47 protein-coding genes and 1 pseudogene are annotated in these 57,671 nt (G+C 72.7%); 32 read left to right on the forward strand and 16 right to left on the reverse strand.

Translation table 11 applies throughout. The annotated features are described in order from the left end of the window. Positions 1 to 432 precede the first annotated feature (432 nt). The 11 genes from ABVB68_RS20875 (at position 433) to ABVB68_RS20925 (ending at position 13,188) form a co-directional block, all read left to right on the forward strand. Entirely contained in the window at positions 433 to 1,221 is a 789-nt protein-coding gene (locus ABVB68_RS20875) for an aldose epimerase family protein (RefSeq protein ID WP_353602601.1), read from the forward strand. 10 nt (positions 1,222 to 1,231) lie between these two features. After that, positions 1,232 to 1,780, forward strand: a complete 549-nt coding sequence (pyrE, locus tag ABVB68_RS20880) for an orotate phosphoribosyltransferase (RefSeq protein WP_353602603.1) — start codon at positions 1,232 to 1,234, stop codon at positions 1,778 to 1,780. A 143-nt stretch (positions 1,781 to 1,923) separates the two neighbouring features. After that, a complete protein-coding gene (gene fbaA / locus ABVB68_RS20885; RefSeq protein ID WP_353602604.1) occupies positions 1,924 to 2,946 on the forward strand; it encodes a class II fructose-bisphosphate aldolase in 1,023 nt (340 codons plus the stop codon). Positions 2,947 to 2,975: 29 nt separating this feature from the next. Next, positions 2,976 to 4,568 (forward strand): MFS transporter, encoded by a 1,593-nt coding sequence (locus ABVB68_RS20890; RefSeq protein ID WP_503006209.1) that lies wholly within the window; start codon positions 2,976 to 2,978, stop codon positions 4,566 to 4,568. 325 nt (positions 4,569 to 4,893) lie between these two features. Beyond that, positions 4,894 to 5,307, forward strand: coding sequence for a DUF3151 domain-containing protein (locus ABVB68_RS20895; RefSeq protein ID WP_353602606.1), 414 nt, complete (start codon positions 4,894 to 4,896; stop codon positions 5,305 to 5,307). A gap of 197 nt (positions 5,308 to 5,504) precedes the next feature. Beyond that, a complete protein-coding gene (locus ABVB68_RS20900; RefSeq protein ID WP_353602607.1) occupies positions 5,505 to 6,353 on the forward strand; it encodes a tryptophan 2,3-dioxygenase family protein in 849 nt (282 codons plus the stop codon). Continuing rightward, complete coding sequence (gene kynU, locus ABVB68_RS20905; protein ID WP_353602608.1) at positions 6,346 to 7,773, forward strand: kynureninase; 1,428 nt, start codon at positions 6,346 to 6,348, stop codon at positions 7,771 to 7,773. The genes ABVB68_RS20900 and kynU overlap by 8 nt, the downstream gene beginning before the upstream one ends. A gap of 801 nt (positions 7,774 to 8,574) precedes the next feature. Continuing rightward, the gene (locus tag ABVB68_RS20910) at positions 8,575 to 9,570 is read left to right on the forward strand and encodes an alpha/beta hydrolase (protein ID WP_353602609.1); all 996 of its coding nucleotides are present in this window, start codon (positions 8,575 to 8,577) and stop codon (positions 9,568 to 9,570) included. Between the two features lie 89 nt (positions 9,571 to 9,659). Further along, on the forward strand, positions 9,660 to 11,012 hold the full coding sequence (locus tag ABVB68_RS20915; protein WP_353602610.1) for a sensor histidine kinase: 1,353 nt from the start codon (positions 9,660 to 9,662) through the stop codon (positions 11,010 to 11,012). Then, positions 11,009 to 11,677 (forward strand): response regulator, encoded by a 669-nt coding sequence (locus tag ABVB68_RS20920; RefSeq protein ID WP_353602611.1) that lies wholly within the window; start codon positions 11,009 to 11,011, stop codon positions 11,675 to 11,677. Before ABVB68_RS20915 ends, ABVB68_RS20920 begins: the two co-directional genes overlap by 4 nt. A 290-nt stretch (positions 11,678 to 11,967) precedes the next feature. Continuing rightward, positions 11,968 to 13,188, forward strand: coding sequence for a cytochrome P450 (locus tag ABVB68_RS20925; protein WP_353602612.1), 1,221 nt, complete (start codon positions 11,968 to 11,970; stop codon positions 13,186 to 13,188). A gap of 165 nt (positions 13,189 to 13,353) precedes the next feature. Here the strand turns inward: ABVB68_RS20925 and ABVB68_RS20930 are convergent, their stop codons facing one another. Together ABVB68_RS20930 and ABVB68_RS20935 are read right to left on the reverse strand one after the other, a co-directional pair. Further along, positions 13,354 to 14,865 (reverse strand): APC family permease, encoded by a 1,512-nt coding sequence (locus ABVB68_RS20930; RefSeq protein WP_353602613.1) that lies wholly within the window; start codon positions 14,863 to 14,865, stop codon positions 13,354 to 13,356. Positions 14,866 to 15,329: 464 nt separating this feature from the next. Then, positions 15,330 to 16,187 (reverse strand): diacylglycerol kinase family protein, encoded by an 858-nt coding sequence (locus ABVB68_RS20935; protein WP_353602614.1) that lies wholly within the window; start codon positions 16,185 to 16,187, stop codon positions 15,330 to 15,332. A 197-nt stretch (positions 16,188 to 16,384) separates the two neighbouring features. Here ABVB68_RS20935 and ABVB68_RS20940 point away from each other — a divergent pair, with 197 nt between their 5' ends. Beyond that, positions 16,385 to 17,668 carry an adenylosuccinate synthase gene (locus ABVB68_RS20940; protein WP_353602615.1) on the forward strand — a complete coding sequence of 428 codons (1,284 nt, stop codon included), beginning with the start codon at positions 16,385 to 16,387 and terminating at the stop codon, positions 17,666 to 17,668. A gap of 357 nt (positions 17,669 to 18,025) precedes the next feature. Continuing rightward, the gene (locus ABVB68_RS20945; RefSeq protein WP_353602616.1) at positions 18,026 to 18,238 is read left to right on the forward strand and encodes a hypothetical protein; all 213 of its coding nucleotides are present in this window, start codon (positions 18,026 to 18,028) and stop codon (positions 18,236 to 18,238) included. A gap of 2 nt (positions 18,239 to 18,240) precedes the next feature. On the opposite strand, the gene ABVB68_RS20950 is transcribed toward ABVB68_RS20945, so the two are convergent. The 3 genes from ABVB68_RS20950 to ABVB68_RS20960 form a co-directional block, all read right to left on the reverse strand. Then, a complete protein-coding gene (locus ABVB68_RS20950; RefSeq protein ID WP_353602617.1) occupies positions 18,241 to 18,891 on the reverse strand; it encodes a putative DNA-mimic protein in 651 nt (216 codons plus the stop codon). A 108-nt stretch (positions 18,892 to 18,999) separates the two neighbouring features. Then, entirely contained in the window at positions 19,000 to 19,695 is a 696-nt protein-coding gene (locus tag ABVB68_RS20955; protein ID WP_353602618.1) for a GntR family transcriptional regulator, read from the reverse strand. 209 nt (positions 19,696 to 19,904) lie between these two features. Then, a complete protein-coding gene (locus ABVB68_RS20960) occupies positions 19,905 to 21,260 on the reverse strand; it encodes an aspartate aminotransferase family protein (RefSeq protein ID WP_353602619.1) in 1,356 nt (451 codons plus the stop codon). Between the two features lie 408 nt (positions 21,261 to 21,668). Between ABVB68_RS20960 and ABVB68_RS20965 the strand changes: the two genes are divergently transcribed. Then, complete coding sequence (locus tag ABVB68_RS20965; protein WP_353602620.1) at positions 21,669 to 23,924, forward strand: serine/threonine-protein kinase; 2,256 nt, start codon at positions 21,669 to 21,671, stop codon at positions 23,922 to 23,924. Positions 23,925 to 23,961: 37 nt separating this feature from the next. On the opposite strand, the gene ABVB68_RS20970 is transcribed toward ABVB68_RS20965, so the two are convergent. Continuing rightward, positions 23,962 to 24,711, reverse strand: coding sequence for an SLATT domain-containing protein (locus ABVB68_RS20970; protein ID WP_353602621.1), 750 nt, complete (start codon positions 24,709 to 24,711; stop codon positions 23,962 to 23,964). Between the two features lie 252 nt (positions 24,712 to 24,963). Here ABVB68_RS20970 and ABVB68_RS20975 point away from each other — a divergent pair, with 252 nt between their 5' ends. The 7 genes from ABVB68_RS20975 to ABVB68_RS21005 all read left to right on the forward strand — a co-directional run bounded on the left by ABVB68_RS20975 (position 24,964) and on the right by ABVB68_RS21005 (position 31,447). After that, on the forward strand, positions 24,964 to 25,308 hold the full coding sequence (locus ABVB68_RS20975) for a YbaB/EbfC family nucleoid-associated protein (RefSeq protein ID WP_353602671.1): 345 nt from the start codon (positions 24,964 to 24,966) through the stop codon (positions 25,306 to 25,308). A 119-nt stretch (positions 25,309 to 25,427) separates the two neighbouring features. After that, positions 25,428 to 26,027, forward strand: coding sequence for a recombination mediator RecR (gene recR, locus ABVB68_RS20980; RefSeq protein ID WP_353602622.1), 600 nt, complete (start codon positions 25,428 to 25,430; stop codon positions 26,025 to 26,027). After that, positions 26,020 to 26,682: a DUF5063 domain-containing protein gene (locus ABVB68_RS20985; protein WP_353602623.1), complete on the forward strand. Its 663-nt coding sequence runs from the start codon at positions 26,020 to 26,022 to the stop codon at positions 26,680 to 26,682. The genes recR and ABVB68_RS20985 overlap by 8 nt, the downstream gene beginning before the upstream one ends. Before the next feature lie 187 nt (positions 26,683 to 26,869). Further along, positions 26,870 to 28,141 carry an aspartate kinase gene (locus tag ABVB68_RS20990; protein ID WP_353602624.1) on the forward strand — a complete coding sequence of 424 codons (1,272 nt, stop codon included), beginning with the start codon at positions 26,870 to 26,872 and terminating at the stop codon, positions 28,139 to 28,141. Next, a complete protein-coding gene (locus ABVB68_RS20995; RefSeq protein WP_353602625.1) occupies positions 28,141 to 29,199 on the forward strand; it encodes an aspartate-semialdehyde dehydrogenase in 1,059 nt (352 codons plus the stop codon). The genes ABVB68_RS20990 and ABVB68_RS20995 overlap by 1 nt, the downstream gene beginning before the upstream one ends. Before the next feature lie 362 nt (positions 29,200 to 29,561). Then, complete coding sequence (locus tag ABVB68_RS21000) at positions 29,562 to 30,251, forward strand: SigE family RNA polymerase sigma factor (protein WP_503006208.1); 690 nt, start codon at positions 29,562 to 29,564, stop codon at positions 30,249 to 30,251. Between the two features lie 128 nt (positions 30,252 to 30,379). Then, positions 30,380 to 31,447 (forward strand): hypothetical protein, encoded by a 1,068-nt coding sequence (locus ABVB68_RS21005; protein ID WP_353602627.1) that lies wholly within the window; start codon positions 30,380 to 30,382, stop codon positions 31,445 to 31,447. A gap of 153 nt (positions 31,448 to 31,600) precedes the next feature. On the opposite strand, the gene ABVB68_RS21010 is transcribed toward ABVB68_RS21005, so the two are convergent. Continuing rightward, positions 31,601 to 32,392, reverse strand: a complete 792-nt coding sequence (locus tag ABVB68_RS21010) for an SURF1 family protein (RefSeq protein WP_353602628.1) — start codon at positions 32,390 to 32,392, stop codon at positions 31,601 to 31,603. A gap of 179 nt (positions 32,393 to 32,571) precedes the next feature. Between ABVB68_RS21010 and ABVB68_RS21015 the strand changes: the two genes are divergently transcribed. Next, complete coding sequence (locus tag ABVB68_RS21015) at positions 32,572 to 34,377, forward strand: S9 family peptidase (protein WP_353602629.1); 1,806 nt, start codon at positions 32,572 to 32,574, stop codon at positions 34,375 to 34,377. A 245-nt stretch (positions 34,378 to 34,622) separates the two neighbouring features. Here the strand turns inward: ABVB68_RS21015 and ABVB68_RS21020 are convergent, their stop codons facing one another. Continuing rightward, entirely contained in the window at positions 34,623 to 36,440 is a 1,818-nt protein-coding gene (locus ABVB68_RS21020) for an NAD-binding protein (protein WP_353602672.1), read from the reverse strand. A gap of 158 nt (positions 36,441 to 36,598) precedes the next feature. Here ABVB68_RS21020 and ABVB68_RS21025 point away from each other — a divergent pair, with 158 nt between their 5' ends. The 3 genes from ABVB68_RS21025 (at position 36,599) to ABVB68_RS21035 (ending at position 39,722) form a co-directional block, all read left to right on the forward strand. After that, complete coding sequence (locus ABVB68_RS21025; protein ID WP_353602630.1) at positions 36,599 to 37,630, forward strand: permease; 1,032 nt, start codon at positions 36,599 to 36,601, stop codon at positions 37,628 to 37,630. After that, positions 37,627 to 38,340 (forward strand): TIGR03943 family putative permease subunit, encoded by a 714-nt coding sequence (locus ABVB68_RS21030; protein WP_353602631.1) that lies wholly within the window; start codon positions 37,627 to 37,629, stop codon positions 38,338 to 38,340. The genes ABVB68_RS21025 and ABVB68_RS21030 overlap by 4 nt, the downstream gene beginning before the upstream one ends. Before the next feature lie 92 nt (positions 38,341 to 38,432). Further along, complete coding sequence (locus ABVB68_RS21035) at positions 38,433 to 39,722, forward strand: hypothetical protein (RefSeq protein ID WP_353602632.1); 1,290 nt, start codon at positions 38,433 to 38,435, stop codon at positions 39,720 to 39,722. Between the two features lie 315 nt (positions 39,723 to 40,037). Here the strand turns inward: ABVB68_RS21035 and ABVB68_RS21040 are convergent, their stop codons facing one another. From ABVB68_RS21040 to ABVB68_RS21070, 7 genes are all read right to left on the reverse strand, one after another. Continuing rightward, a complete protein-coding gene (locus tag ABVB68_RS21040) occupies positions 40,038 to 42,092 on the reverse strand; it encodes an NAD(+) synthase (protein ID WP_353602633.1) in 2,055 nt (684 codons plus the stop codon). A 312-nt stretch (positions 42,093 to 42,404) separates the two neighbouring features. Continuing rightward, positions 42,405 to 42,662, reverse strand: a complete 258-nt coding sequence (locus ABVB68_RS21045) for a DUF8825 domain-containing protein (protein ID WP_353602634.1) — start codon at positions 42,660 to 42,662, stop codon at positions 42,405 to 42,407. Between the two features lie 110 nt (positions 42,663 to 42,772). Beyond that, the gene (locus tag ABVB68_RS21050; RefSeq protein ID WP_353602635.1) at positions 42,773 to 43,063 is read right to left on the reverse strand and encodes an SCO5918 family protein; all 291 of its coding nucleotides are present in this window, start codon (positions 43,061 to 43,063) and stop codon (positions 42,773 to 42,775) included. Positions 43,064 to 43,120: 57 nt separating this feature from the next. Next, complete coding sequence (locus tag ABVB68_RS21055) at positions 43,121 to 43,456, reverse strand: CBS domain-containing protein (RefSeq protein ID WP_353602636.1); 336 nt, start codon at positions 43,454 to 43,456, stop codon at positions 43,121 to 43,123. A 148-nt stretch (positions 43,457 to 43,604) separates the two neighbouring features. Next, positions 43,605 to 45,062 (reverse strand): DEAD/DEAH box helicase, encoded by a 1,458-nt coding sequence (locus ABVB68_RS21060; RefSeq protein ID WP_353602637.1) that lies wholly within the window; start codon positions 45,060 to 45,062, stop codon positions 43,605 to 43,607. A gap of 328 nt (positions 45,063 to 45,390) precedes the next feature. Continuing rightward, positions 45,391 to 45,594 carry a cold-shock protein gene (locus ABVB68_RS21065; RefSeq protein WP_007383480.1) on the reverse strand — a complete coding sequence of 68 codons (204 nt, stop codon included), beginning with the start codon at positions 45,592 to 45,594 and terminating at the stop codon, positions 45,391 to 45,393. A gap of 230 nt (positions 45,595 to 45,824) precedes the next feature. Continuing rightward, positions 45,825 to 46,163 (reverse strand): MerR family transcriptional regulator, encoded by a 339-nt coding sequence (locus tag ABVB68_RS21070; protein WP_353602638.1) that lies wholly within the window; start codon positions 46,161 to 46,163, stop codon positions 45,825 to 45,827. 473 nt (positions 46,164 to 46,636) lie between these two features. Between ABVB68_RS21070 and ABVB68_RS21075 the strand changes: the two genes are divergently transcribed. Beyond that, positions 46,637 to 46,972: an ANTAR domain-containing protein gene (locus tag ABVB68_RS21075; RefSeq protein ID WP_353602639.1), complete on the forward strand. Its 336-nt coding sequence runs from the start codon at positions 46,637 to 46,639 to the stop codon at positions 46,970 to 46,972. A gap of 142 nt (positions 46,973 to 47,114) precedes the next feature. Then, complete coding sequence (locus ABVB68_RS21080) at positions 47,115 to 47,252, forward strand: hypothetical protein (protein ID WP_353602640.1); 138 nt, start codon at positions 47,115 to 47,117, stop codon at positions 47,250 to 47,252. A gap of 184 nt (positions 47,253 to 47,436) precedes the next feature. Here ABVB68_RS21080 and ABVB68_RS21085 read toward each other — a convergent pair whose 3' ends face one another. Then, entirely contained in the window at positions 47,437 to 50,559 is a 3,123-nt protein-coding gene (locus ABVB68_RS21085; protein WP_353602641.1) for a tetratricopeptide repeat protein, read from the reverse strand. Between the two features lie 96 nt (positions 50,560 to 50,655). Here ABVB68_RS21085 and ABVB68_RS21090 point away from each other — a divergent pair, with 96 nt between their 5' ends. From ABVB68_RS21090 to ABVB68_RS21110, 5 genes and pseudogenes are all read left to right on the forward strand, one after another. Then, complete coding sequence (locus tag ABVB68_RS21090; protein WP_353602642.1) at positions 50,656 to 51,561, forward strand: hypothetical protein; 906 nt, start codon at positions 50,656 to 50,658, stop codon at positions 51,559 to 51,561. A gap of 8 nt (positions 51,562 to 51,569) precedes the next feature. After that, positions 51,570 to 51,764, forward strand: a pseudogene (locus tag ABVB68_RS21095) (LacI family DNA-binding transcriptional regulator); the annotation flags it as partial. Positions 51,765 to 51,985: 221 nt separating this feature from the next. After that, complete coding sequence (locus ABVB68_RS21100; protein WP_353602643.1) at positions 51,986 to 52,351, forward strand: hypothetical protein; 366 nt, start codon at positions 51,986 to 51,988, stop codon at positions 52,349 to 52,351. Beyond that, entirely contained in the window at positions 52,341 to 56,633 is a 4,293-nt protein-coding gene (locus ABVB68_RS21105; protein WP_353602644.1) for a DUF6531 domain-containing protein, read from the forward strand. Before ABVB68_RS21100 ends, ABVB68_RS21105 begins: the two co-directional genes overlap by 11 nt. After that, positions 56,630 to 57,094 carry a hypothetical protein gene (locus ABVB68_RS21110; RefSeq protein WP_353602645.1) on the forward strand — a complete coding sequence of 155 codons (465 nt, stop codon included), beginning with the start codon at positions 56,630 to 56,632 and terminating at the stop codon, positions 57,092 to 57,094. The genes ABVB68_RS21105 and ABVB68_RS21110 overlap by 4 nt, the downstream gene beginning before the upstream one ends. Positions 57,095 to 57,671 lie beyond the last annotated feature (577 nt).

The following is a 57,671-nucleotide window of genomic DNA, read 5'->3' on the forward strand; positions in this document are numbered from 1 at the left end:
GCCGGCTCCTGCGCCCAGGTGGCTGGGCAGCGCCTGTCGTTCCGGCCCCCGCGCCCACGCTGCTGGGCTCTCCTGTCGTTCCCGCTCCAGCGCCCGGGTGGCGGGCATCCTCTGCCGTTCGCGCCCCTGCCTCCACGCCGCTGGGCTCCCCTGTCGTTCCGGCTCCTGCGCCCAGGTGGCTGGGCAGCGCCTGTCGTTCCGGCCCCCGCGCCCACGCTGCTGGGCTCTCCTGTCGTTCCCGCTCCAGCGCCCGCGCCGCTGGGCACCCCCTGCCGTTCCCGCCCCTGCCTCCGCGCCGCTGAGAGCCGGGCCGCGTTTCCGGGGCCGGGGCCGGTGCCCGCTGGGGCGGCCAGGGCAGGCCCGAGAGGCCGGGTGCCGGGCGCAGCCCGTGTACGGCCGACGCCCTCTTGATCACCCCAGTAGGGTCGTGGCGTGAGTAACGAAGACATCACGCTGACCGCGGGCGACGCGGAGGTGACTGTGCGGCCGGGCAACGGCGGCCGTATCGGAGGGCTGCGGATCGGCGGCGTGGAACTGCTGCGCCAGGGCGAGCGCTTCGGCTGCTTCCCGATGGTTCCCTGGTGCGGCCGGATCCGGGAGGGCCGCTTCCTGGACGGCGCCACCGTCCGGCAACTGCCGCTCAACTCCCCGCCGCACGCCATCCACGGCACCGCACGCGACGGCGCCTGGCGCACCGCACGCGTCGCGGAGAACGAGGCGGTGATCACCCACGAGCTCGCCGAACCCTGGCCACACCACGGCCGCGTCACCCAGATCGCCGCGCTCGCCGAGGACAGCCTGACGCTGACGATGTCCGTCGAGGCGTACGACGACTCCTTCCCGGCGCAGATCGGCTGGCACCCGTGGTTCCGCCGCAACCTCGGCGGCGAGGACGTCCGGCTGGACTTCGAGCCCGCCTGGCAGGAGGAGCGCGGCGAGGACCACCTGCCCACCGGGCACCGGATCGACCCGAAGCCCGGGCCCTGGGACGACTGCTTCGGCATGCCGGGCGGCGTCGACGTCACCCTCACCTGGCCCGGGCAGCTGGAGCTGAAGGTGACCAGCCGCCAGGAGTGGGTGGTCGTCTACGACGAGCAGACGGAGGCCGTGTGCGTGGAGCCGCAGACGGGTCCGCCCAACGGGCTGAACACCCTTCCGCGCCTGGTCACCCCGCTGGAACCGCTGGAGGCCTCGACCACCTGGAGCTGGCGGCGCCTCTAAGCTGGTCGGCATGACGGACGTACGCGCTGACCTCCTGCAGCAGATCAAGGCCAAGGCCGTGGTGCACGGCAAGGTGACCCTCTCCTCCGGTCTGGAGGCCGACTACTACGTCGACCTGCGCCGCATCACCCTCGACGGCGAGGCCGCCCCGCTGGTCGGGCAGGTGCTCCTGGACCTGACCGCGGACCTGGAGTTCGACGCCGTGGGCGGCCTGACCATGGGCGCGGACCCGGTCGCGGCGGCCATGCTGCACGCGGCGGCCGCGCGCGGGAAGCGGCTGGACGCGTTCGTCGTCCGCAAGGCGGCGAAGGCGCACGGGCTGCAGCGCAGGGTGGAGGGGCCGGAGATCGCGGGCCGGCGGGTGCTCGTGGTCGAGGACACCTCCACCACCGGCGGTTCCCCGCTGACGGCGGTGGAGGCCGTGCGCGAGGCCGGCGCCGAGGTCGTCGCCGTCGCGACCATCGTGGACCGGGCGACCGGGGCCGCGGAGAAGATCGAGGCCGGCGCGGGTGTCCCCTACCGTTTCGCCTTCTCGAAGGATGAACTGGGTCTGGACTGACACGCCCCTTTGACCTGGACTTGGTGGGGGCGTGGACCAGCGCCCCATGTCTGGAAAGATGGGGGCGACGATGACGTCACCCCCAAGGTCTAGGTCAGGGCCGTAACGCAGGAACGCCCACCCGCAACTCAAGGAGCGGACAGATGCCCATCGCAACCCCCGAGGTCTACAACGAGATGCTCGACCGGGCGAAGGCAGGCAAGTTCGCCTACCCGGCCATCAACGTCACCTCGAGCCAGACCCTGAACGCGGCGCTGCGCGGCTTTGCGGAGGCGGAGAGCGACGGCATCGTCCAGATCTCGACCGGTGGTGCCGAGTTCCTCGGCGGCCAGTACAACAAGGACATGGTGACCGGCGCGGTCGCCCTGGCCGAGTTCGCGCACATCGTCGCCGAGAAGTACCCGGTCAACATCGCGCTGCACACCGACCACTGCCCGAAGGACAAGCTCGACGGGTACGTGCGTCCGCTGATCGCGCTCTCCAGGAAGCGCGTCGAGGCCGGCCTGCCCCCGCTGTTCCAGTCGCACATGTGGGACGGCTCGGCCGAGACGCTCGCCGACAACCTGGAGATCGCGAAGGAACTGCTGGAGCAGGCCCGCGCCGCGAAGATCATCCTCGAGGTCGAGATCACCCCGACCGGTGGCGAGGAGGACGGCGTCTCGCACGAGATCAACGACTCCCTCTACACCACGGTCGACGACGCGATCCGCACCGCCGAGGCCCTCGGCCTGGGCGAGAAGGGCCGCTACCTGCTGGCCGCCTCCTTCGGCAACGTGCACGGCGTGTACAAGCCGGGCAACGTCGTGCTCCGCCCCGAGCTGCTCAAGGAGCTGAACGAGGGCGTCGCCGCCAGGTTCGGCAAGGAGTCCCCGTTCGACTTCGTCTTCCACGGCGGTTCCGGCTCCACCGAGCAGGAGATCCAGACCGCGCTGGAGAACGGCGTCGTGAAGATGAACCTCGACACGGACACCCAGTACGCCTTCACGCGTCCGATCGCGGACCACATGTTCAAGAACTACGACGGCGTCCTGAAGGTGGACGGCGAGGTCGGCAACAAGAAGGCCTACGACCCGCGCACCTGGGGCAAGCTGGCCGAGGCGTCCATGGCCGCGCGCGTCATCGAGGCCACGCAGCACCTGCGCTCGGCGGGCAACAAGATCAAGTAAGCGGTGCTTTCGGCGGGCCCGGCGACTGTCTGCGTCGCCGGGCCCGCTGTATACCTGAAGACGTGCCCGATGTCCGGCTGGCGTCACCCCGCGGCAAGTGGATCCTGCTGACCACGGTCCTCGGCTCCAGCATGGCCCTGCTGGACTCCACCGTCGTCAACGTGGCGCTCCCGACCATCGGCCGGGACCTGGGCGCGAGCCTCGCCGCACTGCAGTGGACGGTCAACGCGTACATGGTGACGCTGGCCGGTCTGATCCTGCTGGGCGGTTCGCTCGGGGACCGCTACGGCCGCCGGAGGATCTTCGTGCTGGGGGTGGTGTGGTTCGCCGCCGCCTCGCTGCTGTGCGGGCTGGCGCCCAACTCCGGGGTGCTCATCGCCGCCCGCGCCCTCCAGGGGATCGGCGGGGCGCTCCTGACCCCCGGCTCCCTCGCGCTCATCCAGGCCTCCTTCCACCCCGACGACCGCAGCCGCGCCGTCGGCCTGTGGTCCGGCTTCGGCGGGATCGGCGCCGCGGTCGGCCCGTTCCTGGGCGGCTGGCTGGTCACCGGCCCCGGCTGGCGCTGGGTGTTCCTGCTGAACATCCCGGTGGCCCTGCTGTGCGTCCCCGTGGCGCTCCGGCACGTGCCGGAATCGGCCGGCGAGAAGTCCCACGGCCGCTTCGACGTGCTCGGCTCGGCCCTGGGCGCGCTGGCCCTCGCCCTGCTGACGTACGCGCTCATCGAGGCCAGGGCCGGTTCCCTGACGGTGGCCGTGAGCGCCACGGCGGGCCTGCTGGCCGCCCTGGCCTTCGTGTACGTCGAGCGGCACCGGCCCGACCCGATGCTTCCGCCGGGCATCTTCGCCTCACGCCAGTTCACGGCCGTCAACCTGGTCACGCTGTGCGTGTACGCGGCCTTCGGCGGCTTCTTCTTCCTCACCGCGCTCCAGCTCCAGGTGGTGGCCGGCTACTCGCCCCTGGCCGCCGGTACGGCCCTGCTCCCCACCACCGCCCTGATGCTGCTGTTCTCGTCCCGCTCGGGCGCGCTGGCCGACCGTACCGGCCCGCGGCTGCCGCTCACCGTGGGCCCGCTGATCTGCGCGGCGGCGATGCTGCTGATGCTCCGGGTCGGCCCGCACGCCGACTACCTGAGGGACGTCCTGCCCGCGCTGCTGGTGATGGGCGCCGGCATGGTCACCCTGGTCGCCCCGCTGACGGCCACGGTCCTCGCCTCCGTCGACACCTCCCGGGCAGGTCTGGCCAGCGGCATCAACAACGCGGCGGCGCGGGCGGCGGGCCTGGTGGCGGTGGCCGCGCTGCCGCTGCTGGCCGGGATGGGCCCGGACGCGTACCGGTCGCCCACCGCGTTCAACGCGGCCTTCCGGCGGGCGATGCCGATCTGCGCGGCGACGCTGCTGCTGGGCTCGGTGCTCGCGGTCACGCTGATCCGCCGCCCGCCGCGGGGCTGCCGCCGCCCGGAGTGCAGGACCCACGGCAACGTGACGACTCCGCCACTGGAGGCGGGACGGGGGACCGGCCCGGAGGCGGGGCGGGAGGCGGGATCGGAGGCGGGGCGGGAGGCGGGACCGGAGGCGCCGCGGGAGGCGGGTCCGGGGGCGAGGCGCGATCAGGGGCCGGCGTGAGGTCTGCGGCGGGGGCCCGGGGCCGGTGGCGGGACGAGCCGGCGCCCGTGTCCCCCACCCGTCTCCCCGGGTGCCCGTGTCCCCCGGGCACCTGTGTTCCCCGGCACCCGTGGCCCCGAGCACCCGGCGCCCGTGTTCCCGAGCACCCGGCACCCGTGTCCCCCGGGCACCCGGCGTCCGTGTCCCCCGGGCACCCGGCACCCGTGGCTCCCGGGCAGCCGGCACCCGTGTCCCCCGGGCACCCGGCACCCGTGTCCCCCGGCGCTCCGGCCGCTATCGCCTGGGCACCCGCGCCCCGCGGCCCGAGGTGCGCCAGACTGGGCCCATGACGATTCACGAGAACCTCCTCGGCGGCCCGCCCCCGACCCACCTCCCCGACGACCCGGGCCCCCGCGAGCTGCTGGCGAACGGCACAGCCTCCGCGGACGTCGCCGCCAAGTACCCCACCTCCTCCCTCGCCTGGGCCCAGCTGGCCGACGAGGCGTTCGAGCGCGGCGCGGTCGTGGAGTCGTACGCCTATGCCCGTACCGGCTACCACCGCGGCCTGGACGCCCTGCGCCGCAACGGCTGGAAGGGCCACGGCCCGGTCCCGTGGGAGCACGAGCCGAACCGCGGCTTCCTGCGCGCCCTGCACGGCCTCGCCCGCGCCGCCGGGGCCATCGGCGAGCAGGAGGAGTACGAGCGCTGCACCCAGTTCCTGAAGGACTCCTCCCCGGCGGCGGCCCAGACGCTGGGCTAGCGGACCCCGGGCCGGCGGACCCCGGGCCGGACGGCCCGGGGCCGATCCGGGCCGAAGAGGCCGGTGTGGCCCGTCTGGCAGCAGACGGGCCTTGCCGTATCCGGGAGGATTACGGAGGATTCCGTCTGGGGACCGGGGCCCCCGTGCCGGCATCGGCAGGGGCGGACCGCTACCCGGAGCAACATCAGGAGACAGCGATGTCCCACCAGGCTCACCCCCCTTCCGAGGCCACTGAGCCCGAGACCCCGCATCTCGACTTCGCGGGTACGACGCCGTACGAGGACTACGTCAAGGCGGACGTGCTCACCCACCTCCAGCACACCCTCTCCGACGATCCCGGAGAGATGGTCTTCCTGGTCACCACCCAGGTCATGGAGCTGTGGTTCACGGTCATCGTCCACGAGTGGGAGACGGCCGCGCACGCCCTGCGCTCGGACGACGTCCCGACGGCGATCGCCGCGCTGAAGCGGTCGGTACGGGAGCTGGAGGCGCTGAACGCCTCCTGGAGGCCGCTCGGACAGCTGACCCCCGCGCAGTTCAACTCCTACCGGAGCGCGCTGGGCGAGGGCTCCGGCTTCCAGTCGGCGATGTACCGGCGCCTGGAGTTCCTGCTCGGCGAGAAGTCCGCGTCCATGCTCGTACCGCACCGCGGCGCCCCGCGCGCCCACGCGGAACTGGAGAAGGCGCTGCACGAGCCGAGCCTGTACGACGAGGTGCTGCGGCTGCTGGCCCGTCGCGGGCACCCGATCCCCGAGTCCGTCCTGCACCGTGACGTGTCCCGGCGCCACGAGCACGCGGAAGCCGTCGAAAAGGTCTGGGCCGACCTCTACGCCGGCGACCAGAACGCCGAACTCGTCCGTCTCGGCGAGGCGTTGAGCGACGTGGCGGAACTGGTGTGGCGCTGGCGCAACGACCACCTGGTCGCCACCCGCCGCGCGATGGGTGCCAAGACCGGCACGGGCGGCTCCGCCGGTGTGGCCTGGCTGGAGAAGCGCGCCCGCAACAACGTGTTCCCGGAGCTGTGGACGGCGAGGTCCCATGTCTGAGCGGACGCTGCCACCGGAGAAGTCCGAAGAGGCGCCGGCACCGGAGAGGTCCGCGGGGGCGCTGGCACCGGAGAAGCCCGAAGGGGCGCCGGCACCGGAGAGGCCCGCGGGGGCGCTGGCACCGGAGAAGCCCGAAGGGGCGCTGGCACCGGAGAGGTCCGCGGGGGCGCCGGCACCGGAGAGGTCCGAACGGGCGCTGTCCGCCCGTGGGTCGGAACTGGTGGCGCTGGCCGGCAAGGCGGACGCGGCGGACGAACTGGCGGCGGTCCGCGCCCGCTTCGTCCTCGACGCCGTGCCCGAACGCGCGACCGACGCCGCGGGCGTCTACCTGGACGGGAACTCGCTCGGCGCCCTGCCGGCCGGCGTTCCCGACCGGGTGGCGGACGTGGTCCGGCGCCAGTGGGGCGAACTGCGCATCCGCTCCTGGGAGGAGAGCGGCTGGTGGACCGCGCCCGAGCGGATCGGCGACCGGATCGCCCCGCTGGTCGGCGCGGCACCGGGCCAGATCGTGGTGGGCGACTCCACGAGTGTCAACGTCTTCAAGGCACTCGTGGCGGCGATCCGCATGGCCGGTGACGGGCGGGACGAACTCCTCGTCGACGCCAGCACGTTCCCCACGGACGGCTACATCGCCGAGTCGGCCGCCCGTCTGACGGGCCGCACCCTGCGCGCGGTGACCCCGGCGGAGGTGCCGGCCGCCCTGACCGGCCGTACGGCGGCGGTCCTGCTCAACCACGTCGACTACCGCACCGGCCGCCTGCACGACCTGCCGGCGCTGACCGCCGCGATCCACGCCGCCGGCGCCCTCGCGGTCTGGGACCTGTGCCACAGCGCGGGCGCGCTGCCGGTCGGGCTCGACGAACACGGGGTCGACCTGGCCGTCGGGTGCACCTACAAGTACCTGAACGGCGGCCCGGGTTCCCCGGCGTACCTGTACGTCCGCCGGGATCTGCAGCCCCGCTTCGACTCGCCCCTGCCCGGCTGGAACTCCCACGCCGAGCCCTTCGGGATGAGCCCGTCCTACACGCCGGCACCGGGCGCGCTGCGCGGTCGCGTCGGCACGCCGGACATCCTCTCCATGCTGGCCCTGGAGGCGGCGCTGGAGGTGTGGGACGGCGTCTCGATCGCCGCGGTCCGCGCCAAGTCCCTGGCGCTGACCGACTTCTTCCTGGAGTGCGTCGCGGCCTACACCGAGCCGGGCCGGGTCGAACCGGTCACTCCGGCACGGCACGAGGAACGCGGCAGCCAGATCGCCCTGCGCTGCCCCGACGCGGGCGAGGTCATGAGACGCCTGATCGACCGGGGCGTGGTGGGCGACTTCCGCCACCCCGACATCCTCCGCTTCGGCTTCACCCCGCTGTACGTGAGCTTCACCGACGTGGAGCGCGCGGCCCGGGTGCTGGGGGAGGTGCTCGGCTAGGAGACGCCGTCGGTCGCGCGGGCCGTCTCGCGCGGGTGCGGGCCGTTCGCCGGAGCGCGGGCCGCCGGGCGGGGGCGTGCTCGCGGCTGCTTCCAGGTGCGGGCAAGCGGTCCCACCCCGTCCGGCCGCGGCACGGGCGGGTGTGGGCAAGCGGTCGCACCCCGTTCGGCCGGGGCACGGGCGGGGCGTCGGCGAGCGGTCGCACCCCGTCCGGCCGGTGCACGGGCGGGGCGTGGACAAGCGGTCGCACCCCGTTCGGCCGGTGCACGGGCGGGGCGTCGGCGAGTGGTCCCACCCCGTCCGGCCGCGGCACGGGCGGGGCGTCGGCAAGCGGTCCCACCCCGTCCGGCCGCGGCATGGACGCCCGTTGTCCGCCGGCCCGCGCAACCGCAGGCCCGCGCGGCCGAGGGCTCGCACAACCGAGGGCCCGCGCAACCGCAGGCCCGCGCAACCGTCGGCCCGCGGCACGGGCGCCAGTGTCCGCCGGCCCGCGCAACCGAGGGCTCGCACAACCGAGGGCCTGCACAACCGCAGGCCCGCACAACCGTCGGCCCGCGGCACGGGCGCCAGTGTCCGCCGGCCCGCGCAACCGCAGGCCCGCACAACCGTCGGCCCCCGGCCCGTCGCTCCCGAGCCGCGGCCGGGGCGCGCGTGGACCGTCAATCCCTCACCCTCCGTCACCTCCCCGTATCCCCGCACGTCACCGGCCTGATACCGTCCCCGCCGACGGCCGACGACCCCATCCCGCCCGGTCCGCCACAGCATCTCCCCACACCCGTTCCATCGCTGAGAGGTTGGAGCATGCCGGACGACGCCGCAGCGGCCCGCGCCGCCGCCGAAGAGGAGTCGGCCTTCTCGCACCCCCCGGTCGCTCCCGACGCCACCGCCGCCTACGGCGACCACCCCGACCAGGTCATCGACTTCTACGCCCCGCGCACCGACGCCCCCCTGGTCCCCCTCGTCGTCGTCCTGCACGGCGGAGCCTGGCGCGCCCGCTACGACCGCCGCCACATCAGCCCCTTCGCCGACCATCTGGCCCGCAGGGGCTTCGCCGTGGCCAGCGTCGAGTACAGGCGAGGCGGCGACCACCCGATCCCGGCGCAGCACACCCGCACCGGGTCCGGGCCCGGCACGCTCGCCGGCCCCGCCACCGGACTCGGCGCGGGCACAGGCACCGCGCCCGGTGCGGACGCCGCACCCGGCCACGGGCCTCGTTCCGGAGCGCCGGCCCCCCTGGCCGGTCGCTGGCCCGACACCCTCGACGACGTGGCCGCCGCCCTCGACGCCCTCCCCGCCCTGGTCCGCGAAGTCCTCCCGCAGGCCGACCCCCGCCGCACCGTCCTCACCGGCCACTCCGCGGGCGGCCACCTCGCCCTGTGGGGCGCGGCCCGCCACGTCCTTCCCGCCGGCGCCCCCTGGCGCATCGACCGCCCGGCCCCGTTGCGCGGCGTGGTCGCACTCGCCCCCGTCGCGGACTTCGCGGTGGCCGCGGAGCTGGGCGCCTGCGACGACGCGGCACTTCAGTTCCTGGGCGGAAAGGAGGAGTTCGCCGAGCGCCGGCCGTACGCCGACCCCGTGCTGCTCCTGCCGACGGGCATCGCGACGACGCTGGTCCAGGGCCGAGCCGACCTGGACGTACCGCAGGCGGTGGCCGAGTCCTACGCGGACGCGGCGGCGCGGGCCGGCGAGGTGGTGGGCCTGACGCTGCTGGCGGACGTGGGCCACTTCCCGCTGATCGACCCGGCCGCGGACGCCTGCGCGGTGGTGGCGGAGGAGATCGCCCAGCTCGCGTGGTGAGGCGGCGGCCCCGTAGTACCTGAGAGGGAGACCCGAGGACCGTTCTCCAAGGTGACGACCACGGCCGGCGGTCGGCATACCGTCGTCCCGTGACCCAGACGACGCACACCCAGACGACACCGGCGGGCGGCGCGGAGCGGCCGCGCAGCCCGGAGTTCCGGCTCGCCGCGGACGCTCTGCGGGGCCTGCGGCAGGACCTGTTCCATGACGCGTTCGCCTACCGTCCGCTGCCCCGGACCGAGGCCGGCGGCCGGTTCGCCCGCCGCTCCGGCCGCGTGCGGGAGTACGCGGCCTGGACCCCGTACGCGGTGGTCACCGGCCTCGGCGTGCTGGCGATGCTGGTCGCGCTGGCGAGTGTCGGCGACCCCGGGTTGCCGTCCGCCCTGTGCGGACTGCTGGCGCTGGGGCCGGTGCTGCTGACGCTGGTGCGCCCGGTGGGCGCCTTCTGGTCCTCGCTCGCCGCGACCACGCTCGCCTCCGCCGTCGGCGGGGCGGCCGGCTTCGACTGGCCGTGGGGGCCCGGCAGCTTCGTCTCGCACCTGGCGGTGCTCACGATCGTGGCGATGCGCACCCGCCCGCGCACGGCCGCCTGGATGTGGGTGCTCACCGCGGTCTACGGTTTCCTGGCCGAGACGGGCTTCGGCTGGGGCCACTACGACACCGACGTGGGCCCGATGCTGATCCTCTCCGCGCTGCTCCTGCTGGCCGTCACGGTGCGGCACATCCACCGGGAGGCCCGGCAGGAGGTGACCGCCCAGCAGACGGTGACCGCGGTGGAGCGCTCCCGGCGCACGCTGCTGGAGGAGCGTACGACCATCGCACGCGAGCTGCACGACGTGGTTGCCCACCACATGTCGGTGGTCGCCATCCAGGCGGAGGCCGCGCCCTACCGGGTGGACAACCCGCCGCCGGAGCTGGAGAAGGCCTTCGTCACCATCCGGGAGAACGCGGTGGCGGCCCTGACCGAGCTGCGCCGGGTCCTCGGCGTGGTCCGCGCGGAGGACTACGAGGCCCCGGACGCCCCGCAGCCCACCCTCGCCGACCTGGAGGGACTGCTCGCCAACGTCCGGGAGGCCGGCCTGGAGACGGAGAAGGCGGTGACCGGCGCGGTGCGCGAACTGCCGCAGGGGGTGGAGCTGTCGGCGTACCGGATCGTGCAGGAGGCGCTGAGCAACACCCTGCGGCACGCTCCGGGAGCGAAGGCGAGGGTCGAGATCGGCCACGTGCTCGGCGGACTGGGGTTGCGCGTCGTCAACGGACCGCCGCCGGCCTCCGCGCTGATCAAGCCGTCGCCCGGGGCCGGGCACGGCATCACCGGGATGCGGGAGCGCGTCTCGATGCTGAACGGCGAGATGACGGCCGCCCCGACGGCGGACGGAGGGTACGAGGTGACCGTGTTCCTGCCGGTTCCGGCGGCCGTCGCGACCGGGGACGAGGCATGACGATCCGCGTACTGATCGCGGACGACCAGATGATGGTGCGCGAGGGATTCTCGGTCCTGCTGAACGCGATGCCGGACATCGAGGTCGTCGGCGAGGCCGTCAACGGCCGGCAGGCGGTCGAGCGGGTGCGGGAACTGGCCCCCGACGTCGTGCTGATGGACATCCGCATGCCGGAGCTGAACGGCATCGAGGCGACCCGGGAGATCGTCGCGGCGGACGCGGCCGCGAAGGTGCTGGTGCTGACGACGTTCGACCTGGACGAGTACGTCTACCAGGCGCTGCGCGCGGGAGCCTCCGGCTTCCTGCTCAAGGACGCCTCCGCCCGCCAACTGGCCGACGGCGTGCGGATAGTGGCGGCCGGCGAGGCACTCCTGGCCCCCTCGGTCACCAGGCGGCTGATCACGGAGTTCTCCCGCCTGTCCGAGTCGCCGCGCCTGATGCCGGCGGGAGCGCAGGCGGCGTACGGCGAACTGACGGAACGCGAGACGGAGGTGCTGGTCCTCATCGCCCAGGGCCTGTCCAACGCGGAGATCGCCGAGCGGCTGGTCGTGGCCGAGTCGACGATCAAGACCCATGTGAGCCGCATCCTGGTGAAACTGGGCCTCAGGGACCGCACCCAGGCCGCGGTGTTCGCCTACGAGGCCCGCCTGGTCACACCGGGCTGACGGAGAGCCCGGCCCGCACCGCGACCAACCGTTCCGCACCGGCGAGGACGACTCCCGCGGCACGGGGGACGGGAGGTGACCGGTGCAGTGAACCAGAAGTACGTCGGCTACGCCCCGGTCAACTCCCGCGGCAAGGGGGACGGGAGGTGACCGAGGCAGTGAACCGGAAGTACGTCGGCTACGCCACGGCCGGCGCCGTCGCCGCCCGAACGCCGAGGGCACGCCGAGCCGGGCAACGCCCGATGACCGCACCCCTGGTCAGACTCCGGTCGGGGCGTTAGCGTCCCCGCATGGCAGGACGGAGTGACCTCGTGTTCGACCCCTGGGACCCCGCGTTCGTCGCCGACCCCTACCCGGCCTACGCCGAGCTGCGCGCCCGCGGCCGGGTGATCCGGTACGAGCCGACCGACCAGTGGCTCGTCCCGCACCACGCGGACGTCTCGGCCCTGCTGCGGGAGCGCCGGCTGGGCCGGACCTACCGGCACCGGTTCAGCCACGAGGACTTCGGGCGGACCGCGCCGCCGCCGGAGCACGAGCCGTTCCACACCCTCAACGACCACGGGATGCTCGACCTGGAGCCGCCGGACCACACCCGGATCCGGCGCCTGGTGTCGAAGGCGTTCACCCCGCGCACGGTGGAGCGGCTGAAGCCGTATGTGCACGGCCTGGCGAACGAGCTGGTGGGCAAGCTGGTCGAGGCCGGCGGCGGCGATCTGCTGACCGACGTGGCCGAGCCGCTCCCGGTGGCCGTGATCGCCGAGATGCTGGGCATCCCCGAGGCGGACCGGGGCCCGCTGCGCCCCTGGTCGGCGGCCATCTGCGGGATGTACGAGCTGAACCCGCCCGAGGAGACGGCGGTGCGGGCGGTGCGGGCGTCGAGGGAGTTCTCGGACTATCTGCGGGAGCTGATCGCGGCCCGCCGCAAGGAGCCGGGCGAGGACCTGGTCTCCGGGCTGATCGCGGCGCACGACGAGGGCGACCGGCTGACGGAACAGGAGATGATCTCCACGGCGGTGCTGCTGCTCAACGCCGGTCACGAGGCCACGGTCAACGCCACCGTGAACGGCTGGTGGGCCCTCTTCCGCAACCCGGGCCAGCTGGCGGCCCTGCGCGCCGACCACAGCCTGGTCCCGACCGCGATCGAGGAGCTGATGCGCTACGACACCCCGCTCCAGCTCTTCGAGCGCTGGGTCCTGGACGACATCGAGATCGACGGCACCACGATCCCCCGGGGGTCGGAGATCGCCATGCTGTTCGGCTCCGCCAACCGCGACCCGGAGGTCTTCGCCGACCCCGGCCGCCTGGACCTCGCCCGCGCCGACAACCCGCACATCTCCTTCAGCGCCGGCATCCACTACTGCATCGGTGCCCCGCTGGCCCGCATCGAACTGGCCGCCTCGATGACGGCCCTTCTCCGCCAGGCCCCCACGCTGGGCCTGGCGGCGGAGCCGGAGCGCAAGCCGAACTTCGTGATCCGGGGCCTGAAGGGGCTGAGCGTCGAGCTGACCTGACCGCACGGCATCCCGGCCCCGCCGACCGCGCGGCACCCGCCGACCGCACGGCATCCCGGCCCCGCTGACCTCACGGCACCCGTCGCCCTGCCGCCCGCACGGCACCCTCCGCCCTGCCGCCCGCACGGCACCACCCCCGCCCGGCCACCCCCGCGACGACCGCGCTCACCGCTCCTTCGTCTCCTCCAGGACCGTGCGTCCGAGCAGTGCGTACCGTTCGGGGGAGCGGCGCTTGAGGTACTGGGCGCAGCCGACGCCGGTCGCGGCGATCAGTGCCACGAGCCACGGGGTCGCCTTCAGCACCAGTGAGCCCGACTCGGGCCCGGCCGCCACGCCCATGTTGGACACCAGCAGCACCACCACGGCGAGCATCGCGACACCGCCCACCAGCGGTGCCGTGAAGGTGCGGAACCAGTGCCGGCTCTCCGGGTGGTGGGACCGGAAGTACGCCAGCACCGCGAACGAGCACACGGCCTGCACGACGAGGATCGCCATGGTGCCGAGGATGGCGAGCAGGACGTAGGTGCCGGTGTACGGGTCCTTGCCCGCCGCCCAGAACGCGGCGATCAGCACCCCGCTCACCACCGTCTGCACCAGGCCCGCGATGTGCGGGGAGCCGTGTCGGGCGTGGGTGCGGCCGAGGGTGTTCTTCAGCGGGGGCAGGACGCCCTCGCGTCCCAGGGCGTACAGATAGCGGGCGGCGCAGTTGTGGAAGGCCATGCCGCAGGCCAGCGAACCGGTGATCATCAGCCACTGCATGACGTCGACCGCCCAGTGGCCGACGTAGCGCTCGGTGGGGCCGAAGAACAGCGCGAGCGGGTTGGCGGACGAGGCGGCCCGTACCGCCTCCGCCTCGCCATTGCCGGTGATGGCCATCCAGGAGACGAGGACGTAGAAGACCCCGACACCGAGCACGCTGATCATCGTCGCCTTCGGGATGATCCTCTTCGGGTCGCGGGACTCCTCGCCGTACATGGCCGTCGACTCGAAGCCGACCCAGGACCAGAACGCGAAGAACAGCCCGAGCCCGGCGGACGTGCCCTGGAAGGCGTTGACCGGGTTGACGGGGGCGAAGGTGAACCCGTGCGGTCCGCCGCCGTGGAAGGCCACGGACACCGCCATGGCCGCGAGCACCGTGACCTCCGTGGCCAGCAGGGCCACCAGCAGCTTCTCGGCGACGCTGACTCCGAACCAGGTGCCGGCGGCATTGACCGCGAGCATCAGGACCGCGAAGGCCCACCAGGGCACGTCCAGGCCCGTCTGGTCCCGGAGCGTGGTCGTCGCGAAGGTGGAGAAGATGCCGATCAACGCCGGCTCGAAGACCACGTAGGCGAAGGTGGCGAGCAGTCCAGACGCCAGCCCGACGGTGCGGCCGAGGCCGTACGAGATGAAGCCGTAGAAGGCGCCGGTGGACGTGATGTGCTTCGCCATCGACGTGAAACCGACGGAAAAGATTCCCAGGACGACCATTGCGACGAGGTAGCTGGCCGGTGCCCCGACGCCGTTGCCCGACGACACCATGAAGGGCACGTTGCCGGTCATCGCGGTGATCGGCGCGGCGGTGGCGACCGCCATGAACACCACGCCGAGCAGGCCGACTGCATTGGGTTTCAGCCGGTGCACCGTGTCGTCGCCGGCGGTCCGCGTCTCGGGGGCGACGCCCTCGTCCACTGCCATCGGGTGGCCCCTTCCGTGTCCCGTCGTGGGTCCTGATGGAGCAGGATGGTGGACGACGCACCGGATCGGGAAGGGGTCGGCGCTGTTAAATATTTGTCACGAGACCTTTAGGCCCGCCCAGGGCGGGGTCCTCGCCCGCCCGCCGTGGGGGGCATCGGGCACTGCGGTGGACGACCGGTCGGCCGCCACGCGGGATCACAGGTCATCGGGGGATCACCGGTCATCGGGGGATCACCGGTCATCGCGGGGGCGTCGGCCGTCACGGGGTCGTCGGTCACTCGGGACCGTCGGTCACTGCGAGGTGTCGGCCGTCGCGGGACCGTCGGTCGCCGCACGATCTCGGCCGCCCGGGACGCTCACCCGTCGCGGGAGGGTCGGTGGTCGCCGGAGGGTCACCGGTCGCCGGAAGGGTGGTGGTCGCCGGAGGGTCACCGGTCGCCGGAAGGGTGGTGGTCGCCGGAGGGTCACCGGCCGCCGGAAGGGCCTTCGCCGGCGGGCAGCGTGAGTCCCCACGCCCCCTCGCGCACGGTCCAGGTCCGTCTGCGTACCGGCCCCGAGACCGCCGCGTCCGCCAGGTAGCGGAAGTCGGCGCCCACGACCGTCACCGTGCGGCCCGAGGCCAGCAGCGGGGTCGCCTCCGCGCCCACCGACAGCGGCCGCACCTCCACCGAGGCCTCCCCGGACGCACCCGTGGACACCGAGACCGCCTCGACCGGCTGGTCCAGGTCCACCACCGTCGTGCCGTCGACCTCCACCCGAAGCCGCGCGGGCCCCGGGGAGGGAATCAGCGGCAGCCGACCGGGACGGGGTGCCAGGGTCCGCACCAGGGAGCGGTACCAGGCCCGGCCGGAGACGGCCGGCACCGGCTCCGCCGCGGCCGACCGCACCGGCGCCGGCGGAATGCCGAGCGCGCCCAGCACCACCCCGTCGCTGTCGTCGACCAGCAGGTCCAGACGGCGCTCGGACCCGTCCAGCACGGCCCGCGCCGCCGCCACCGCGCCGCACGGCACCCCGAGGGACTCGGCCAGGGCGCTCTCGCCGACCGGGACCACCGACAGCGCGCATCCGGCCAGCTCCCGCTGCCGGTGCAGCAGGGTCACCGCGCGCACCAGGGCCCGGTCGTCGCCGACCACGACCGGGCGCCGCGAACCCCGCCGACCCAGTGCGCGGGCGAATTCCTCCGGCCCCTCCGGCAGGCACATCTTGGCCGCGGCACCCGCGCTGAGCACGTCTTTCGCGATTCGTACGGCCTCTCCGTCCGCCTGTCGTGCCGCCGGATCGATGATCACCAGCAGCTGATCGGACGTCGCGAAAGTCGCCACCTCGGTCCTGCCTCGCTTCCTCGGGTAGCATCTTTGTGCAAGAGCCCCTTGCGCTATTGCGCCAGGGGCTTCGTCTATTCCGGGGCATCCGGTCCGACGGTTGTGCGACCAAAGGCGGTCGCGGTGGTACGCGGCGGTGAACCTTACGCCGGGGCCCCCGACCTTGGACATGCCCCGCCCGGAAGGGGTGTACGCGCGTGCCCGCACTTGTGCTGCTCGGTGCTCAGTGGGGTGACGAAGGCAAGGGGAAGGCGACCGACCTGCTCGGTGGCTCGGTGGACTATGTAGTGCGCTACCAGGGCGGCAACAACGCCGGCCACACGGTCGTCGTGGGCGACCAGAAGTACGCGCTCCACCTCCTCCCTTCCGGAATCCTCTCGCCCGGCTGTACGCCGGTCATCGGCAACGGCGTCGTCGTGGACCCGTCGGTCCTGCTCTCCGAGCTGAGCGGTCTGAACGAGCGTGGCGTCGACACGTCCAAGCTCCTGATCAGCGGCAACGCACACATCATCACGCCGTACAACGTGACCGTCGACAAGGTGACGGAACGCTTCCTCGGCAAGCGCAAGATCGGCACCACCGGCCGCGGCATCGGCCCGACCTACGCGGACAAGATCAACCGCGTGGGCATCCGGGTCCAGGACCTGTACGACGAGTCGATCCTCACCCAGAAGGTGGAGGCGGCCCTCGACGTCAAGAACCAGATGCTGACCAAGCTGTACAACCGGCGTGCCATCGCCGTCGACCAGGTGGTCGAGGAGCTGCTGACGTACGCGGAGAAGCTCGCTCCGTACGTCGCCGACACCGTCCTGCTCCTCAACCAGGCGCTGGAGGACGACAAGGTCGTCCTGTTCGAGGGCGGCCAGGGCACCCTCCTGGACATCGACCACGGCACGTACCCCTTCGTCACCTCCTCGAACCCGACCGCGGGCGGCGCCTGCACCGGCTCCGGCGTGGGTCCGACGAAGATCAGCCGGGTGATCGGCATCCTGAAGGCCTACACGACCCGCGTGGGCGCCGGCCCGTTCCCCACCGAACTCCTCGACGAGGACGGCGAGGCGCTGCGCCGCATCGGCGGCGAGCGGGGCGTGACCACGGGCCGCGACCGGCGCTGCGGCTGGTTCGACGCGGTCATCGCCCGGTACGCGACCCGCGTCAACGGCCTGACCGACTTCTTCCTGACCAAGCTCGACGTCCTGACCGGCTGGGAGCAGATCCCGGTCTGCGTGGCGTACGAGATCGACGGCAAGCGGGTCGAGGAGCTCCCGTACTCGCAGAGCGACTTCCACCACGCGAAGCCGGTCTACGAGACCCTGCCGGGCTGGTCCGAGGACATCACCAAGGCGAAGTCCTTCTCCGACCTGCCGAAGAACGCCCAGAACTACGTCAAGGCGCTGGAGGAGATGTCCGGCGCCCCGATCTCCGCGATCGGCGTGGGTCCGGGCCGCGACGAGACGATCGAGATCAACTCGTTCCTCTGAGCGTCCCTTTCCCGAGGCCCGGGGATCTGATGGGACGGCCGGTTCGGTGAACCCGACCGGCCGTCCCGCCCTCGGCAGTGCCGACCGGGCAGGGCAGGCGCCCACTGTGTCCGTCGTGAAGAAAGCGGGAGGCCGCTGAGGTTCCGTGTGGCCACCGTCCGGTCCCGGCACGATGAGCAGGGACCACCACCCGCCCGGACGCCCTGCTGCTGATCCGCGCCGCGAACGACGGACGCGACCGGCTCACACCCGTCCGGGGCGGCGCGTCCGGACAGGTGACCTCTCGCCCTGAGCCGCACGTCTCCCCGCCGTACGACTTCGGGTGCTCCATCGTCACGCCCGGTGGACAATCGAGGTATGAGCGTCCACCGGGACCCGCGATGCCGGGGGCCCTACGGCGGCGAAGGGGCCGATGCCGGGCGTACGGACTGCTCCGACCCCGCGGTCTTCGAGATCGCCCGGTACCGCCTGCCCCCGCTGCTCGTGTGCCCGGTCCATCTGGGGTCCTCGCTGCTGATGGCGAGCGGGGTGCTGTGGCCCCCGGAGATCCGGCTCATCGGGCGCCCCTGACCTCAGCTGAAGACGATCATCGAGCCCTGGGCCAGGGAGCGGGTCGCCGCCGCGTGCAGGCCCAGCCAGACGTGGCGTTCACGGGCGAAGGGGCTCGGGTCGTACGGTGCCGGGACGGCCGGCTCCTCCAGTTCCGTGGGCGCGGACGGCGGTTGGGGCGGCGTTGGGGGGTTCGCCGGGTCGATGCCGATGGCCGGGGCCATGTACTGGAGTTCACGCAGCAGGGACTGTGCGGAGCCCAACGGGCCGCCGCCCGCGAGGAGGTCGTCGTTCGAGAGCGGGTGCGGGAAGTCCACGGGGACGTACGCGCCGGCGTGGTCGTAGTGCCAGACCAGGTGGGACTGCTGGGCCGTGGACTCGAACATCTCCAGCAACTGCTCGTAGTCGCCGCCCAGTTCGTCCACCGGGGTCACCGGCAGGCCACACACCTGGAGCAGGTAGACCCGGCGCAGGAAGTGCAGGGCGTCGTAGTCGAAACCGGCCACCGGTGCCACGTCGCCGGACAGTCCCGGCATGTACTGGTACACCGGTACCGGGGGGAGCCCGGCCTCGGCCAGCGCCTTGTTGTATTGCGCGAGTTCCTCGGCGAACGGGTTGTCCGGGGTGTGGCACAACACGTCGACGAGCGGTACCAGCCACAGGTCACAGGCCAAGAGGACTCCTCGCATCGGCAGGCGCGCGATCACGCACGGCAGCAGGTGGTCAGGGAAGGGTAGTCGCTGCGGCCCGGCTGCGGCTGCCCCGCGGGCCGTACCCGTCACCTACCCGTTGGTCAGGTGTTCCAGCAGCGCCAGTGAATGCGCGTTGGCGTCGGCCACGATCCGGTGGGCGGTTTCGGCCTCGCGGCGGGCCAGCGCGTCCACCAGGTCCGTGTGCCCGCCCCACAGCCGGCCGCGCAGGTCGGGGAGGCGGAGCAGGTGCGGCACCGCGCAGACCCAGGACTGCACGCGCAGCCGGTCCAGGAAGTCGCCGAGGTAGGGGTTGCCGAACAGGGCGCTCAGCTCGCGCCAGAACCTGAGGTCGTAGCCGATGAGGATGGTGAGGTCGCCGGCCGCCGCCGCACGCCGGGCCTCCTCGCCGCGGCGGCGCACGGTGGCCAGCGCCGCCGCCGTGCGCGGATCCTCGGGCGGGGTGCGGAAGGCGGGGTGGCCCGAGACGAGGGCCTGGAACATGCCGTCGGTGACCAGGCTGCGGGCCTCGATCATGTCCCGGTAGTCGCCGAGGGAGTACTCGGGCACCCGGAAGCCGCGGTGCTGGTCCGCCTCCAGGATCCCTTGCGCGGACAGGTCGACCAGCGCCTCGCGCACGGGTGTGGCCGAGACGCCGTACTGGTCGGCGATCTCCTTGACGGTGAACGCCCGGCCCGGTTGCAGCCGCCCGGCCAGCACCTCGTCGCGGAGCGCGTCCGCGATCTGCTGACGCAGGGTGCTGCGCGTCACCGCGCCGGTGCCGGGCATGGTCGGGGTCTCTCCTCACGCGTCCGGTGACGTACTCGTACGACCCGGTGTGGCGTACTCGTACGGATCCGGGGTGGCGTACTCGTGCGGACCCGCGGCCCGCGCGAGTCCCACTCCCTTACGAGCACGCCACCTTACGCGTTCGAATCCGCCCGGCGGCAGGCATGGCCCGGTGACACGGAGTGACTCGGGTGAGGGTGCCCCGGTGCTTACACCGTGTACTCGTCGGCCACGGTGAGCGCGGCGTCGAGTGCCTCGAGGCCCTCCTTCAGCTCGGCCTCGGTGGCGTTGCACGGCGGGACCACGTGGGTGCGGTTCATGTTCACGAAGGGCCACAGACCGTGCCGCTTGGCCGCGCCGGCGAAGGCGGCCATCGGGGCGTTCGCCTCACCGGCCGCGTTGTACGGCACCAGCGGCTCGCGCGTCTCGCGGCTCTTGACCAGCTCCAGCGCCCAGAACATGCCGACCCCGCGCACCTCGCCGACGCTCGGGTGGCGTTCGGCCAGGTCGGCGAGACCGGGGCCGACGACCGTCTCGCCGAGCCGCCTGGCGTTCTCGACGACGCCCTCCTCCGCCATCACGCCGAGGGTGGCGACGGCGGCGGCGCAGGCCAGCGGGTGACCGGAGTAGGTCAGGCCGCCGGGGTAGGGGCGCTTGCCGAAGGTCTCCGCGATCTTCCCGGAGATCGCGACACCGCCGAGCGGGACGTAGCCCGAGTTCACGCCCTTGGCGAAGGTCATGAGGTCGGGGGTGACGTCGAACAGGTCGGCCGCGAACCACTCACCGGTCCGGCCGAACCCGGCCATGACCTCGTCCAGGATGAACACGATCCCGTACTTGTCGCACAGCTCGCGCACCCCGGCCAGGTAGCCGGGCGGCGGAAGCATGATCCCGGCCGTGCCCGGGATGGTCTCCAGGATCAGCGCGGCGATCGTCGCCGGGCCCTCGAAGGCGATCGTCGTCTCCAGGTGCTCCAGGGCGCGCGCGGTCTCCTGGTCCTCGTTCTCGGCGTAGAAGCGCGAGCGGTAGAGGAACGGGGCCCAGAAGTGGACGACACCCGCCGCGGCGCCGTCGGAGGCCCAGCGGCGCGGGTCACCGGTGAGGTTGATGGCCTGCTGGGTGCCGCCGTGGTACGAGCGGTAGGCGGAGAGCACCTTCGGGCGGCCCGTGTGCAGCCGGGCCATGCGCACCGCGTGCTCGACGGCGTCCGCGCCGCCGTTGGTGAAGAAGATCTTGTCCAGGTCACCGGGGGTCCGCTCGGCGATCAGCCGGGCCGCCTCCGAACGCGCCTCGACGGCGAACGCGGGCGCGAAGGTCGTCATCTTCGCGGCCTGCTCCTGGATCGCCGCGACGACCTTCGGGTGCTGGTAGCCGATGTTGGTGAAGACGAGCCCGCTGGTGAAGTCCAGGTACCGGGTGCCGTCGTAGTCCCAGAAGTACGACCCCTCGGCGCCGGCGACGGCGAGGGGGTCGATGAGGTCCTGGGCGGACCAGGAGTGGAAGACGTGCGCGCGGTCCGCGGCCTTCACCGCGGCGCCGGCGTCGGAATGGGGCTGAGGGGTCATGCCCGCGAGCGTAAATGTCCGCCATGCGGAAGCGACATCGGCGTCCTGTTCCGTGGGCGGGGGCTTTCCGCGACAGGTTGTCCACGTGTGGGTCCCCGGAGGACGGGGATCCCGGGGGCCGGTCCCCCCCCGAGCTGCAGGGCCGACTTCCCGAGGGCGAGGCCGACTTCCCGGGGGCCGGTGACGATCTCCCGGAGGGCCGGGGCCGACCTTCCGGGGGCGGGTGGTGATCCCCTGCGGGCGGGGCCGACTTCCCGGGGGCGGGTGGTGATCCCCTGGGGGCGGTGACGATCCCCGCGGTGCCGGGCGGGCCTGTTACGCAACCGTAGACACCGGCTCGCGCCGTGCCCCGGTACGGCCGCACTATTCTCGGTCCGTTGCAGACCTATGGGGGGAAGGCGGCGCGGGATGGGGATGCTGGGACCGGGGGAACCGCTGGAGATCCCGCCGGGCGAGGCGCCGGCCCGGATCGGGGCGTACCGGCTGCTGGCGCGGCTGGGCGTGGGCGGCATGGGGAACGTCTATCTGGCCCGCTCGGACCGGGGACGCACCGTCGCCGTGAAGCTGGTCCGCCGGGAACTGGCGGAACAGGAGGAGTTCCGGGCGCGGTTCCGGCAGGAGGTGCGGGCCGCCCGACGGGTCGGCGGGTACTGGACCGCGCCCGTGCTGGACGCGGACACCGAGGCGGCGGTGCCGTGGGTGGCGACCGGGTACGTCGCCGGGCCGAGCCTCCAGCAGGTGGTGGGGCACGACCACGGGGCGCTGCCCGAGCGGTCGGTGCGGATCCTCGCGGCGGGCCTCGCGCACGCGCTCAAGGACATCCACGCGGCGGGGATCGTGCACCGGGATCTCAAGCCGTCGAACGTGCTGGTCACCATCGACGGCCCCCGGGTGATCGACTTCGGGATCGCGCGGGCGCTGGAGTCGACCACGGTGGGCGGGGAGGCGCTCACCCGGACCGGGTCGCTGGTCGGGTCGCCCGGATTCATGGCGCCCGAGCAGGTGCGGGGGGACCGGATCACACCGGCGTGCGACGTGTTCTGCCTGGGGTCCGTGCTGGTGTACGCGGCGACCGGGAGGCTTCCGTTCGGGGCCGCCAACAGTGGTGGGCACGCGCTGATGTTCCGGATCGCCCAGGAGGAGCCGGACCTCACGGGGGTGCCGGAGGGGATCGCCGACCTGGTGCGGGACTGCTTGCGCAAGGAGCCGGCGGGCCGGCCTTCGCTGGACGCGATTCTGGAGCGGACGGGGGCGGAGGACACGGTGGCCGGGGGGCGGTCCCGGGATCCGTGGCTGCCCGGGTCGCTGGTGGCGCAGCTCGCGCGGCACGCGGTGCGGTTGCTGGAGGCGGAGGATCCTGACGGCGGGGGTGGGGGCGGCGCCGATGCGGGTGGCGGTGCCGGCGAAGGGGTCGGTGGCGGTGCCGGTGGGTTCGCCGGTGCGGGTGCGACGGGGGGTGCCCGGCCTCCGGCCGGGTCCGTGTTCCCGTCCGCACCACCCGTGCGGGAAGCGTCGTCGGGTGCGGGCGGCCCCGGTGACGGCCGCTCGCCCTCGGCGGCTGCGGGTGGTGCGGGCGTGGGCCGTTCGCCGGCGGCGGCTGCGGGTGGTCCGAGTGTGGGTCGTTCGCCGTCGGGGGCTGAGGGCGGTGCGGCTGTGGGCCCTTCGTCGGCGGGGGCCGCGGGTGGTGTGGGCGTGGGCCGTTCGCCGGCGGCGGGTGCGGGTGGGCCCGGTGACGGCCCTTCGTGGGCGGGGGCCGCGGGGCCGTCTCCCGAGCATGGGGCTGTGGGGGACGGGGGTGCCCCGCCGCCCGCTCCGGCGGGGGTTCCGGCTGGGGACGGGAGCAGTCGTCTTCAGACCGCCGTGGCAGGACCGACACCCCCGCCCGGCGTTCCGCCCACGCCGCCGCCGTCCGCGCCGTACGGGTATCCGCAGCAGCACCCCCAGCCCGTCGCCGCCTACGGCTATCCGCAGGGCGGGCCGCAGCCGTCGTACCAGCCCTATGGCGGCGGGCACCCCTACGGCGGCGGGCTCGGCTCCACTTCACCGTACGGGCCGCCGCCGTACGGCACGGCGCAGGAGCCGGAACGGCGTGACGGGCGTTCCACCGCGCTGCTCGTGGTGATCGCCCTGGTCGTCGCGCTCGGCGCGGGCGGCACGGTGTACGCGCTGATGAAGAACGGCGGTGACGACGGCAAGGGCGGCGGCACGGCCGGTGCCGCCCCCACCGTCACCTCCGCACCGGCGGCCGGCGGCGGCTCCGGAGCGCCGAGCCCGGCCGCGTCGGCGCCGTCGGCCTCCGCCGGGGACGGGGCGGTCCCGGACGCCTACCTGGGCACCTGGGAGACGACGCTCGACAACGCCAACGGCGCCAACACCCGCCGGCTGACCATCCACCAGGGCAAGGTGGGCGACCCCGTGCTCACGCTGGTCGCGGACGGGGCGGCCGAAGGCGGCGGGACCTACCACTGCGTCTTCGAGGCCCACCTCGCCGAACGGCCCACGGGGCAGGGGCCGCTGGAGATCGGGCCGTCCTCCGTCACCACCGGCGAGCCCGCCTCCTCCTGCTCCCCGGGCGCGGCCACCGAGGTCACCCTGCTGCCGGACGGCCGCCTCAAGCGGGCGAAACAGGGCGGCGGGGAGAGCCTGACGTACAGCAGGCGGTGAGCGGCGTGCCGGGCGCCACACGACGCCCGGCACGCCGTCAGCGAGGTTCCGGGGGGCGTTGGCGTGGCATGTTCGGTCGGCTGCCGTTGGCCGGGGGAAGGGGGAGGCGGCCGGACGGGCCGCCGTGGTCCTGGCGCGGCAGGGACGCCACCGCCGTCTGGATGCCCAGCGGCGCCGAGCCGGTGCGGAACTCCACCATCCAGTCGGTCGTCTCCGTGCGGACCAGCTCCGTGACGTCCTCCGAGAAACGCCGCAGGACCCCCAGGCACCGGTCGGCCGCCTCGCTCGCCGTGCCCTCCGCCGGGCCCAGCACCTCCCGCACGCTCTCCGAGGCCCAGTCGAACTGCAGCGCCTGCAGCCGCCGCTGCACCGCCTGCGCGGTCGCCACGTCCCTCATCCATCCCGAGGTGACCCCGAAGAACCGGTCGACGCCCACGCAGGCGACGCTCAGCAGCAGCGCGAGACAGCCCCAGGGCGCCACCCCGCCGGCCGCCCCGGTGAGATCCAGCAGGGGCAGCGCGGCCCCGGCCACCGCGCCCGCGGCCGCGCCGGCCCGCAGCACCCGCGCACCGCGCCGCTTCCACACCCGGTCCCGCAGATACCAGGCCGTCGTGCGCAGTGCCTCCCCCTCCACCCAGCGGTACAGCTCGTCGAGCCGCTCGGCGGGCACCCCCCAGTCCCCGAGCGGAAACGCCCGCCCGGTCAGATCGCCCGGCCGCAGCCCGGCCGCACCCTCGCCCCGCCCGTCCTGAGGGGGACCCTCGGGTTGCATCTCCGGCTGACCCACCCGGCACTCCCAACTGATACACAACCGGTCACGTTGCGTGACATTCCATGCCGACGCGCGGCCCCCTTCCTACCGCCCAATGGGTGGCGGAGAGGGAGCTTTCTCGACTTTTCCGCCCGGATGAGGGCCTTGATCAGGTATAGGACTGCCAGTGTTCTCACTCGAAAGAGTGGCGGAGCGATGGCCGCCTGGACCACGTAGGCTCGTGCACAGATGGAGAAGGACAGCGGTGAAGACAGCAAGGAGCTGATCGTGATCCCCGGTGGTGGCCAGCCCAACATGCAGCAGCTGCTCCAGCAGGCCCAGCAGATGCAGCAGGATCTGCAGCGGGCGCAGGAGGAACTGGCGAACACGGAGGTCGAGGGGCAGGCGGGCGGCGGCCTGGTGCAGGCCACCGTGACCGGTGCCGGTGAGCTGCGCGGCCTCAGGATCGACCCGAAGGCGGTGGACCCGGAGGACACCGAGACCCTCGCCGACCTGATCGTGGCGGCCGTGCAGGCGGCCAACGAGAACGCGCAGGCGCTGCAGCAGCAGAAACTGGGCCCGCTGGCTCAGGGACTCGGCGGCGGCAGCGGCATTCCGGGCCTGCCCTTCTGAGCGTGTGACGTGCCGGCCGTTCTGGAGTTCGCCATCGGCGCGACACCCCCGCCGCCTTCCGGTGGACGGCGGCGGCCAACTACCGTACGTACCGAAAGGTCTCCAGGAAAGGCAGTCCGTTGTACGAAGGCGTGGTCCAGGACCTCATCGACGAGCTGGGGCGGCTGCCCGGCGTCGGTCCCAAGAGCGCGCAGCGGATCGCCTTCCACATCCTGCAGGCGGAGCCGACGGACGTGAAGCGGCTCGCGCAGGCGCTCCTGGAGGTGAAGGCGAAGGTCCGCTTCTGCGCGACCTGCGGCAACGTGGCACAGGAGGAGCTGTGCAACATCTGCCGTGACACCCGGCGCGACCCGTCGGTGATCTGTGTGGTCGAGGAGCCCAAGGACGTCGTCGCCGTCGAGCGCACCCGTGAGTTCCGCGGCCGCTACCACGTGCTCGGCGGGGCGATCAGCCCGATCGAGGGTGTCGGCCCCGACGATCTGCGGATACGGGAACTTCTCGCGAGGCTGGCCGACGGGACGGTCACGGAGCTGATCCTGGCCACCGACCCCAACCTGGAAGGCGAGGCGACGGCGACGTACCTCGCCCGCATGATCAAGCCCATGGGCCTGAAGGTCACCCGCCTGGCCAGCGGCCTCCCTGTGGGTGGCGACCTGGAATACGCGGACGAGGTCACTCTCGGCCGCGCCTTCGAGGGGAGAAGACTCCTAGATGTCTGACGCCACGCTGCACGACACGAGGCAGAACCCGGACGACTTCGTGGTCCAGATCGCGGACCAGGTGGAGAGTTTCCTGGTGGCCGTCACGGAGGTGGCGAAGGGCGACGAGCCCGAATCGGCGGTCCCCTTCCTCCTCCTGGAGGTCTCCCAGCTCCTGCTGGCCGGCGGCCGGCTGGGTGCCCACGAGGACATCGTCCCCGACGACCGCTACGAGCCCGACCCGGGCCCGGAGCAGGACGTGGACGACCTCCGCCTGAACTTCGCCCGCCTGCTGGACCCGATCGACGTCTACTCCGAGGTCTTCGACCCCTACGAGCCGCGCAAGGCCCCGGTGCCGGCCCGGCTCTCGGACGACCTCGCGGACATCATCACCGACCTGCGCCACGGGATGGCCCACTACCGCGCGGGCCGCACCACGGAGGCGCTGTGGTGGTGGCAGTTCTCCTACTTCTCCAACTGGGGGCCCACGGCCTCCGCGGCCCTGCGCGCCCTGCAGTCGGTCCTCATCCACGTCCGCCTCAACCAGCCCCTGGAAGAGCTCGACGGACTGGACACCGACCAGGCGGACATCGGCGACGAGACCCTGGAGTTCGAGGCCGGCCGGGTGATGGCGGAGGAGATCGGCGACCCGCTGGGGGTCCCGCGGGGCCAGTAGCGCCCGGGGCCACTGTGAGCCGGGGCACGTTCCGCGTGGTCCGGCTCCCGGTGGGCAGGTTCCGAATTCGAGCGGCCGAGGTCCCGGCACACGGTCCGACCGATGTCTCACCATGCGGGAGCAGGGTGGTGGATTTCGGACGCTCGTTAAACTGAGCCGACACAAACGAACCGAGCGAGGAGCGCACGTGGGCCTTGTCGTGCAGAAGTACGGAGGCTCCTCCGTAGCCGATGCCGAGGGCATCAAGCGCGTCGCCAAGCGGATCGTGGAAGCGAAGAAGAACGGCAACCAGGTTGTCGTCGTCGTTTCCGCGATGGGCGACACGACGGACGAGCTGATCGATCTCGCCGAGCAGGTGTCTCCGATGCCTGCCGGGCGGGAGTTCGACATGCTGCTGACCGCCGGAGAGCGTATCTCCATGGCCCTACTGGCGATGGCGATCAAAAACCTGGGCCACGAGGCGCAGTCGTTCACCGGCAGCCAGGCAGGCGTCATCACCGACTCGGTCCACAACAAAGCCCGGATCATCGACGTCACGCCGGGCCGGATCCGGGAGTCGCTGGACAAGGGCAACATCGCGATCGTCGCCGGGTTCCAGGGCGTCAGCCAGGACAAGAAGGACATCACCACGCTGGGGCGCGGTGGGTCCGACACGACGGCCGTGGCCCTCGCCGCCGCCCTCGACGCCGAGGTCTGCGAGATCTACACCGACGTCGACGGCGTGTTCACCGCCGACCCGCGCGTGGTGAAGAAGGCGAAGAAGATCGACTGGATCTCCTTCGAGGACATGCTGGAGCTCGCGGCCTCCGGCTCCAAGGTGCTGCTCCACCGCTGTGTGGAGTACGCCCGCCGCTACAACATCCCGATCCACGTCCGGTCCAGCTTCAGCGGACTGCAGGGCACGTGGGTCAGCAGTGAGCCGATTGGGGACCAGAAGGTGGAGCAGGCCATCATCTCCGGTGTCGCGCACGACACCTCCGAGGCCAAGATCACGGTCGTCGGCGTGCCGGACAAGCCGGGCGAGGCCGCCGCGATCTTCCGGACCATCGCGGACGCCCAGATCAACCTCGACATGGTCGTGCAGAACGTGTCCGCGGCCTCCACGGGCCTGACGGACATCTCCTTCACGCTGCCGAAGACCGAGGGCCGCAAGGCCATCGACGCGCTGGAGCGCAACCGGCCCCGCATCGGCTTCGACTCGCTGCGCTACGACGACCAGATCGGAAAGATCTCCCTGGTCGGCGCCGGTATGAAGACCAACCCGGGCGTCACCGCCTCCTTCTTCGAGGCGCTGTCCGACGCGGGCGTGAACATCGAGCTGATCTCGACCTCCGAGATCCGCATCTCCGTCGTGACCCGCAAGGACGACGTGGCGGAGGCCGTGCGCGCCGTGCACACCGCCTTCGGGCTCGACTCCGACACCGACGAGGCCGTCGTCTACGGAGGCACGGGCCGCTGATGGCACCGACCGGCAAGCCGACGCTCGCGGTCGTGGGAGCGACCGGGGCCGTCGGCGCGGTCATGCTCCAGATCCTGTCCCAGCGCGCGGACATCTGGGGTGAGATCCGTCTGATCGCCTCGCCGCGCTCGGTCGGCCGCAAGCTGGCCGTGCGCGGGACCGAGGCCGAGGTGGTGGCGCTGACGGAGGAGGCCTTCGCCGGGGTCGACGTCGCGATGTTCGACGTCCCCGACGAGGTCGCCGCCGCCTGGGCGCCGATCGCCGCCGCCCACGGAGCGGTCGTCGTCGACAACTCGGCCGCCTTCCGGCTGGACCCCGACGTGCCGCTCGTGGTGCCCGAGGTCAATCCGCACGCGGTCCGCACCCGCCCGCGCGGGATCGTCGCCAACCCCAACTGCACGACCCTGACGATGATCGTCGCCCTGGGCGCGCTGCACGCCGAGTTCGGGCTGCGCGAACTGGTGGTGTCGTCGTACCAGGCGGTCAGCGGGGCCGGGCGGGCCGGGGTGGACGCGCTCAGGAGCCAGCTGTCGCTGGTGGCCGGCACCGAACTGGGCACCAAGCCCGGTGACGTACGGCGGGCCGTCGGCGACGACACCGGGCCGTTCCCGGAGCCGGTCGTGCTGAACGTCGTCCCGTGGGCCGGGTCGCTCAGGGAGGACGGCTGGTCGTCGGAGGAGATGAAGGTGCGGGACGAGTCCCGCAAGATCCTCGGGCTGCCGGCGCTGCCGATCGCCGTGACCTGTGTCCGGGTGCCGGTGGTCACCACGCACTCGCTGACCGTCCACGCCCGCTTCCAGGGCGAGGTGAGCGTCGACGGCGCCCGCGAGATCCTCGCCACCGCGCCCGGCGTGGTGCTGTACGACGACCCGGACGCCGGGGAGTTCCCCACTCCCGCCGACGTGGTGGGCACCGACCCGACCTGGGTCGGCCGGGTGCGGCGGTCGCTGGACGACCCGACCGCCCTCGAACTCTTCGTGTGCGGTGACAACTTGCGCAAGGGGGCGGCCCTGAACACCGCCCAGATCGCGGAGCTGGTCGCGGCGGAACTCTCCTGATGAGCCCCCGGCACCGGAAAGAAGCCGGATGGGAGCGGATCTCTTCGTAGGATCTGCGTAAGGAATGTGTCCAGAAGCATGGTCCGGACCACTTGAACCGGGACCGTGCGGCGACAGAGGATTTCCTCCCCGCCCTGCGCAACCGCGTGCAGGGCGGGGAGCGTCTTTGCGGTCACCGTCAGGGGACCTGGGGACGTGATGATCCTGGCGTGGGGACGCCGTGATCGGGGCGTGGGGACGCCCGTTCAAATGGGATATAGCGGAAGAGCGGGGCGCATGACGGCACTTGATGCACCGTCGGTTGTCGCACGTGTGACGCCCGGCACGTACAACCCTGGCGGGGGGAAGCGTGTCCAACTGGCGTGGCAGAGGTACTCGAACTCCCAGCGGTCCGCGGCCCGGGCCTGCGGTCGCCCCGTGCGGCGCTCCGGCCCCGCACGTCCGGCGGCATGCCGGTGATCGCGCCCATGCCCACAGCGCGGCCCGCCCGCATACCGAGTCAGCGTGACGGTGCCGAGGCGGCCGAGGCGGCCGAGGCGGCCGAGGCCGCCGCGGTCGCCGGCACGACCGTCGACCATCTCACCGAGACCTACCGGGCGCACTACCGCTCGCTGCTGGGCCTCGCCGCGCTCCTCCTCGACGACACCGCCTCCTGCGAGGACGTCGTCCAGGAGGCCTTCATCCGCGTCCACTCGGCCCGCAAGCGCGTCCGCGACCCCGAGAAGACGCTCGCCTACCTCCGGCAGACCGTCGTCAACCTCTCCCGGTCCACGCTGCGCCGCCGCATACTCGGCCTGAAGCTGCTCTCCAAGCCGATGCCGGACATGGCGAGCGCGGAGGAGGGCGCCTACGACCAGCTGGAGCGGCGCGACCTCATCCAGGCGATGAAGGGACTCCAGCGCCGCCAGCGCGAGGTCCTCGTGCTGCGCTACTTCGCGGACATGACCGAGGCCCAGGTCGCCGAGTCCCTCGGCATCTCCCTGGGTTCGGTGAAGGCGTACGGCTCCCGGGGCATCGCCGCCCTGCGGGTGGCCATGGCGGCATCGGCATGAGCGGGCGCGCCGAAAGGGACGGTCCCGATGCGCGGCACGCCGACGGACGTCACGAGGGCCGCGCCCGGAACGCACCGGCGCAGCGGCACGAGCAAGAGCACAGGCAATCGCATGCTGGGAACGGAACTGTGAACCACGGCCCCGACGTACCGGGCCCCGAGTGGCCCGGCCCTGATCGCGACGGGTTCGACCCGGACGAGCCGGATCTGCGGCGGCTGCTGCACGCCGCGGTCGACGACCTGGAGCCGCGCACCGGCACCCTGGACCATCTGCGCCGGGCCGTCCCCGCCCGGCGGGCCCGCAAGCGGCAGGCCGTCGTCGGCATGGCCGCCGCGGCCCTGTTCATCGGCACCGCGATCCCCGCCCTCGTGCACGTGTCCGGCGCCGGCGGCTCCGATCCCGACACCGCCATGGCCGGCCAGTCCTCCCAGGTGCAGGGCGGCACGGGTCAGGGCGAGGACCGTGGCGGTCCCGCGGCCGGCCGGCACGACGCGGGCAGCGCGAGCGCCCGGCCCGGCAAGGCGACCGGCGAGCCCGGCGAGAAGGGCAGCAGCGACGGCGGCAACGGCGGCACCACCGGCGGCGCCGACCCCGCCGCGACCCTCGCCACGGGCACCCCGCTGTGCACGTCCGACCAGCTCGGTTCCGCCACCGGTACGGCCGACGCCCCCGACTCGGCGAACATCGTCTACGGCACCTTCCGGGTCGTCAACACCTCGTCCGCCGCCTGTACCGTCGGCGGCGCCGGCACCATCGGCGTCACGGCGCAGGGCGCCGCCGACCAGGCCAAGATCACCCGGACCGCGCACGTGGCCGGGGACGCGGCGACCAGCCTGCCCGATCCCTCCCTGGAGGTCCCGGCGCTGGTCCTGCAGCCGGGCGGGGCCTACGAGGAGAAGTTCGCCTTCGTCCCCTCGGAGACCTGCCCCACCACCGGCGCCGGCACCGGCGGCACGAACCCCGGCGACCCCACCCCCGACCCCACGCCCAGCGGCACGCCCGGAGCCGTGGGCGGCTCCGACCCCGGCAGCGGGTCCTCCGGCACGACCACCCAGCTGGTCACCGAGGACGGCACGGCGGACGGCAGCCTCGTCGTCACGCACACGGCCCAGCCCGGGTCACCGACGGCGTCCACGGTGGTGCCGAAGGCGTGCGCGGGGACGGTGTACTACACGGGAGTGCTGCCCGGCGCCTGACGTTCCGCCGGTGCGGGGCCGTGCCCCGGCCGAGGGATCGCCGCGGCTTCCCGCGCAGTTCCCCCCGCCCCTTCAGGGGCGTGCACCGCGGGGGGTTTCGACGGCGCGGCCCGGGGACGTGGCGAACCCTGCGACCAGTCCCGCGCGGGTCGGTCAGCCGCTGACGGCCGGTGCCCGTTCCGCCTCGTCCGGGACCAGGCCCAGCGCGGCGTCCCGCTGGAACTCGATCTCCCGTCGCAGCAACCGGAACCACATGAACACCACGAACCCGGCGAAGACGAACCACTCCCCGGTGTAGCCGAGGTTCTGGAACGCCTTCAGGTCCAGCCCCGTACCGCTCGGCGCGGTCGCGGGCACCGCCTTCATCCCCGCGTCCGCCTCGTCCAGGGTCACCCAGGCGTCGTACAGCTTGTACGGCACCAGGTTCACCAGCGACGCCGAGCTGATCGCCGGCGTCTGCCCGGCCGGGAGCCCGCTCTGCGCGCCGACGCCGTTGTCCCCCGGCGTCTCGGACGCCTGCAGCGCGCCGGTGACGGTGACCCGGCCGGTGGGCGGGGCGGGGGCCCTGGCCGTGTCCGCCGGGCCGGGCAGCCAGCCCCGGACCACGGGCAGGGCCCTGCCGGAGTCGGTGCGCAGCAGGGTGAGCACGTAGAAGCCGCGTCTGCCGTCCAGTTCCCGGCCGGGAACCAGCAGCTGCTCGCCGTACCGGCCGCTCGCGGTGACCCGCCGGCCCGAGGTGCCCTTGTCGACCGGCAGCATCCCGTCCAGTGGCCGCGCGGCCTCGTGCCGGCCGGACACGGCCTGCTCGGTCGCGGCGCGATGGTCCTGCACCCGCCCCTCGAACCGGCTCAGCTGCCAGGACCCCATGAAGACGCAGAACGGGATGGCGAGCAGCACGAAGACGTTGATGCCCCACCAGCGGGATGTCAGCAGGAACCGATACACGCCCTCCACGGTACGGCGCCCGGGGCGTGGACCCCGGCCCGGGGGTCGGCTCCCGGCCGCCCTGCGCGGTGGGGCGGAGGGCGTGCCGGAGCCCATGATCGGAAAGTTGTCCACAGGCTGCGCACACCTGGCCCCCAATTGTCGGCGCGGCCAGGCAGTATGGGCGCATGACTGGGGCCATGAGTGAGAGCAGGACGCAGGACACACCGGACATGCCGGACTGGGAGAAGCGCTTCCGGGCGCCGCGCGTGTCGCTGCCCGACTGGGCGGAGGACGCACCGGACCGCTCCCTGTTCGTGTCCAACGCGACGGGCACGTACGAGCTGTATGCCTGGGACCGTGCCACGGGCGCGCAGCGGCAGGTGACGGACCGGCCGAACGGCACGACGGACGGCGTGCTCTCCCCGGACGGCACCTGGATCTGGTGGTTCGACGACAAGGACGGCGACGAGTTCGGCGTCTGGCGCCGCCAGCCCTTCACCGGCGGGGAGAACGAGCCCGCGGTGCCCGGCCTCGAGCCCTCCTACCCGGCCGGTCTGGCCCTGGCCCGGGACGGGCGTACGGCGGTCGTCGGCCGCTCCACGGACGACGAGGGCACGACCATCCACCTCGCGCGCGAGGGCGAGGACCCGGTGGAGATCTACCGGCACCGTGAGTCGGCGGGCGTCGGCGGCCTCTCCCACGACGGCTCCCTGATCGCCGTCGAGCACACCGAGCACGGCGACGCCATGCACGCGGCGCTGCGCGTGCTGCGCCCGGACGGCTCGGCGGTCGCCGAGCTGGACGACACCGAGGGCGGCACCCGGGACCTGGGCCTGGAAGTGCTGGGCTTCGCCCCCGTCGAGGGCGACACCCGCCTGCTCATCGGCCATCAGCGCCGTGGCCGCTGGGAGCCGCTGGTGTGGGACGTGGCGACGGGCACCCAGACGGACCTGGCCCTGGACCTGCCCGGCGATGTCAGCGCCGAGTGGTACCCGGACGGCTCCGCCCTCCTCGTCGAGCACGGCTTCGAGGCCCGCAGCGAGCTGTTCCGCTACGACCTGGCGGCCCGCGAGCTGACCCGCATCCCCACCCCGCCCGGCACGGTCTCCGGCGCGACGGCCCGCCCCGACGGCAGCGTGGAGTACCTGTGGTCGTCGGCCGCCGAGCCCCCGGCGGTGCGTTCGACGTCCGGTGGCGTCGTCCTGGACCCGCCCGGCATGGCGTGCCCGCCGTCGGTGCCGGTGCGGGACGTGTGGGTGGACGGGCCGGGCGGCCGTATCCACGCCCTGGTCCAGCGGCCCGCCGGTGCCACCGGCCCGCTGCCCACGGTCTTCGACCTGCACGGCGGACCGACCTGGCACGACTCCGACTCCTTCGCCGCCGGCCCGGCCGCCTGGGTCGACCACGGCTACGCGGTGATCCGCATCAACTACCGCGGTTCCACCGGGTACGGCCGTGCCTGGACGGACGCCCTCAAGCACCGGATCGGCCTGATCGAGCTGGAGGACGTGGCCGCGGTGCGGCAGTGGGCGGTCTCCACCGGCCTCGCCGACCCCGAGCGCCTGATCCTCACCGGCGCGTCCTGGGGCGGCTACCTCACGCTGCTCGGCCTGGGCACCCAGCCGGAGGCCTGGTCGGTGGGCATCGCGGTGGTGCCGGTCGCGGACTACGTCACGGCGTACCACGACGAGATGGAGGCCCTGAAGGCCATGGACCGGACCCTGCTCGGCGGCACCCCGGAAGAGGTCCCCGAGCGCTTCGAGGCGTCCTCCCCGCTCACCTACGTCGACCAGGTGAAGGCCCCGGTCCACATCTCGGCGGGCGTCAACGACCCCCGCTGCCCGATCCGCCAGATCGAGAACTACGTCAAGCGCCTGGAGACGCGGGGCGCACCCCACGAGGTGTACCGCTACGACGCCGGGCACGGCTCCCTGGTGGTGGACGAGCGGATCAAGCAGGTCAGACTGGAGCTGGAGTTCGCCGCGCGGCATCTGCCCGCCTAGGACACCGGGGACACCTCCCCGGGTGGGCCGGCCCCCCCGGGGGGGCGCCTCCCCGGGGTGGGTCAGGCCGCCGGGGGGACACCTTCCCGGGGTGGAGCAGGCCGCCGGGGGGACACCTTCCCGGGTGGGCCAGCCCCCCGGGTGGGCCAGCCCCCGGGTGGGCCAGCCCCCGGGGGGACACCTTCCCGGGCAGGTCAGGCCGCCGGGGGGGGGACACCTCCCCGGGTGGGCCAGCCCCCCGGCGCTCACCGCAGTTCGGCGAGGCCCCGGCGGGTGGCGGCGACGACGACCCGGTCCCCCTTCGACAGCACGTGCCCGGGAGCCGTGTCGGTGCGCCCCTCGAGCGCCAGCACCCGCCAGGACCCGGCCCTGAACGCCTCCCGTACGGTCCGGCCCTCCAGCTGCGGATGCCCGTCCACGTCCACGGCGGCGATGAGCAGCACCCTGCGCTCCACGGGAATCGCCCCCATCACCTGCCGCCCCAGCATCGCCCCGGCGAACGAGGGCGCGGCCAGGTACGTCACGCTGCGGCTCCGGGTCCGCGCCTGCGGGTACGCGGCCCGCAGCGTCCGGTACACGGCGGTGGCGAAGTCGTCGTCGTACAGCCGCAGCACCACACGCAGATCGGGGCGCACGGTCCGGGCGTACAGCGCGGCCTCCAGGTTGGTGGTGTCGGAGCTGGTCACCGAGAGCAGCGCGTGCGCCCGGTGGATCACCGCGGCCTCCAGCACGCCCTCCTGGGTGACGTCCCCGAGGACCACCGGCACCCGCAGCCGGCGCGCGGTCGCCAGGCCCCGCGCGTCCGGGTCGGACTCCACGCACACCACGGGGACGCCCAGTTCCCGCAGCCTGGTCAGGACCCGGGTACCGATCTTCCCGAGCCCGAGCAGCACCACGTGGCCGCCGAGTCCGCGCGGCGGTCTGCGCAGCGCGGAAGCGGTGCGGAAGGTGCCCAGCGCCTCGAGGACGGCCGCCAGCAGGACCGGCAGCAGCAGCAGTCCGACCAGCCCGGACAGCAGCTGCAGGAGCTGCCGGCCGAGGGACTGCCCGAGCGCCGGGTCGTCGATCGCGAACATGTCCAGCAGGGTCAGGTAGAAGGCCCGCAGCGGATGGATGCCGGTGACCACCCACAGGGCGACGGCGAGCGCGACCACGCACCCCACGATCCCCGCCAGCGACCAGCGCAGCCGCCGGGAGAACAGCGAGGCGAGCGGCGGGACGCCCCGCACCCGGCGCTCGGGGGCGGCCGGCTCCGCACCCGCGGCGGACACCTGTTCCAGCACCAAGGCCGGGCGCCCGCCGTACCGCCGTACCTCCTCGTCGTCCGGGAGCAGCCGCGGTTCCTGCTCCCCGTTGCCCTCGGGGCCGCCGTCCGCGGGGTCGGCGGGCGCGGAGAGCAGCGCGAGGGTGCACAGGCCGGCCTGCCCGTCCCCGGCACAAGGGCGCTCCACGGCCCGCAGCAGCAGCCCCTCGGTCTGGACGACCCTGCTGGTCCCGGTGACGGCGGAGGCGGCCAGCGCGGGCGCGGCGGTGTCGGCGTCCGACAGCACGGTGGTGGAGGCGTCCGAGCCCTCGGCGTCCCCGCCGGCCAACGCGGTGACCTGGTCGAGGAGTTCCTCGATGTGCTGGCCCAGCCGCCGGTTGTAGAGCCGCAGCACGAGCCGCAGCCGGGGGTTGAGCCGGCGGGCGATCAGCGCGGCGCGGATGTTCGTCTCGTCGTCGTCGTACACGAGGGCCAGCGCCGCGGCCCGGTCCACTCCGGCCTCGGCGAGCACCGCCTCGGTCAGCTCGCCCGCGGCCAGCACCCCCGTGTCGTCCGGGTGACCCGGCGTGCCGCCCGCACCGGCGCCGGGCCCGGTGCCGGCGGCGCGGCCCACGGATCCGACCGCGGCGTTGACCACCCGGTCGAACAACGCCGCCGAAGCGGCCCTGGCCCGTCCCACCACGGGCGGTCCGGCCGTGCGTCGGCTCGGCGGCATCACGAGGGTGACCCGCTCGCCGTAGACCCCGCGCAACTCGGCGGCCAGCCGGTGCGCGAGTCCGTCGTCACCGCACACCACCATGTGCGCCGGCCGGGTCCCGGGACCCCCTTGATACGGAACGCTCGCCACGAGGGGAAAGACTGCCCCAACGGAAGGCCGGTTCCGGCGACGGGGTGAACACCGGTGCCGGGGACCGCGTACTGAGGGGGAGGCAGCGCATCAGCGGGAGGGATCCATCCGTGGCCATCACCGAAGACGCCCCGCCCGGTGCCGCGGCGCCGGACGCGGCGCGCCCCGCCGGCGAACGGCCGGGGAGCGGGGGCCGGCGGCTCAGCTCCCCGCTGGTGCTGACCACGACGCTGATCCTGGCGGTCCTCGCCCAGTCCCCGATCCGCGGAGCGCTCGCCGCCCCGGCGATGCAGAGCTGGATGACGGTGTTCGTGGCGGTCACCGTGCAGGCGCTGCCCTTCCTGGTGTTCGGCGTGCTGCTCTCGGCGGCGATCGCCGTGTTCGTGCCGCCGTCCTTCTTCGCGCGCGCCCTCCCGCGCCGCCCGGCCCTGGCCGTGCCCGTGGCCGGGATGGCGGGGGCGCTGCTGCCGGGCTGCGAGTGCGCGTCGGTGCCGGTGGCGGGCGCCCTGGTGCGCCGGGGGGTGACCCCCGCCGCCGCCCTCGCCTTCCTGCTCTCCGCGCCCGCGATCAACCCGATCGTGCTGACCGCCACCGCCGTCGCCTTCCCCCGGAACCCCGAGATGGTCCTGGCCCGGCTCGTCGCCGGCCTGCTGGTGGCGTGCGCGATGGGCTGGCTGTGGCAGCGGCTCGGCCGCACGGACTGGCTGCGCCCGCGGGCCCACGGCGACCACGAGGGTGCCACCAGGAGCGAGACGTTCTGGAACTCGGTCCGCCACGACACCATGCACGCCGGCGGGTTCCTGGTGCTCGGCGCGATGGCCGCGGCCACCCTGAAGGCGGCCGTCCCGGCGGACTGGCTGCGCGCGGCGGCCGGCGACCCGGTGGTCTCGGTGCTCGCCCTGGCCGTCCTGGCCGTGCTCCTGTCCATCTGCTCGGAGGCGGACGCGTTCGTCGCGGCCTCCCTCACCCAGTTCTCCCCGACGGCCAAGCTGGTGTTCCTGGTGGTGGGCCCCATGATCGACCTGAAGCTCTTCGCGATGCAGGCCGGCACCTTCGGCCGCGCCTTCGCACTCCGCTTCGCCCCCGCCACGTTCGCACTGGCCGTCGCGGGCGCCGTCGTGACCGGGGCGGTGCTGCTGTGAACCGCCAGGCCCAGGCCGCCGTGCTGTTCCTGCTCGGCGCCGCCCTGCTGCACGCCGGCACCACCGACCTCTACCTGCGCTACGTCAAAGCGGGACTGCGCCCGCTGCTGCTGGCCTCGGGCGCGGTGCTGATCGTGGCGGCGCTGGCCACGGCCTGGTATGCGCGCAGGTCCGGCAGGCCCGCCCGCACCGGGCACGCACACCCCGAACCACGGATCTCCTGGCTCCTGCTGCTGCCGCTCCTCGCGCTCATCCTGATAGCCCCGCCGGCCCTCGGCTCCTACAGCGCCCTGCGCTCCGGTACGGCGCTGCAGAAGCCGTACGCCTACGGCGCGTTGCCCGCCGGCGACCCGGTCCGGCTCTCCGTGGTCGATTACGCCTCCCGCGCCGCCTACGACCACGGCCGCTCCCTGCACGGCCGGCCGGTCCGCGTCACCGGTTTCCTCGCCATGGACCACTCGGGCGCGCCCTATCTCGTCCGTATGGCCCTCAACTGCTGTGCCGCGGACGCGCAGCCGGTGAAGATCGCGCTGCGCGGTGCGCTGCCCCCGGTGCTGCGCCCGGACGCCTGGCTGGAGGTGACGGGCGCCTACAGCCCCGGGACGGTCCGCGACCCCGTCAACGACGGCCCGATCCCGTACCTGGAGGTCACGTCCGCGAAGCCGGTCCCGATGCCGCACGACCCCTACGACGAGACCTGGAACAACTGAGCACGGATGTCGGGGCCCGGCAGCCGGGGGCCCGTCCAGTCTGCCGGGCACCCCACAAGAACCACGGACCCGCTCGGCGCACAATCACGCGCATGAACACCTCGGAGGTCGTCCGCCGTCCCCGCCGGACGCGCGTGCTGTGGTGCCTCGTCGGGACCGGGGCGGCCGGGGCGCTGTCGGCCGGGGCGCGGATCTGGCGCACGGGCCGCGCGGTGGACGGATGGGTGATCGCCGGTCTGCTCCTGGCGGTGGCGGGCGCCTGGGCGCTGTACCGGGTCACCGGGCCGGCGCCCCGGAAAGCGGCCGGCACGCGCCACCGGACCCTGCGGGGCCGCCGCGACCGGGCGGTCCCGCTGGGCGCCGGCGTGCTGCTGCTGTTGCTGCTCGCGGCGGCGGCGCTGGTGGCGTCCTGCGTGGCGGACGCCACGAAGGACGAGCGGGCGTGGCGGGCGGCGGTCCCCTGCCCGGCCGGAGCACCCGCGAGCGGGTCCGACGACTGCCTGCGGACCCTTCCGGCCGTCGTCGAGCGCACCGAGGTGCACGGGCCCAGGCAGCGCGGCCGGCTGTACTTCAGCGGCGGCCGGCCGCTCGCGGAGCTGGCGGTGTCGTACGAGGCCGCCAGGGCGTTCGAGGCCGGTGACCCGGTAGAACTCACCGTCTGGCGCGGTGAGGTGATGAAGGTCGCCGGGGCGCACCACGTCTGGCACGAACACGTCGTCACCGGCGGCAGCGTGGCCGTCCTCGCGGCCGGACTGGCCCTGGCCGCGGGTTTCCCCGGAGCACAGGTCCTGCTGCGGCTGCGCGGGCGCCGGCGGCCCGACGACGAGGTCCTGCCGTCGGCCCTGCCGTACGCGGGCGCACTGGCCGGCACCGGTGCGTGGCTGCTGCCGCTGTGCTACCGCCACCCCACGACGCTGTTCGGCTCCGGGTACTCCGTCACCTGGCTGTCCGTGGGCTCGCTGGTCACCCTGGGCCTGTTCGCCGGGGCCTGGCGGGCCACCCGCATCCGCGCCCCCGGCCTCCGCACCCCGGTTCACCCGGCGGCACCCCGGCCGCCGTCCGACGGCGAGGTGTTCGTGCCCGCCCGTTTCCTGGAGGACACCGCGTACAACCCGCACGGCTTCGGCACCCACATCGTCCTCGGGGAGGGCGGCCCCGCGGTGACACCGCACCCCGGGCCGGGCCGGTTCGCGGCCCGGCGCATCCCGGTGGAACGGCTCACCGTGAAGACGGTGCGGCGCGTGCGGGGCGCCGACGGCGACACCGTCCCGCGCGGCTGGCACATCGCCGAACTCGACGACGCCGGCACCCCGGTACGCCTCGCGGCCGCCCCCGACGACCTCGCGCGCCTCCTCCGTGCGCTGGTGCCCGCGCGGACGTGACCAGGGGCGGGCGTCAGGCGTTCGTGCGGACGTGCCCGGGGAGCGGTCGGTGTCAGGCGTTCGTGCGGACGTGTCCGGGGGAGCGGCCGGTGTCAGGCGCCAGCTGTGCCGTCCGGGCAGGTCGGTGACTGCGGCCGGTGTCAGGCGTTCGTGCGGACGTGCCCGGGGGAGCGGCTGGCGTCAGGCGCCAGCTGTGCCGTCCGGGCAGGTCGGTGACGCGGCCGGTGTCAGGCGTTCGTGCGGACGTGCCCGGGGGAGCGGCTGGCGTCAGGCCGCCAGTTGTGCCGTCCGGGCAGGTCGGTGACGCGGCCGGTGTCAGGCGTTCGTGCCGTCGTCGGAGGCGGAGTCGATCCGCGCGAGGTCGCGCAGCCAGACGTGCGCGTTGCCGTCGGACGGGGCCCGCCAGTCGCTGCGCGGCGACAGCGAACCGCCGGCCGAGACCTTCGGCCCGTTCGGCATGGCCGACCGCTTGAACTGCGCGAACGCGAAGAAGCGGCGGCAGAAGACCTCCAGCCAGTGCCGGATCTCCGCCAGGTCGTACGACCCCCGCTTCGCCTCCGGAAAACCGGGCGGCCAGGCCCCGGCGTCCGGGTCGTGCCAGGCGTGCCAGGCCAGGAAGGCGACCTTCGAGGGCCGGAAGCCGTAGCGCAGGATGTGGAAGAGGGTGAAGTCGTGCAGCGCGTACGGCCCGATCCTGGACTCGGTCGACTGCATCTCCTCACCCGGCACCAGCTCCGGGCTGATCTCCGTGTCCAGGATCGCGGCCAGGATCTCGCCGGTCTCCGCGTCGAACTGGCCGCTGCCGATGACCCAGCGGATCAGGTGCTGCATCAGCGTCTTCGGCACGCCGGAGTTGACGTTGTAGTGGCTCATCTGGTCGCCGACGCCGTACGTCGACCAGCCGAGCGCCAGTTCCGACAGGTCGCCGGTGCCGAGCACGATGCCGCCGCGCTGGTTGGCCAGCCGGAACAGGTAGTCGGTGCGCAGACCGGCCTGCACGTTCTCGAAGGTGACGTCGTAGACCGGCTCGCCGGAGGCGAACGGGTGGCCCATCTCCTGGAGCATCAGCCGTGCCGTCGGCGTGATGTCCAGCTCGGCCGCGGTGACGCCGAGCGCCCGCATCAGCCGGTGGGCGTTGTCCTTGGTGTGGTCGCTGGTGGCGAAGCCCGGCAGGGTGAAGGCCAGGATGTCGCTGCGCGGCCGGCCGGCGCGGTCCATCGCGCGGGCGGCGACGATCAGCGCGTGCGTGGAGTCCAGGCCGCCGGAGACCCCGATGACCACCTTCGGGCCGCCGATCGCCGCCAGCCGCTGCTGCAGTCCGGCGACCTGGATGTTGTAGGCCTCGTAGCAGTCCAGGGCGAGCCGGTCGGGGTCGGCGGGCACGAACGGGAAGCGCTCGACCCGGCGGCGCAGCCCCAGGTCGGCGGCGGGCGGCTCGAGTTCGAACCGCACGGTGCGGAAGTCGTCGGTGCGCGCGGCGTGGGTCCGGCGGTTGTCCCCGAACGTGCCCATCCGCTGCCGCTCCTGGCGCAGCAGGTCCAGGTCCACGTCGGCCACCGCGTACTGGTCGTCGAGCGGGAAGCGGTCGGACTCGGCGAGCAGCGCCCCGTTCTCGTAGATCATGGTCTGGCCGTCCCAGGACAGGTCGGTCGTCGACTCGCCGAGACCGGCCGCCGCGTAGACGTACGCGGCGAGACAGCGCGAGGACGCCGAGCGGCACAGCAGCTTGCGGTCCTCGGCACGGCCGACCGTGATCGGGCTGCCCGAGAGGTTGACCAGGACGGTCGCGCCGGCCAGGGCCGCCTCGGCGCTCGGCGGCACCGGCACCCACATGTCCTCGCAGACCTCGGCGTGCAGCGTGAGCCCCGGCACGTCCGTCGCCTCGAACAGCAGGTCCACGCCGAACGGCACGGTCGCCCCGCCGATCCGGATCGTCCCGCCCCGTTCGTCGTCGCCGCCGGCGATCTGCCGGCGCTCGTAGAACTCGCGGTAGTTCGGCGGGTACGACTTGGGCACGACGCCCAGGACACGGCCGCGGTGCACCAGCACCGCGCAGTTGTAGATCCGCCCGCGGTGGCGCAGCGGTGCGCCGACGACCAGGACCGGCAGCAGGTCGGCGGAGCCGGCCAGCACGTCGGCGAGCGCCACCTCGACGTCGTCGAGCAACGCGTCCTGCAGCAGCAGGTCGTCGATGGCGTAGCCGGACAGGCCCAGCTCCGGGAAGACGGCGACGGCGACGCCCTCCGCCGCGCACCGGCGCGCGTGCCGCAGCACCGTCTCGGCGTTGGCCTGCGGGTCGGCGATGACGGTGTGACCCGTGCACGCGGCGACGCGTGCGAAGCCGTGCTGATAGATCGACCAGAAGTTCAACGCGACGTCCCTCGTGACTCCACCATGGCTGCCCGCCTCCACACACCGCACGGAGACGACGAATGCCCTACCGGAAGAAGCCTAGATCCCCGGCCCGGGCGGCCCCCGGCCGGGCCGCCGGCCTCTCCGGGGCGCCGGTGTCCGTCAGGGGCCCGCCGGGCCGTGGGGCGGCCGGGGCCGGTGTACCTCCGAGCCCGTCGCGGGCCGGCGCAGCGGGACCTCATCCGGTGTGACGCGAGCCCGTCGCGGGCTGGCGCAGCGGGACCTCATCCAGTGTGACGCGAGCCCGCCACGGACTGGCGCAGCGGGACCTCATCCGGTGTGACGCGAGCCCGTCGCGGGCTGTCGCAGCGGGACCTCACCCGGCGCCACCCGGCAGTCCGGCCGGGGCGCGAACAGGGCCGCGCGAGCCGCCGACTGCCTGCCCTGCCAGTACGGGTGGAACAACACCTGCGAGGACAGCCGGACGAGTCTCCGGCGCAGCACGGTGCGCTGGTGGCCGGCGAGCTGCCGGTAGGTGGCGTGCCACTCCTCCAGCGCGTGGGCGAGATCCTCGGGAGTCCGTCGCATGACCGAATTCAATCATGTGTTCGATTTCTCGTGCGAGGGGGACTCCGGAAACGGCCAGGGGCCCGTCCGCACCGCGGATCGGGCCCCTGGCCGTTGCCGGACCGGCGGGTTCACCAGCCCCAGGGGCCGTCCTCGGCCCGTACCTCCTGGGCCGGGGCGGCGGCCACGGGGGCGTCGTGGCAGGCGAAGCCGAGCCGGGTCAGTGCCCGGCGTACTTCCTGTGCCGTGAAGTCGCGGCGGTCCTGCCTGGTGATCACCTGCCCCACCTGCTTGACCGGGTAGACGTGGCGGCCGACGGTCACGCACGTGCCGGTGGCGGGCTCGGGCGGGATGCCCTCCATCAGGTGCTCGACCTCGCTCTTGGTCAGGTCGAAGGGGAACCGGGCGATGACACAGCGCATGATGCCTCCACAGGACGCGGGGGGATTGCGAGGGGCGGGACGGCGGAGTCGAACGGGTCAGCGGGGGAGGCCGAGGACACCCAGGGCGTAGCCCTGCTCGTCCACGACCGGGGACACCTGGAGTGTCCGCAGGCGCATGGCGGCCTCGGCCTCGCCGAGTACGGCCGCGGACGGGGTGAACGGCCCCCGGTCGAGCGGGATGTCGCGCAGCCGGGTCCGGTCGGTGTACCAGGAACCGCCGCGGTGCGCGGCGAGCTGCGACCGGGTGACCAGCCCCGTGCACCGGCCGTCGTCGTCCTGCACGAGCAGATGCGGGACGCGGGCGCCGATGAGGACGGACATGGCCACGTCGACCGTCATGTGGTCGTCGACCTGCGGTCCGGGAGCGTTCATGGCGTCACGGGCGGTCAGCCCGGTGCCGGCGGTGTGGCCGGCCGGCCGGGCTCGCTGCGAAAGCGGCGTCAACGGCTTCTCTCTTCGTCGGCGGGGCGGGACGGAGGGTGAGCGGCCTCGACCGCTGCGAGTGAAGCCCGTGCCGCGGTTATCGGCTGGTCCTGCCGGAGCGGCGGCCGCGGCTGCCACCCCGTCCGCCCCGGCCCCGGCCGCCGGCCGCCGGCCGCTCGCGCCGCTCGGGAGCCGGCGCGGGGACGGTGACGGTGACGGGCACGCCGGAGGGCGTCCGGGCGCCGGTGATGCGGTTCAGCTCGGCCTCGCCCGGGCGGACCCGCGCCGAGCGCGCGGTGATCCCGGCGTCGGCCATCAGGCGGTCCACCGCGCGACGCTGGTGCGGCAGCACGAGGGTGACGACGGTGCCGGACTCGCCGGCACGGGCCGTGCGGCCGCCGCGGTGCAGGTAGTCCTTCGGGTCGGCCGGCGGGTCGACGTTGACGACCAGGTCGAGATCGTCGACGTGGATGCCGCGAGCGGCGACGTTCGTCGCGATCAGGACCGTGACGTGGCCGTCCTTGAACTGGGCGAGCGTCCGGGTGCGCTGCGGCTGGGACTTGCCGCCGTGCAGGGCCGAGGCCCGCACGCCGACGGACAGCAGGTGCTTGGCCAGCCGGTCCACGGCGTGCTTGGTGTCCAGGAACATGATCACGCGCCCGTCGCGGGCGGCGATCTCGGTGGCCGTGGCGTGCTTGTCGGCGTCGTCCACGTGCAGCAGGTGGTGCTCCATGGTGGTGACGGCTCCGGCGGACGGGTCCACCGAGTGCACGACGGGGTCATGGAGGTAACGGCGCACCAGGAGGTCGACGTTGCGGTCCAGGGTCGCCGAGAACAGCAGGCGCTGGCCGCCGGTGGCCACCTGGTCGAGCAGCGCCGTCACCTGCGGCATGAAGCCCATGTCGCCCATCTGGTCGGCCTCGTCCAGAACGGCGACGGCGACCTGGTCGAGCCGGCAGTCGCCCCGCTCGATCAGGTCCCTGAGGCGGCCGGGCGTCGCGACGACGACCTCGGCACCACCGCGCAGGGCGCTGGCCTGGCGGCCGATCGACATGCCGCCCACCACGGTGGCGATCCGCAGCCGCAGGGCGTGGGCGTACGGGGTGAGCGCGTCGGTGACCTGCTGGGCCAGTTCCCGGGTGGGTACGAGGACGAGTGCGAGCGGCTGCCGGGGCTGGGCCCGCTGTCCCTCCAGCCGGGCCAGTACGGGCAGGCCGAAGGCGAGCGTCTTGCCCGAGCCCGTGCGTCCGCGGCCCAGGACGTCCCGGCCGGCCAGGGCGTTGGGCAGCGTGGCCGCCTGGATCGGGAAGGGCACGGCCACGCCCTCGGCGGTGAGCGCGGACAGCAGCCGTTCGGGCATGTCCAGCTCGGCGAACGTCTCGACCGCGGGCAGCGGTTCGGTGAGGGTGGCCGGCAGGGCGAACTCCTGCTGACGCGTGGAGGAGGGGCGGGCCCCCCGGTTGTTCGTACGGCCGGCGGCCGGGCCGGCACTGCGGCGGCGTGTCTCCTGCGTCCGGGAGCGGCCGGAGCGGGCGGCGGAGCGCGTGTGGTTCACGGGGAACCTTCCTCGATGCGGCGCATATCGAGGAATTCCTCCCGGGCGCGCGGCAGCGCGCGAGGATTCACAAGAACTGGCCGAATGGAAATTCGAACCCTTGGGCCGTGCGGAAGCGCAGGCAAGGGAAGCATGAAAAAAGGGTGAACGGCGGACCACCGGGACGCGCGAGTCGAAGGAGGCGCGAAACGGGGTCGATCGGCGCGCAGCAGAGGAGGCGCCGAGCCGGGTGGAGCGAACAGCAAGCGGCTGGGGCCCGCACCCGAAGAGCGCGGGCCCCAGCCACATGCTGCGCGAGCCTTACGGCTCGCGATAGTTCGCGTCAGCGTCAGGCGGGAACGATGTTCTCGGCCTGCGGGCCCTTCTGGCCCTGCGTGACGTCGAAGGTAACCTTCTGGCCTTCCTGAAGCTCGCGGAAGCCGGAGGTGGCGATGTTCGAGTAGTGGGCGAACACGTCAGCGCCGCCGCCGTCCTGCTCGATGAAGCCGAAGCCCTTTTCCGCGTTGAACCACTTCACGGTGCCAGATGCCATATTGAATCTCCCTTGGGGGGCAGTGCCGAGTCCCGCACTTTACGGAATCTCGAGTCGCCGCGATGATCACCCCTCCGGAAAGATCCGGAAAGTCTGCAAGAAAACAAGTCCCTGGTAACCAAAACTGCAACTGGTATCACGCTAACACACGTCCCCGGAAAACCTCACGTGTTTCGAGGCCGTCCGGAAGTTGCTGCCGCCCCGACGCTCGTATTTCTGTACCGGCGGCGTTAGGTTTCCGCGCCGCACTCGTCCAGGTTCCGGCGCATTTCCTCGTTCAGGCGCAGGGCGTCGCGGAGCCGGTCCTCGAGGTCGACGATGCGGCACGCGGCCTCGACCGGGGTGCCCTGCCCGACGAGTTCGCGGACGCGGGCCGCGATGCGCAGCTGGCGGCGGGAGTAGCGGCGGTGGCCGCCCTCCGAGCGCAGCGGCGTCACCAGCCCGGCCTCGCCGACGGCCCGCAGGAAGGCCGGGGTGGCGCCGAGGACGGCGGCGGCCCGCCCCATGGTGTAGGCGGGGTACTCGTCGTCGTCGAGGTGGCCGGCGGCAGGGGGCTTCTCGGCGGGCATGGCGCTTTCGTTCCGGGGACGCTGCGAGGGGTGCGGGCGGTGCGGCACCCGTGCCCCGAAGGAATCGGCACAGCATCCGTCTCGTCTGGCAAGCCTAGCCCCGACAGGTGCGAAGATGTGGTGTGGGCGGAGTAGATTTTCGGCCGACGCCTGACGTCCCGAGCGGTACTCCCCGCACGCTCCGCTGCGGGAGGGCGCTGCGGGAGGGCGCTGCGGGAGGGCGCTGCGGGACGGCGCTGCGGATCGAGGGACGGGTCGTCGGCCATCCGTCGTACGGGGGGGTCGGAAGGCCGGCCTCGCGGGGCTCTCCGGGTCAGCTCCCGGAGGCTCCTGGCAGGTCGGCTCACGGGCAAGGGCTGGCGGCACCGGGCGAGCGGACGGATGATGGGGAGACCGACCGGGAAGGCGCGTGGACGCGACCGTGTCCGTTCGCTCTCGCTCTGCTGATCCATGGCTCTGATCCGGTGATCTGTATGACTACCTTCGCACTCTCCGAACGGCGGTCCCCCGGGGCCGACCTCGAGACCGCTGTCCAGGAGGCCGACCGACTGCGGGCGGAGAACGCCCAGTTGCAGCAGGCCATCTCCTCACACGCCGCCGTGGACCAGGCCATCGGCGTCCTGGTCGCGCTCGCCCGCATCAGCCCCGACGACGGCTTCTGCATCCTGCGCGAGGTGTCCCAGCACCTCAACATCAAGCTCTCCGCACTCGCGACGGAGATCATCCGCCACGCCCGCGGCGCCGGCCTCCCGCCGCGCCTCGTCGGCGAACTCCACGCCGCGCTCTCCCACCACGCCAAGGCCTGCTGAGAGACCGGGCGCCGCCCAGGTGCCTGTCCTGCGGCTTTCGTCTACGCCGCGCTCTCCCACCCGGGTGTCGAGGACAAAGCCCGCCGCATCGACTACGCGCACGCCATCCCGCCGCATCGACTACGCGCACACCATCGACTGGATGCCGGCCGACACGGTGCTCCTGGACGAGATCCTTCCGGACGAGGACGGCGGTTGCGTGCACGAGATCGCTCTCACCGGCGCGACCATCACCATCCGCTGCAAGGACCTGCAAGCCGTCCGGGGGGACGCGAGCTGAGCAGCGGTATGCCGACCAGCGAGGGGCCGGGGGAGCAGCTTGGCTCCCAGGTGGCTCCCAGCGATTCCGTCCCTCGGCGGACTGTCGGACGTGCGGCCCGGCCAGGTTGGTCATCCCTGAGCGCCGACCCAAATGGTGCCTGTGCACCGCACCCGACCACCGTCACCGGCCGCCTCGCACCGTCTCACAGGTCCGTGGCCGACAGACCGTCCATCTCCGCCTGTGCGGCCAGCGTGTCAGGGTGGTCCTCGCCGAGGACCCGTGCGCGATCGTCCCGGACCTCGCGCAGCAGCGCCATGGCGCTCTCGACGTCCCCCTGCCGCGCGACGACCCGGGCTCGCCCGAACCGGGTCCTGATCACCTCGGGGTGCAGCGGGTTGCCGTAGCGGGCCAGCCGCTCCTCCAGGAGAACGTCCAGCTCGGCGAGCGCCACGGTCGGGTCACCCAGCTCGGCCTTGAGCATGGCCATGTTGAAACGGGTGATCAGCACGGCGGGATGGCTGTCGCCGAGTGCCTTCCGCTGGTCCTCCAGCAGTTCCTCGTGCAGCGTCAGTGAAGCCGCCGGGTCGCCCAGTTCCCAGGTGTAGCGGGCGATGTTCAGTCGCGCGAGCAGGGTGTTGGGGTGGTCCTCGCCGCGGATGCGCCGCACGTCCGGCAGCAGCGCACGGAAACCGTCGAGTGCTTCCTGCCGACGCCCGGACTCGCCGAGGAACTTGTAGATGTTGAATCGGCTGAAGAGTACCTGCGCGTGGTCCTCGCCGAACACCGCGATCCTGTCCCGCAGCAGTTCCTCGTGCAGCGCCAGCGCCGTGTCGTACCGGCCCAGCATGCCGTGCCAGTAGGCGATGTAGTGGCGGCTCTCCAGCACTGCCTGGTCCGTCGGCGGGAGGACGCGGAGCTGGTCTTCGAGCAGTTCTTCGTGCAGCCGCAGACCCCGCGCCATGTCCCCGCCGCGGCCCGTCCAGTACGCGATGTCGTGCCGGTTCTTCAGTGTGCGGGGGTCGTCGGGACCGAACACGCGGATCTGGTCGGGCAGTAGGGCCTGGTGCAGCCGCACCGCCTCGGCGAAATCGCCGGTCTCGCCGGTCGCGTACGCGATTCGGTACCGGGCCTCCAGCACTCGGGCGTCGTCGTCGCCGAGCACGCGGCGCTGGTCCTCCAGGAGATGGCGATACAGTTCGCGGCTGTGGCCGTAGGCCCCGGCCTTGCCCGTCCAGTAGGCGGCCCGTTCCCGGGCGACCAGCGCCACCGGCGAGTCGGCACCGGGTCGCTCCGCCAGCCGGTCCGCCCAGGCCGCCCACCGGGCGCGGTTGACCGTCGCCTCGGCCGCCGGGCGCCGTTCCAGACACTCCAGTAGCCGGTCGTACAGGGATGGGTCACGCGCGGCCGCCTGCCACAGGTGTTCCGGCTCCGCCTGCTCGGCGTAGGCGTGCAGGGGGTCGTCGGGTGAGTGCTCGTCCATGGGGGCCATGATCTCAAGCGCCCGGCAGAGGGCCTGGTGGCCCACCACCACGTCCTCTTCCTCCTGCACGTATTCGATCAGGGAAGGGTGGTGCACGCCGAACAGTTCGGTTCCGTCCGGGTGCGGCGATTGCACCACCAGCCCCGGCACCAGGTCCAGAACCTGGTCCAACGCCTCGTCGTCCATGGGACCGCCCAGCTCGGCGGACGCCCGGACGAGCAAGGGACGGGGCAGCGTGGGGCTCGAACCGGCGGCGGCGGTCACGACCAGGACGGCATCGAGCCACCCACCACGCCCACCCGGTACCTGCGCCTTCTTGGCGAGCAGCGTCTCCCGGTACATCTCGGTGAAGGACACCCGACCTGTCCGGGCCAGCGGGCCGCTTTCGCCCAGCACCCGGGTGACCTGCCAGTTTCCATTCGCTTGCTGGAGAATCGCGTTCTGGGTCCGCCCGGCCGCGTGCTGGGCCGCCCGCAGGTACGCCCGTAGTTGCTCCTCCCCGGGCGCGGGGACCGGCGCGCGGTGCCAGTCACCGGGCAGCGGCACCCCCTCCCGGACAGTCGCCACGACGCCGAACCATGTCGGCGCCGTATCGGCCAGTGCGGTCAGCTCGCGGACGAGCTCAGGGCGGTGCGGAGCGTCGACCTGATCGATTCCGTCCACGATCACGCGCACCGGGTCGCGCTGTTCCATCTGCCCGAGCGGGCCGCCGATCTCGGCCACCGCACGCGGCAGCAGGGTCCGCTCGCCTTCCGGCACAAGGGCGTTGTACGCCTTCTTCCCGTCGGCGAATCCGGGGAGGTACTTCTTCAGCTGGTCGGACAGCAGTGACCACACCGAGCCGGCAGTCCAGCGGGTGGTGTCGAGGCGGATGAGCCCGCAGACGGCCGGGGCACGGTCCGCCTCCTCGGGCGGGAGCAGCTCCGGGCGGCACAGCGCGGAGGCGAGCGTGGTCTTCCCGGTACCCATGGTGCCGAGCACGGCGACCAACCGGTTCCGGCGGACCGCCTCGACGAACTGCCCCAGTTCCGCGGGCGGCTGGAAGTGCCGCAGCGGCGGCATGAGCACTCCTCCGTCGACCGACCCCGCCAGCACGCTCAGCTCCCGCTGGTACGCCACGTTGCGGGCGAGCCAGGTGTCGTACGGAGCCTCGGGTGCGCCCCCGCCGCCGTCGTACGAGGTGGCCTGCGGCACCTGCCGTGTCAGGCGGGCCTCCACCGCCTGCCGCACCGGCCCGGTGCGCAGGATCTGCTCGAGTCGGACGTCCCCCTGCCGGATGAGCCCGTTCAGAGCCCTCGAGAATTGCAGCCCGTACGAGACCCGGCCGTCCGAGGAGGTCAGCACCTCGATCCGCCGACCGGTCTGCATAGCCGGTCTGAACCACCTCTGCGTCGCGAAGAGCCCCGCATACCCCGATAGGCACGCGTCGATGACGACGGTCAGCTCACGGACGCCGCCGTGGCGCCGCACCAGATCGCCCAGCCCGGAGGGGAGATCGAAGGCCGTCTCGGGACCGGGCACGTCGGGGGTGGAATGGACCGGGAAGAGGAACTCGCCCTCACGGACGACGTGGCCGTGCCCGAGGAAACCCAGCACCAGGGGCGCTCCGGCGGCCGACGCTCCCTCGAACGCCTCGGCCAGAGCCGAGGTCACCTCCGTCACCGTCCGCGGGTTCATCAGCAGGCCGTCGCCAAGGGCGGCTTCGCAGTCACCGCGCAGTGGGTCCAGCAGGAGCGTCGTCAACTCCGCCGCGCAGGACTCCAGCAGCTCCAGCCGACTCGTCGGCTTCCGCTCCCGGGCGTCCCAGTGGGAGGCGATCACCAACGCTCGGCGTTCATCCGTCACGCTGGCATTATCGGCACAGCGGATCGGCCAACTGATGCTCAATCCAGAATCAGTTGGCCGCGCGGGCGCGGCCCGGCGCCAGGCGGACGGAGACAGATGGCTGACGTAGTGATGGTGCACGGCATCGGTCCCGAGGAGGAGACCGAGGAGCAGCTGCGTGACGATTGGATGTCCGCGCTGGCCAGGACTCTGAGGGACAACGGCCGTACCGAGCAGGCCGCCCGGCTGGCGGACGGTTCCGTCTCGGCGTCGATGGTGTACTACCGCCACCTGTACGCCCGCTACGTGCCGCGGGACGACTGGGACATGCCGCTGCCCGACCCGATGGCAGCGACCGGCGAGGACGTCGCCGTCGACATCATGGACAACATCCAGCAGCACGCGTCCGATCCGGCGGCCCGCGCCGAAGCAGCCCGTGCCCTGGACGAACTGCGGGCCGAGGTAGGCCCCGAGCAGGGTCCGGCCGAGCTGCTGCGCATGTTCGTCGCGGTGCTGGGGCGGCTCGGCCCGGTTGCCCGCTCCGGTTTCGCGGCGCTGAGCAGCACCGGTGTGTTCCACCTCGGACAAGTCGCGGCCTACCTGGACGACGAGACCGTCCGCGAGGACGCGATCGAGGCCGTGCTGTCCCGGGTGGCACCGGACACCAAGGTGGTTCTTGCGCACTCGCTGGGCACCGTCGTCGCCTACGAGGCCCTGCACCGGCTCGAGCAGCCGTTGCCGCTGCTGATCACCTTCGGGTCGCCGCTCGGCCTGCGCTCCATCATCCGCCGGCGGCTGCGCCCACAGCCACTGCGCTCACCAGGCCACCTCAAGCGCTGGGTGAACGTAGCCGACCGCGACGACTTCATCGTCTCCACGTTGCGGTTGCGGACCCTGTTCCCAGACGACGACGCCGTGCTGGAGCGCACCCGGTTGGTGAAGAACCGCAACACCAACCCGCACGCGGCCGTCGAGTACCTCAAGCATTGGGAGACCGTCGAGCCACTCGCACAGCTGGTGTGACCCGCGTAGGGCGGGGCGCGGCCCGTACCGGGGGCCACCAGGGCGCGGAGCTCGTCGACGTCGCCCGTCGTGCCGGCGTTTCGACCGGCACCGTGTCCAACGTCCTCAACCGCCCCGAACGCGTCACCGCCACGAGAGAGAAGGTCGAGCAGGCCATCGCGGACCTCCGGTTCGTGCGGGGCGGCGTCGTGCCGGAGCATGCCCCCGCGCAGGGGGTGCGTCGCAGGAGACGATGCTGCTGACAAGGTTCGCGGTGCGAGAAGGTACGGCCTGGCTTGCGACGTCGCCGGGCATGACCGTCCGACCCGAGCTCGTCGGCGCTCAATCGCACCGCCGACATTACCTGTACATGCCTTAAAGAGGACCCTCCCTTGACCACCCTCCCCTAGGGTCGGAATCCGCGACCGCGAACGGGGGTTCATCGATGGGCGACGGCAAGGTCCCCGGCAAGGTGCTGGACATCAAGACCGCCGACATCAAGGCGGCGGCACCGGCCTTCCACCAAGGGGCCATCGACCTGAGCAAGGCGTTGACCACTCTGATCAAAACCCTCGACGGCCTCGGGGAGCCCTGGGGGCACGACGAACAGGGTGACAAGTTCGGCAACGCCTACAAGCCGCAGCAGAAGAAGATCGAGAGCGCGGCGGGCATCCTGGTGCTCGGGCTGACGAGCATTCACGAGGCCATGGTCGACCTGTCCGACGGAACCGTGGACAACGACCAGTTGATCGCCGGCATGTTCACCAAGGTGAAGGCCGACAAGCAGAGCGACGGTGCCGGTGAGCGTTGAGGACAAGGCCCGCCACATCCTTCTGGAGCTGGGTCTGTGGTGGCCCGAGGCGGACTCCGGCAAGCTGCGGGACGCGGCGAAGGCCTGGCGTGCCTTCGCCGACTCGGTGGACGACGTCCGCGCTCCCGTGCATCGCAGCGCGTCCTCGATCATCCACAACAACACCGGTGAGTCGATCCAGGCGTTCGAGAAGTTCTGGGGCCGTTACGCCAAGGACCAGGACGGCGGCTGGCTGAGCGATCTGGTGAAGTCCTCGCGGGAGATGGCCAAGGCGCTGGAGAAGTTCGCCGATGCCATCGACGACGCGATCAACAAGCTGTGGACGCAGATCGGGATCGACGCGGCGGTGATCGCGGGCGGAGTGGCACTGGCCTTCTTCACCGCCGGCCTGGCCTCCGGTGCCGCGGTCGCGGCGGCGGACGCGATCATCGAGTTCGGTGCCACGATGGGCGTCGCGGTGACCACGACGGTCGCCGAGATCGCCGCGGGCACCCTCGTCGCCGCCGCTTTCGGTGGCGTGGAGTCGGTCACCGTCGACCTGGCCGTGGCCCAGCCGCTGAAGATGGCGACCGGCCTTCAGCACGGCTTCAGCCTGGACGAGGTCAACCAGGCTGCCAAGGACGGCATGATCTTCGGCGGCGCGTTCGGAGCGGGCGGCGGCCTGCTGAAGGCGAGCATGGAAGGCGGCCTCACCGACACCACCCCGCTGCTGCTGCGGCCGCCCTCCCTCCGCCCCGATCTGGTGGACCTGGGCCCGGCGGCCCGCAACGCCGAACGCACCCCCTGTGTGGGCGAGCCGATCGACGTGGCGACCGGCGCGATGCTGATGACGCAGACCGACCTGGCGCTGCCCGGAAGCCTGCCGCTGGAGTTCACGCGCACCCATCTGTCGTCGTACCGGGGCGGCGTCTGCTTCGGCCCCACCTGGATATCCACCCTCGACGAGTGCCTCCAGATCGACGGTGAGGGCGTCGTCTTCGCCGCGGCCGACGGCATGCGCCTGGTCTACCCGGTACCGCAGCCGGGCGTCCCCGCGATGCCGGTGAAGGGCCCGCGCTGGCCGCTGGAGTGGGACGGCAAACCGGACGGCGCGATGACGGTCACCGACCCCGCGACCGGCGTGACGCGCACCTTCGCCGCCCCCGTCCCCTCGCCCTCCTTCGGAGTCTTCCACCTGGCCCTGGACTCCTGGTCCGACCGCAACGGCAACCGCATCGACGTCGAACGCGACGACGACGGTGTCCCGTTCGGCATCCGCCACTCCGGCGGCTACTACGTCGCCGTCGACACCCAGGGCCCCCGCATCACGGCCCTGCGTCTCCTGGACGAGCCACCATCGCGTTACCGCCCGGGCACCGCGCCCGACGAGGGCACGGTCGTCATGCGCTACGGCTACGACACCGCCGGCAACCTCACCGAGGTCGTCAACTCCAGCGACAAGCCCCTGCGCTTCACCTACGACACCGAAGGCCGCGTCACCCGCTGGACCGACCGCAACGGCACCTGGTTCGCCTACGTCTACGACGACCGCGGCCGGGTCGTCCGCACCGAGGGCGTCGACGGCATTCTCTCCGGCACCCTGACGTACGACGACACGGAACGCACCACGACGTACACCGACTCCCAGGGCCACACCTCGGTCCACCGGTACAACGCCGAGGGCCTGGTGGTGGAGGAGACGGACCAGCTCGGACACGTCACCCGCACGGAGTGGGCCGAGTACGGCGACAAGCCGCTCGCCGTGACCGATCCGCTGGGCCACACCACCCGGTACACCTACGACGACACCGGCAACCTCACCGGCGTAGCCCTCCCCGACGGCACCCAGGCCCAGGCGCAGTACAACGCGCTCGGCCTGCCGACCGAGGTGGTCGAGCCGGGCGGTGCGGTCTGGCGGCACACGTACGACGAGCGGGGCAACCGGCTGACGACGGTCGATCCGCTGGGCGCCGAGACACGGTACGCGTACGACGAGGCGGGCCGCCCGACGGGGATCACCGACGCCCTCGGGCACACCCGCAGGGTGGACTGCGACGACGCCGGCCTGCCCCTCGCCCTGACGGACGCGCTGGGCCACACGACGACGGTCCGCCGCGACTCGTTCGGCCGGGTGATCGAGGTGACCGACCCGCTGGGCCACGTCACCCGCCTGGGCTGGACCCCGGACGGCAGGCTGTCCCGGCGTGAACTGGCCGACGGGGCACGCGAGTCCTGGACCTGGGACGCCGAGGGCAACCTGCTCGGTCACACGGATCCCGCCGGGAACACGACCCACCATACGGTGGGCCACTTCGGCGTGGCGGCCACCCGCACGGATCCGGACGGGGCGCAGTACGCGTTTGCCTACGACACCGAGCTTCGTCTGACCGGGGTCACCAACCCGCAGGGCCTGACCTGGTCATACACCTACGACGGCGCGGGCCGAGTGATCGCGGAGACGGACTACAACGGCCGTACCCTCACCTACACGCGTGATGCCGCCGGCCGCCAGGCCGCACGCACCAACGGCGCGGGACAGACGCTGCACTTCGTGCGGGACCCGTTCGGCCGGGTCGTGGAACAGCACGCTGACCCCGGCGACGTCACGACCTTCGCGTACGGCCCCGACGGCAACCTGTGCCGTGCCGCCAACGCGGATGCCGAAGTCGTACTGGAGCGGGACTCGCTCGGCCGAGTGCTGGCGGAGACCGTGAACGGCCGGACGACCACCCATGTCCACGATGCCGTCGGTCGCCGTACCCGACGGGTGACACCTTCCGGTCTGGTCTCCGAGTGGACGTACGACCCGGCAGGACGCCCGCTCACCCTGCGATCGTCCTCAGGCGCGCTGGACTTCACACATGATGCCGCCGGCCGCGAGACACAGCGCGACCTCGGCGGGGAAGCGAGTCTGACCCAGACGTGGACCGCGACCGGGCTGCTGACCGCGCAGACCCTGACCGCCCTCGGTCCGGACCGTCTCCTCCAGCACCGGACGTACGCGCACCGAGCAGACGGCTACGTCACCGAGATCCGGGAGCTGACGTCGGGCACCCGCCGCTTCGACCTGGACGGTGTGGGCCGAGTCACCCGGACGCGTGCCCACGGCTGGAGCGAGAACTACGCGTACGACATGGCGGGAAACGTGGTGGACGCGGTGTCGCCCGCCCATGAGGCAGTCGGTGAGCGCCGGTTCGACGGCACGCTCGTCCGCTCGGCCGGGCGCACCTTCTATGCACACGACGCCGAAGGTCGCCTCGTGCGCAGGACCCGGAAACTTTTGAACGGCCAGACCCGTACCTGGACCTACACATGGAACGCGGAGGACCGCCTCACGGAGGTGACCGACCCGGAGGGAACCCGATGGCGTTACGCGTACGACCCGCTCGGCCGACGCGTCTCCAAGCACCGGGTGGCCGACGACGGCTCCGTGGCCGACCGTACGGACTTCGTCTGGGACGACATGTGCTTGACCGAGCAGACCGCGCCGGACGGTTGGGTCACCAGCTGGGACCACGCGCCGCACAGCCACCGCCCGGTCGCCCAGACGAGCCGGAAGTCCACCGCGACAGCCGCCAACACGTCGGTCTTGGCGCAGCTGGCGGAAGAGTCGGATCCCGAGCACTGCGCTCGTTTCCACACCGTCGTCACCGACTCCGTCGGTACGCCCACGGAACTGGTCTCCGCGACCGGCGAGCTTGTCTGGCAGCGCCGTACCGGCCTGTGGGGCACTCGATGCCCGGGTCCGGAGGATGACGCGTCTCCCTCCGACTGCCCGCTGAGGTTCCCCGGCCAGTACGCCGATCCCGAGACCGGCCTGTACTACAACGTGCATCGGTACTACGACCCCGAGACGGCGCGGTACATCAGCGCGGATCCGTTGGGCCTCCTCCCCGCCCCTAACCCGCACGCCTACGTGCCGAATCCGCTGGGCTGGAGCGATGCCCTCGGCCTCGCCGGGAAGAAGGGGCCGAAGGGACCGTACGGGAACCCCCTCGACTTCGGTCAGGGGTACTCCGGGCGAGTGGACATCTGGGGTGAGGGCTCGAAGGGAACGGACTTCGAGATCCACGTGTACGACAAGGCCAACCGCGAGGTGGGGACGTTCCGCAGCGACGGCTGGTTCAACAAGCACAGCCTCAAGGCCGAGGAAGTCGAGGTTCCGCCCGCTGTGGAGAATGCCATCAAGGGGCGAGCCATCGACACAATGCGCAGAATCGGGCGTATCGGAGCCAAGGGAACCGAGGACATCTCCGGCGACAAATGGCGTCGCCCTCCCCTCTCACAGGAAGGTTGTCCATGAAATTCGTCAAGGCGGACTGGGATCCCGAGGTGCCCGGGTTCCGTCTGGATGCGCACGCCTACCTGGCCGAGCTGCCGCGTCTGCGCGCGGACCTGCCCCCCGGCGCCCGATCTTTCGCCACCGACCCCGGGCACTACGACATCGCGGGGGCCATCCGCTGTGTGAAGGATCTGGAACTCGCCGGGATTCACCTGGCCACCGACAAGAGCGGCGGGCTGGTCCTGGACTTCGCGCCCAACAAGTTCAAGCACGACTCGGGCCTGCGCATCAGCTACTCGGGCGTGTCGCACTTCTCCATCGACTATGAACACTCCATCGACTGGATGAGCGTCGACACCGTGCTCCTCGACGAGATCCTTCCCGACGAGGACGGCGGTTGCCTGCACGAGATCGCGCTCACCGACGCGACCATCACCGTCCACTGCAAGGACCTGCAAGCCGTCTGGGGGGACGCGAGCTGATCGGCGGTACCGGGGCCTAGGACGCGGCAGGCAACAGACGGTGGCTTCCTGACCGACGGGTCACCCCGGCCAGGAAGCCACCGCAATCCACACCGAACCGGAAGGCCCTCACCCGTTCCAGATCCCGCAGCCGAGACCTGAATCGGCGCGTGAGTCGGCATTCCACCGCGTGAACCGGAGGCCGTCGCCACATCGGGAGGACCGCCATGCAGGGTGACCGGCTCTGACGACCACACCCGAAATGATCACCGGGGGTTGAATGGCAGGGTCGGTCAGCCGCTGCCCGGACTGTCCGCAGATCCGAGTCAGTTGTCGTTGAGGAAAGTGTGGTCGGACTGGTACGCGCACGCAGGACGCGCACGCGTGGCGGCGAGGCACGGCAGTCGCTCGCCAGCGGTGGTGAGCGGCTTTGATGAGGTTCACGATGGAGGAAGCGGCGGATTGAAAGCCGAAGATGTCGCAGTGCCGACCGGTCGCCCCCGGGAGTGGCCCGCCGCTTTCCTCGCACGGCTCCTCCCGCGCTGAGCGCTGGACCGCCGCAGTGCCATGACGGCACTTGTCGCCAGAGCCGGCCCGT

Source organism: Streptomyces sp. NPDC096012, assembly GCF_040426375.1.
GTDB lineage: Bacteria > Actinomycetota > Actinomycetes > Streptomycetales > Streptomycetaceae > Streptomyces.

Excerpts from the sequence above, each read along its gene's own strand:
- pyrE (WP_353602603.1), top strand. The coding sequence starts at position 1,232 with ATGACGGACGTACGCGCTGACCTCCTGCAGCAGATCAAGGCCAAGGCC.
- fbaA (WP_353602604.1), top strand. The coding sequence starts at position 1,924 with ATGCCCATCGCAACCCCCGAGGTCTACAACGAGATGCTCGACCGGGCG.
- ABVB68_RS20895 (WP_353602606.1), top strand. The coding sequence starts at position 4,894 with ATGACGATTCACGAGAACCTCCTCGGCGGCCCGCCCCCGACCCACCTC.
- ABVB68_RS20900 (WP_353602607.1), top strand. The coding sequence starts at position 5,505 with ATGTCCCACCAGGCTCACCCCCCTTCCGAGGCCACTGAGCCCGAGACC.
- kynU (WP_353602608.1), top strand. The coding sequence starts at position 6,346 with ATGTCTGAGCGGACGCTGCCACCGGAGAAGTCCGAAGAGGCGCCGGCA.
- ABVB68_RS20910 (WP_353602609.1), top strand. The coding sequence starts at position 8,575 with ATGCCGGACGACGCCGCAGCGGCCCGCGCCGCCGCCGAAGAGGAGTCG.
- ABVB68_RS20920 (WP_353602611.1), top strand. The coding sequence starts at position 11,009 with ATGACGATCCGCGTACTGATCGCGGACGACCAGATGATGGTGCGCGAG.
- ABVB68_RS20925 (WP_353602612.1), top strand. The coding sequence starts at position 11,968 with ATGGCAGGACGGAGTGACCTCGTGTTCGACCCCTGGGACCCCGCGTTC.
- ABVB68_RS20930 (WP_353602613.1), bottom strand. The coding sequence starts at position 14,865 with ATGGCAGTGGACGAGGGCGTCGCCCCCGAGACGCGGACCGCCGGCGAC.
- ABVB68_RS20945 (WP_353602616.1), top strand. The coding sequence starts at position 18,026 with ATGAGCGTCCACCGGGACCCGCGATGCCGGGGGCCCTACGGCGGCGAA.
- ABVB68_RS20955 (WP_353602618.1), bottom strand. The coding sequence starts at position 19,695 with ATGCCCGGCACCGGCGCGGTGACGCGCAGCACCCTGCGTCAGCAGATC.
- ABVB68_RS20960 (WP_353602619.1), bottom strand. The coding sequence starts at position 21,260 with ATGACCCCTCAGCCCCATTCCGACGCCGGCGCCGCGGTGAAGGCCGCG.
- ABVB68_RS20965 (WP_353602620.1), top strand. The coding sequence starts at position 21,669 with ATGGGGATGCTGGGACCGGGGGAACCGCTGGAGATCCCGCCGGGCGAG.
- ABVB68_RS20985 (WP_353602623.1), top strand. The coding sequence starts at position 26,020 with ATGTCTGACGCCACGCTGCACGACACGAGGCAGAACCCGGACGACTTC.
- ABVB68_RS20995 (WP_353602625.1), top strand. The coding sequence starts at position 28,141 with ATGGCACCGACCGGCAAGCCGACGCTCGCGGTCGTGGGAGCGACCGGG.
- ABVB68_RS21015 (WP_353602629.1), top strand. The coding sequence starts at position 32,572 with ATGAGTGAGAGCAGGACGCAGGACACACCGGACATGCCGGACTGGGAG.
- ABVB68_RS21020 (WP_353602672.1), bottom strand. The coding sequence starts at position 36,440 with ATGGTGGTGTGCGGTGACGACGGACTCGCGCACCGGCTGGCCGCCGAG.
- ABVB68_RS21035 (WP_353602632.1), top strand. The coding sequence starts at position 38,433 with ATGAACACCTCGGAGGTCGTCCGCCGTCCCCGCCGGACGCGCGTGCTG.
- ABVB68_RS21045 (WP_353602634.1), bottom strand. The coding sequence starts at position 42,662 with ATGCGACGGACTCCCGAGGATCTCGCCCACGCGCTGGAGGAGTGGCAC.
- ABVB68_RS21050 (WP_353602635.1), bottom strand. The coding sequence starts at position 43,063 with ATGCGCTGTGTCATCGCCCGGTTCCCCTTCGACCTGACCAAGAGCGAG.
- ABVB68_RS21055 (WP_353602636.1), bottom strand. The coding sequence starts at position 43,456 with ATGAACGCTCCCGGACCGCAGGTCGACGACCACATGACGGTCGACGTG.
- ABVB68_RS21065 (WP_007383480.1), bottom strand. The coding sequence starts at position 45,594 with ATGGCATCTGGCACCGTGAAGTGGTTCAACGCGGAAAAGGGCTTCGGC.
- ABVB68_RS21070 (WP_353602638.1), bottom strand. The coding sequence starts at position 46,163 with ATGCCCGCCGAGAAGCCCCCTGCCGCCGGCCACCTCGACGACGACGAG.
- ABVB68_RS21075 (WP_353602639.1), top strand. The coding sequence starts at position 46,637 with ATGACTACCTTCGCACTCTCCGAACGGCGGTCCCCCGGGGCCGACCTC.
- ABVB68_RS21080 (WP_353602640.1), top strand. The coding sequence starts at position 47,115 with ATGCCGGCCGACACGGTGCTCCTGGACGAGATCCTTCCGGACGAGGAC.
- ABVB68_RS21090 (WP_353602642.1), top strand. The coding sequence starts at position 50,656 with ATGGCTGACGTAGTGATGGTGCACGGCATCGGTCCCGAGGAGGAGACC.
- ABVB68_RS21100 (WP_353602643.1), top strand. The coding sequence starts at position 51,986 with ATGGGCGACGGCAAGGTCCCCGGCAAGGTGCTGGACATCAAGACCGCC.
- ABVB68_RS21110 (WP_353602645.1), top strand. The coding sequence starts at position 56,630 with ATGAAATTCGTCAAGGCGGACTGGGATCCCGAGGTGCCCGGGTTCCGT.